Consider the following 57,671-nt stretch of genomic DNA (forward strand, 5'->3'; position numbering starts at 1 on the left):
CCCGTTACGATTCTCAGTACGAGGTGCGCAAGCTTGACGGTATGTCCGGCCTGGTGGGTTACAACAAGGTTGATGGCGGCACGCTGAAGATTGACCCGGACGTGCAGAAGGCTGCTGTCGCCGGTACCAAGCGGATGCTGACCGAGTACAACAACGGCAACTACGCAGAGGTCAAGCGCATCAACTACGCGCTGCAGGCCCTGCTGTCCAACCACAAGGAGACCCTTGACCTGGTCCGTGGCCAGATCCGCCGCGAGGTCGCGGGCTCCGGCATGCCGATGATCACGGCCGCCGAGTTCACCCAGTGGACCGGTTTTGAGATCAAGGCCAACTTTGGCAACCAGCTCGGCCAGTCCCGTTACTACCTGGCCAAGTCGGACTCTTTTGACAAGGTCACGTCCAACGTGGAGCAGGGTGAGTACGTCACCATCCTGATGCCGAAGAACTACAACCTCAGCGACAAGATCGGCGATGAGGGCACCACCCAGCGCATCATCACCATCGCGCAGCCGGGCCTGAAGGGTTTCAACCCGCGTCCGGGCGGCCCGAACGTCTCCGTGGAGACCGTGACGGTGACCAAGCCGGCGGAGGCGGTCACGACGGTGACGAGCACCATCCCGGGTAAGACCGTGACCAAGACGGTGCAGGCCGAGGGCCCGACCGAGACGGCACACGTGACCGAGCGCCCCGAGCGCACGGTGACCAAGTACGTGCAGCCGGTCCACGAGCGCACGGAGACCGTCCGCGCGACCCGCACCGACGTCAAGGACGTCACCCCGACGGTGACCAAGACCGTGGTCAAGCGCGACAGCACCGAGACGGTGACCTCGACCGTGACCGAGGCTCCGGAGACCATCGTGGTGGAGGAGCGCGAGCCGGATACCACCACCACGGTGTACAAGGGCGCCGAAGCCACCGTCACCGAGACGGATGCACCCGACACCGTCACCAGCACCAAGACTGCTGAGCCGAAGACGGTCACGCAGACCTCCACGCTCGCACCGAGCACCGTGGTGAAGACCGTGACCGCTGCGCCGGAGGCAACGGTGACCACCACGGTGGAGAACATCACGCACGAGACCATCGAGAGCACGCGCGTTGTTGAGCGCTACTTCCGCAAGTACGAGTACGCCTTCGACTTCTCCCAGAAGAAGGACGAGCGCCACATCGAGGTGGAGAAGCTCGGCGATTGGAAGATCGACTTCATCGACGACTCCAACGGCCTGGTCAAGGTCACCAAGTCCAAGGACGGCAAGGGTCTTGATATCAAGCCGATCAAGGAGGGTGAGGGCGACGTCCGCATCGTGATCGTGGATGGCGAGGGCAACCGCCACGAATACACCATCCACGTGATCAACAAGGCGCAGAAGGAGATCACGGAGAAGGACGTTGTGGTGAACAACCACTTCTTCAACATCACCGTCGCTGGCGCGTCCCAGGAGATCGAGATCCCGAAGGGCTGGACCTACGAGATCGAGGAGGGTGGCGCGTACATCACCACCGAGGAGAAGGACGGCAAGATCGTCGTCACTCCGAACGAGGGTGTCATCAGCGCTACCGCGAAGATCACGGTGCACGAGCCGGGCGAGCGTCCGCGCAACGAGAACAACTACATCTTCAACATTGCGCCGGACAGCAAGTTTGATAAGCACCGCGTGATTGGTAACTCCAACGCCTACAAGCTGGAGATCGAGGACGCGCAGGGCGAGCCGACCGTCATCCAGGGCGAGGACATCGTTGCGTCCCTGGAAAAGAATGAGCAGGGCGTGTGGGTCCTGACGCCGAAGTCGGACAAGACCGGCAAGGTCGTTGTCTCCATCAAGGATTCGCAAGGCAACACCCACCAGTTCACCCTCGACGTCCGCCAGGGCACCAACGTGCTCGTGGACGTGGTGACCAAGTCTGTGACCGTTGGCAGCGTGATCGGGATCGAAGCCGACGGTGGCTACGAGCTGGACTTCAAGCAGGGCGAGGAGATCGCCGACTGGAAGAAGGACAACGGCAAGTTCATCATCACGCCGACTGGCGAGGGCGTCATCGTGGCAAACCTCTTCCAGAAGGTTGACGGTGAGCGCGTCCTCGTGGGCACCTACACCATTATCGCTACTCCTGCGGGTGCGAAGGTGGAGACCCAGGAGGTCAGCCACGAGATCAAGAACCGCCAGACGGTCGACATCACCAAGGGCGAGGACGACCACAAGATTGTTGTCACCGAGGGCAAGGATAACGTCACGGTGGCTGAGGTGGAGAAGGACGGCAAGACCGTTACCCGCCTGATGCCGGACAAGGACTTCACCGGCACGATTGTCGTGGAGGAGCAGCGCGGCGACGATGTGGTCGTTCGCTACACCATCAACGTTGTCGAGAGCGAGGTTGACGAGACAACTCAGCCCGTTAACGAAGACTCCAAGGTGATCGTCAACCGCAACAACGACCTGCAGCGCCTTGTCGTTGTCGAGGGCGAGAACCTGCTCAAGAACGCCCCGAAGGACGACCAGAAGCAGTTCATTCCGGAGTTCGTCGACGGTGCCGAGGGCACAGTCGTCATCGAACTGCAGAACTCCCGTGATCTGCCGATCCAGCGCTGGATCCTGAACCTCACGCCGAAGAAGCCGTCCGAGTTCACCTACAAGATCACGGACCGCTCCGAGGTCAAGCTCACGGCTCCGGAGAACGCGTCCTACAAGATCGTTGAGGGCCAGGACCTGATCAAGGTCGAGCGCAACGGCAACGACATCGTTGTCAACCCGAACAAGGGTGTCAAGGGTACTGCTGTTGTCGAGGTCACCAACGGTGCGCAGAAGACCCGTTACGTGCTTGTCATCGACCCGATTGGTGGCGGCGCAAACGGCGACGGTACTACTGGCGAGAGCACCTTCAAGGTCTCCGAGCTGGGCAACTTCACCGTGACCGTGCGCAACGAGAACACCTACGAGGTAGTTAAGGGCAATGAGTACGTCACCGTCGTTGACAAGGACGGCAAGTGGATTCTCACCCCGAAGGAGGACACCTCCGGTAACTTCGTCACCGTCATTGAGAAGACCAAGACCGGTGTTGTGGTCAACCGCCACATCATTGAGATCACCGAGCAGGGGCGCAAGCTCAACTTCACCGAGGTGCGCAAGAAGGTCGAGCCGAAGATAGACAGCTGGGAGACCCCGGGTAAGGGCAACACCCTGCACATCGTGCGCGGCTACGACCTGATTGAGAACCCGGAGCCGGACGAGCACGGCAGGTTCAACCTCAAGCCGATCCCGGGTTCCACCGGCTCCATCGTTATCGAGGAGCGCGACAACAACGGCAACCCGATCCGCATCATCGAAGGGGAGATCCCAGAGACCTCCGGTGGTTCGTCCATCGAGCCGCCGAAGATCTCCTACGAGAAGAACAACGGCTCGATCACCATCATCGTTGATGGCAAGGGCGGCTTCGGCATCGAGGCCTGCCTTGACAAGAACCCGCCGAAGAACGCGAAGGATTGCAAGAACCTCAAGCCGATTGATGAGAAGTACATCAAGGACAACGGCAACGGGAGCTACACCATCGAAAACGGTGGCATCCCTGACGGCACCACCGCGCTGGTGATCACCCCGACCGGCAACGGCATTGTGGACAACAACAACCGTGTGATCGTGGACATCACCATCGACAATCAGGGCTCTGGTGCTGGCAATGTGAACGTTGGTTCGTCTGACCCGAAGTGCATTGCTTCGTTGGTTGGTCTGGCTTCGCCGTTGCTGCTGCTGATTCCGCTGGGCATTTTGTCCCAGGTGCATATCCCGGGTCTGGAGGGTGTGCGTGGTCAGCTCAATGCTGCGATCAAGGACGCTAATGACCGTATCCAGCAGGGTCTGGGTATCTACGATCATGATCGTGCTCAGCGTGCTGCAGGTGTGCAGGGTGCGTTCGCGATCGAGAATTCGCAGATGATTGGTATGGCTGCTGGTGCGCTTGGCGTGATCACTGCTGGCCTGCTGATTGGCGACGCGGTATTGCGTGCTTGCGGCCAGCAGGAGGCAACGTCCTCCTACCAGCTGGGCAAGGCTACCGATAACGAGACGTTGATGTACGGCTCGTCCGGTAAGCCTGCTGAGTCCGAGGCTGCGAAGCCGGAGGATGAGAAGGCTGCTGACGAGAAGTAGTCTCTAACGCCTTAAGAAAGCCGCTTGTGAGGGTCGAAAGCCCACACAAGCGGCTTTCCGCATGCGTGCGTACGATCTGAGGTTCAACAAATTTCTGTGCTGATTCTAAGTTTTTATGCGCCAAATCCCCTTTTCTAGGTGAAAAACGGAAAAATGTGGCACATATCACGATAAGATTTTTGGGTTTTTGTCAGGTTGTAAAAGGCAAGGTCAACGGGGTGGACCCGAAGCTTGTGAGCGCCTGTGCCCGTTGTAATGCGGTTTTTCCGCACACCTTGGGGATGGTGGACTACTTTCCACGAAACGGTTGTGATTGAATGAAACTCTGTCAGTGTGTAGATCCGTGTTCAGGAGATCTCCAGGCTGCTTCGATTATCTCCGACAAGTTTTAAGGATTGGGCCGTTGCAAAACGCAAATCTAAAGAAGCGCATTATGGCCGCGCTTATCTCCGGTGTCCTCGCTACCGGTACCACCGCTGTTATTGTCCCCGAGGCTTCTGCTGCAGACCAGATGATCGTAGAGGCCTACCAGCGCCTCGACGAGGCGTCGCTGCGCCAATTCGAGATTGAGCAGAGCAAGCTTGCAAAACGGTACCCGAAGTGGACTCAGCCAGTGCAGGTGCTGTCCACCAATCAGGGACCTGGCTGGTGCATCGACTGGGGTATTGATAGCTCGTGGAACAACCCTGACGGGTTCGAGGTGCGCAAGCTCACCGGTCAGTCTGGCCGTGTTGGTCAGGGCTATGCCATCGACGAGAACATCCGCATCGCTTCGATCACCTTGACTAAGCAGATGCTCACGGACTTCAAGCAGTGGGAGGAGACTTCTTCCTCCTCGCTGGAGAAAGACATCCAGACGAAGAACCGCTACCTTCAGGCACTGTTGGGTAACAACCCGAGTGAGCTGAACGGCGTCCGCGAGCTCATTCACGATCGCGATCTGATTAAGTTCCAAAACCTCACGGGCTTCAGCATCACGCGCGTGCAGAACCCGTCTGATGGCGTCAACTACCGCCTGGTCCCGAACCAGTCGAAGCTCGACGACATGAAGAAGAAGATCGGCCCGAACGAGTTTGTTACCGTTCTTGTTCCGAAGAACTACAACTGGAACATGAACAAGCGCAAGGAATGGACCTTCCAGCGCTTGATCACGATTTACCAGCCTGGCTTGGATCTGTCGTGGCAGCCGAAGCCAGATTACGATTTCAGCACCACCGTCACGGAGACCCCGAAAGAGACCCTCACTGAGGTCACCACGATGCCGGAGCACGTCACCACGGTGACTGAGCCGGGCAAGCCGACGACCAAGACGATCGTGACTGAGGAGCCGACAACGGTCACGCGTACCAGCACGCTGCCGGCTTTCACGACCGTTACCACGGTTACCGAGCCGGATGAGGTCGTCACCACCACTAAGACGCACCCGGCGAAGACCACCGAGGTTGTGCGGACCGAGAACGGTACCCCGGTTACTGAGACGAAGACCATTACGCCTGAACCGGAGATCGTCACGGAGACGAAGAAGGGTGGCGTCAAGACGGTCACCTCGACGGTTACCGATACGACCGTCACAGAGACTGTCCCTGGTGAGAAGAAGACTGTTACCCAGGTCGAGACCCCGGAGGTCACCACAACCCGCACCGTTCCTGCTGGCGAAACCACCGTCACCAAGACCGTTGCAGGCGAGCCGACGACCGTCACGGTGAACAAGGACTCCAAGTACTACACCGAGAAGGTCTACGAGTCCATCAAGGAAGTCTACGAGTACTACCAGTTCGCTGGCTTCACCAAGGAAGAAAAGTCCAAGGTCATTGAGCTGGACAAGCGCATCAGCGGTTCATGGAGCTTCCGAATCACTGAGGGTTCTGAGTACGTCATCGTCGAGCGTGGCGAGAAGGACGGCCAGCTGATCGTTACCCCGCGCCCGGGCATTGATGGCGAGCACAAGGTCACCATCGTGGTCACCGATGACCAGGGTCGTGAGCACGTCTACCGCCTGACCATCAACAACACGGTCAACATTGATGAGTCCATCAATGTGAAGGTGAACAACTTCTTCTACAACATCAACACCGGCGGCGAGGGTGACCGCTTCAAGGTGCTGAAGTACAACGAGGGTGAGACCTGGAAGAAGGTCAAGGGCGGCGAGCTTGTCGAGGTTAAGGATGACGGCAAGGGCAGCCTGACCGTCACCCCGAAGGATGGCGTGACTTCCGGCGAAGTGATTGTGACGATCACCGATAAGCAGGGCAACGAGCGTGAGAACATCATCACGATCGAGAATAAGGAGTCGAAGTACGACGTCACCCGTACGATCCTGAACACCTCGGTCGGTTTCGTTGAGTACCGCGGCGGCGACTTTAAGATCATCGAGGGCGAGGACGTTCTCGATATTAAGCAGGTCGAGGTCAATGGCGAGAAGGTTTGGAAGATCGTTCCGAAGGTCGAAGAGGGCAGCGCGCGCGTCGTCTTCACCGACAAGGACGGCGTTGAGTACACCTTCACCTTCGAGGTAGTTAAGGACCCGAACGGTGGCCCAAAGGTCGTCCAGCACAACATCAACTACACCGGCAACGTTGAGATTGAGCGTCGTGAGGATTACCGCTATGAGGTAGTGAAGGGCGATCACCTGCTGAATGAAGAGCAGCTCAACATCGAGGAGACGACCCGTGAAACCGACGGGAAGAAGGTCTGGCAGATCACTCCGAACAAGGATGATCTTAAGCTGAAGGAAGAAGGCGGCACTGCCGTCATCAATATCAAGGACAGCGAGGATCGCCTTGTTGGGATCTTCACCGTCAACATCGAGCGTGAGGTCACCGGCGATGTCGAGAAGGTGACGCGCGAACGCGAGGTCGCGGACCGCTCCACAGTTAATGTCTTCCTTGGCGACAACGAAAACAACTACTTTGCTGTTGAGCCACTCGATGGCACCAACCTGGGCGATTTCTTCAAAGAGCCGGAAAAGTACGCAGGAAAGGAGATCAAGGATAACCTCCAGCTGAAGTTCAAGCCAGGCGCTGAGGGTAAGTTCAAGGTCACCGAGTACATTTGGCGAGTTGGCGAAGATAAGATTGTCCGGGATGAAAAGGGCAACGTTGTCGAACACATTAAGGGCAAGAAAGAGCCCGTCCCGATCACCGAGTACGTCTACACCGTTAAGCCGTTCCAGCCGAGTGAGTCTACCTACACCATCACGGCGGACAACGAGGTCGACCTGCAGGGCAAGAAGCTCTACGTCACCGAGGGGCAGAAGCTGCTCGAATCCATTCCGACTGATGGCGAGTCCAAGTTCAAGCTTGTTCCGAAGGCTGACGCTAACGGCAAGGTTGTGATTGAGAACCGCACCGATGACGGCTTCGTCTTCGAGCGCTACATCCTCAATATCACCCCGGGCCGCGCAGCCTCCAAGGACAATGTCATCGAGAAGACGATGACCTGGAGCGGGGTTGCACGCATCAATAAGGAAGAGGGCCATACTTACAAGTTTGTCTCCGCTAAGGATGCGAAGGGCAACGACGTCGACGGCAACGATCTCGTCCGCGTCAAGGAAGAGAATGGTGAGTTCGTCGTCAGCGGCCGCGCTGGCAAGACCGGTACCGTTACCATTGCGGTAAGCGACAACCGTGGTGTGTACGCGACCTACAAGCTCACCATCAACGAGGCTGAGGGCGCACGCGTCTACGACTACCAGATCTCCACTAATGCAGAGTTCCGCGCAACCCTGGTGGAGAAGTCCAACCAGTTTGTCGTCATCGACGGTGGCGAGTACCTCGAGACTCCGAACAACGATGGCAACCAGTGGACCGTGAAGCCGAAGCAGAGCGGCGTGGGCAAGACCGCGACGGTTGAGGAGTGGGATCAGGACGGCAACGTTCTGAACACCTACAACCTGAAGATCGTCCAGGGCGCAACCAGCGGTTCCCGCCACCTGCGTGACTACCTGATCGTTGGCCAGGCGAAGGCCTACGAGCCGATCTCTGAGGGCAACACCTTCAAGGTTGTGCAGGGTGCCGACCACGTCAACACGGGCAAGGATGACAAGGGCAACTTCACGCTGACCCCGAAGTCCGGCACCGACAACAAGACGGTTGTAACCGAGGAGTACGACAAGGATGGCATCCTGGTCCGCACGATCACTTCGCTGATCATCCCGGAGAGCCTCACCTCCAACGGTGCGTTCCTGGGCGACAACCGCGATGTTGCCAAGATCATCCGTGATGAGAAGACCGGCCAGATCACCGTTGTCTTCGACAAGGAAGGCGGCGACGTCGCGATCGCTGAGGGCTCCGAGCTCGTCGACCAGAGCCGCGACGGTAACAACATCATCCTCACCCCGAAGCAGGGCGCAAACGGCACGGTCATCTTCATCCCGGTGCTTGAAGGTTCCCAGAACAAGTCGGCTTCCGAAGTAAAGGTGCGAGTCAACACCAGCAACAACCAGGGCGGTGGCAACGTCAACGTTGGCTCCTCCGACCCGAAGTGCATTGCTTCGCTGGTTGGTTTGGCTTCGCCGCTGCTGCTGCTGATCCCGCTGGGCATCCTGTCCCAGGTGCATATCCCGGGTCTGGAGGGTGTGCGTGGTCAGCTCAATGCTGCGATCAAGGACGCTAATGACCGTATCCAGCAGGGTCTGGGTATCTACGATCATGATCGTGCTCAGCGTGCTGCAGGTGTGCAGGGTGCGTTCGCGATCGAGAATTCGCAGATGATTGGTATGGCTGCTGGTGCGCTTGGCGTGATCACTGCTGGCCTGCTGATTGGCGACGCGGTGCTGCGTGCCTGTGGTCAGCAGGAGTCGACGTCGTCCTACCAGCTGGGCAAGGCTACTGATAACGAGACGTTGATGTACGGCTCTTCTGGTAAGCCTGCTGAGTCCGAGGCTGCGAAGCCGGACGATGAGAAGGCTGCTGAGGAGAAGTAGTCTCTAGCGCCTTAAGAAAGCCGCTTGTGTGGAAACCCCACGCAAGCGGCTTTCCACTTCTTACCCACATGAGATTCTCCATAACACAAAGACGTATTGAAGTCGGCGGCGAGGCGTTCGTCGGTGTGACAGAATAGATACTGTCATTACCCACCTCATTTCCAGGACAGTCCAACCTCGCGTTGTGCTTTCTCGGAAAGTTCGAAGGATTCCCGTTGCAACCCTCCCTCAAGAAGCGCGCCATAGCCGCACTTATTTCCAGCGTCCTCGCTACTAGCGCCACTGCCGTCATCACTCCTAATGCTTTCGCTGAAGACAAGATGTCCGCAGACAAGGTCGCCGAAGTAGCATTCCAGCCTGTCGCGCCCGGCACACTCCGCAAGTTCAAGGCTCTCCAGCCAAAGTTTGCCCAGCAAGCGAAAGGTTTTGATGGGGCGGTCGCACCGCTTCGCACTGACCTCGGACCAGCCTGGAGCATCGATGGCGCGGCAAACAACCTCGATGACGTTCGGGTTCGCAAGCTGACCGGCCAGTCTGGTCGCGTGGGCGAAGGCGAGAGCCTGGATACCCAGGTTCGTGTCGCCGCGATCAATCTGGTCAAAGCGCTTCAGAAGGATCTCCAGGAGTACGAATCCGCGCCTTCAACCACGCTGAAGCAGCAGCTTGAGCAGAAACTGCTCTTTACGCGGGCCCTGCTTGGCAACGACGTTGCAACCCTGAACACGGCACGTACCGACGTCCTCAACAACCACGCGAACGCTTTCTACGAGCTCACCGGCTTCAAAGTCGCGCAGAGGACCCAGCCGGGCTCTGCGAACGAGACCCTGAACTACGTCCTCGTCCCGGATACGCAGAAGATCGAGGAGCCCACTGCGGGCGAGGATGAGTACATCACCGTGCTTCTCGGCGGGGAGGGCGAGCGTCTGCTCTCCCTCTACCAGCCAGGGCTCGACCTGCCTGACAACGCCGAGGCGACTGAGAGCACCTCAACGGAGTACTTCCTGTTTGCAGGGTTTACCGCCGATGAGAAGTCCAAGACCATTGACCTGGACCTGCGTATCAAGGGCCACTGGACCTTTGACGTTACCGAGGGCGCGAAGTACGTCCAGGTCACCCGCGGCGAGCGTGACCACGAGCTCGTGCTTGCACCGCGCCCGGGCTTCGAGGGCGACGCTACCGCCACGGTCGTCATCACCGATGAGCAAGCGAACGAGCACATCTACCACCTGCAGCTCAACAACACCATCAACTCGGAGGCCCCGGCGAAGGAGCCGGAGCAGATTATCGACGCCCCGCCACGCGCTCCCGAGGAAACCGTGTACCGCCAGCTGCCCACCAGCACAGTTGCCTACATTGCCAGGAACGGCGGCACCGCAAAGGTCACGACGGGTCAGAACTTGCTGTCGGTGTCTGCGACCGAGATCAACGGCACACCGGTGTGGAAGGTGATCCCTTCGACCAAGGGCGACGAAGGCACGGCCCACGTAGTGGTCACTGACGCCGACGGCACCGAGCGTCCCCACGACTTCGATGTGGTGAATCGGAAGTACGCGACGAAGAGTATCGTCCACGAGTCCCTCCCGTATATGGGAAGCACGAAGCTGCCACGCCCTGCTGGAGGGAAGTACGACGTTATCCAGGGCGAAGAGCTTGTAAACATCACTGCGGCAGAGAATGGTTGGATCGTCACTCCGAATGAGGACGACGCTGAGCTGAAGAAGAACGGTGGCACCGCCGTCATCAACATCAAGGACCGCGAAGGTCGTCTCGTTCAAAACGTAACCGTCTACATTGCGGCCAAGCGACCAGACTCCACACCGGTACACGAAGTTGTTGATCTCTCGATGGTCAAGCTCCGATCGCACAACTACGAGGACAATCACTTCACAGTCGAACCGCTGGATGGCGCAAGTCTCGATGACTTCTTCGAGAACCCAGAGGCCTATGAGGGCAAGGATCTCCAAGACGACCTGCAGCTGAGGTTTAAGCCGGGCGCGGAGGGCAAGTTCAAGGTCACCGAGTTTGTTCGGAAGGTCAACCAGGAAGTCGTCATGGACGAGATCGGTAACGTCCTCGAACAAAAGGACAACGGCTACGAGAACACCCCAGTCGCCGAGCACATCTACTCGGTCACCCCGTTTGAGCCGATCGAGTCCGTGTACACGATCACGCCTTACAACGAGTTGGGGCTGACTGGCACCAGTCTCTACGTCACCGAAGGCGAGGATCTGCTCCAGAGCGTCCCGACCCTGGGCGAGTCCAAGATCGAGGTCACCCCGAACCGCAGCGCAGGCGGCAAGGTCGTCATTGAGAACCGTACCGAGGATGGCCACGTCTTTGAGCGCTCCATCGTCAACATCACGCCTGCTGAGCGGGATACGGTCGTCGAGAAGGAGATGACCTGGGCTGCCACCGCGCGTATCAACCAGGAGGAGGGCGACACCTACAAGTTCGTCTCCGCCACGGATTCGGAGGGCAACGACATTGACGGCATCGATTTGGTCCGCGTGCGCGAGGACAGCGGCGCTTTCGTCATCAACGGCCGCGCTGGAAAGATCGGTACCGTCACCATCGCGCTGAGTGACAGATTCGGCGTCTTCGCGACCTACAAGCTCACGATCACGGAGCCCGAAGACGCTCGTGTCTACAACTTCGACATTTCCACCAACGGCGAATTCCGCGCATCCGTGGTGGACAAGTCCAACAAGTTCGTCGTCATCGACGGCGAGGAGCACCTCGAAACCGTGCGTACCGATGGCAACCAGTGGTCGGCCAAACCGAAGGCAGACGCTGCGGGCAAGACCGTGGTGATTGAGGAGCAGGACGAGGACGGCAACGTCATCAGCACCTACAACCTGGGGATCGTCCAGGGCAAGACCACGTCGCTGACCTTCCCCGGCACCACCCCGACCGACAACGAGTTCAACGCACGCAACAAGGACATCGCCAGCACCAAGCGCGACGCGGACACCGGCGCGATCACCGTTACCTTCGACAAGGCAGGCGGCGACATCGGCATTGCCGAGGGTACCGACCTCGTCGACATCACCCGCGAGGGCAACACCATGGTGCTTACCCCGAAGCAGGGCGTGCGTGGCACGCTGTCGTTCGTCCCGGTGATCGACAACGTCCAGAACACCACCGGCTACAGCTTCGACATCAACACGAAGTCCAGCAATAACGGCAACACCCCGAAGGACGGTTCCGCGGACCCGAAGACTGTCGCCTCTTCCGTGGGTATCGCGACTCCGTTGGTGCTGCTGCTCGCGCTGATCGCCGTGTCCCAGCTGCCGATCCCGGGGCTGGAGGGCGTACGCGCGCAGATTAACGCCGCCATCGACAACGCGACGAAGGCGTTCAAGTAGCTCACCGCTCCCGCAGCACCCCGCGGACCACGTCGTCGAGCCAGTCGAGCACGTAGTCGTAGCCGCGCTGACCGTCGATGTTGAAGCCGCCGGGGCTGTCGGTGTAGCCCAGCTTGTAGTAGGACATGTGGCGCGGCCCGAAGTCGCCGGCCTGCGCCGCTGACGCCAACAGGTTCGCGTTGGCCGGGTTGCGCATCGCGGCGTCCAGTCCCGCAGCACCAGCCACCTGGTCCATCAGCGCGCTCACCGCGGCGTGCGTCGCGGCCTGGCGTTGCTCGGTGGGAGTGGGCACGCGCGGCACCACGCCCGCGCCAGCCAGCTGCAGGTAGAAGCGTTCGGTGGCCTGGGTCGCCCGCATCGCCTCCAGCGCGACGTCGTACCAGCCTGCCGCCTCGCTGTCCTCAGGCATCGCCCCACGCAGCCCCTCCAGCGCGGGTAGCAAATACGTCCAGGTCACGCCCTCTTTCGCCAGGTTCGGCAGCGCGGACATTAAGGTGACGGCCGCGAGCTGCTCCGCTGGGGTCGCCGCCTGCTCGGCGCGGGTGGCGCGGTCGGCGGCCTGGGCGAAGAGGCCGATTTCGCCGATGATGAGGGCGGCGGTGGTGGCGTCGAGAAGCGAAAGCCCCGAGACGCGCACCGCCTGCTGCAGGGGAACACCGGCGTCCAGCTGGCGCGAAAACTCCAGCACATGCATGCCGGTCGCCGCGTTCGGCGGGCCGACGACCTCCTCGCGCATCGCCACATCCGCCAAATCGCGCAGCGCCGACGCCGGATCCGTCGAGCACGCCATGTCCGCCGCATTACACAGCGACAGCACCTTGCCCTCCAGCCCGGCAAAACTCAGCGCCCGCTCGCCGGCCAACCCCACCCGACCAGGCACAACGCCCGATCCGCCGCCGTTGACCAGCTCGCCGCCGCGTGCCAGCTGCCCCTTTGGCGCGGGCGCGTACAGCTTCGCGTCGCCTAAGGGCCTTTGCTTCACGACGCCCGAACGCCCCGGATCCGCAAACAACACCACCGCAGCCACCTGATCCGGCCCCACGCCCGCCACCTTCCCGTGGCCGATTGCCGCCGCGACATCGCCAATCAAGTGCGCGCCCTGCGAGTAGCCGATCAGGATAAACCTGGTGTGCGGGCAGTTGCGGGCGACGGTGCGGATCTCGCGGGCGGCGTCGTCGGTGCCGAGGGTGACGGACTCGCCATAAGTAGCGGTTTCGGTGCCCTCGATGCCGCCGCTGGCGCTGCCGAGCGCGCTGAAGCGGCCGAGCGAGGCGGGGTAGCGGACCTGGTAGGTGCGCACGGTGCGGGCGCCGAAGTGTTCGGTGAGGTCGGCGGCGGGGGAGGAGTTGTCGTCGAAAAGCGACTCGCGCGCGGATGGGTCCCAGGAATGCGAAAACCCGGACCCCGCCGCTTGCACGACGTGGACCGGGGTACAGCTCGGCGCCACCAGGTCCCACGGCTGCGCTTGTGCAACCGGGGTGGCCGGGGCGAGAGCTGTAATAAGCGTGAGGGCGGCGAGACGTTTCACGCGAAACATTTTAGTCGCGCCGCGGCTTGCTTACTTGCGCGGCAGTGCCATGAGCGCGGCACCGATGGCCACGAGCCAGGAGTCTTTCGACAGCGCGGTGCCCTCCTGGGACGGGCGGATGCCGTCGTCCTCGGTCATGGCGTCGTTGCCGAAGTACATAGTGAGCAGGCCCGCGCCGAAGCTGGCAAGTGCTGCGCCCGCCAGGCGGTTGGACACGAAGGGGGCGAGCAGGGCCGCGCCGATGCCGGTCTCGGAGTAGGCGACGAACTTGGCAAAGGTCTTCGGGTCCACGTCCTTCAGCGCCGGGATGCCGGTCTGTGCCATGCCGTGGAGGAACTGGGCGGTGCCCTCGTCGGCGCCGAGCTTGCCCGCGCCGGAGTTCAGGATAAACAGGCCGGTGGGCACGCGCAGCAGGGCAGCGGCCAGGCGGGTGCTAGGGTTCTTCTTCTCGTTGCGGAACATGGTGTCTCCTTTGTAGGTGGGGTCCATTACAAAGTTGATGATACGTCTACAATTTGTTCCTGGCAACCGTTACACCGACAGCTCCGGGTGCAGATCCTTCTCCGGGATCTGACGCAGGTGCTTCAGCCCCAGGCAGGACACGATCCAGGAGGCAATCGCGATGCCGATGAGCACCAGCGTCGCCCGAATCATGCGGGGATCGCCGCCGTTGGTGCCAAAGAGCGCGTAGCGCATCAGGTCCACCGAGTACCGCATCGGGTCCCAGCTGTGTACCCACTGGATGAACTTCGGCTGCACCTCCGGCGGGTACAGGCCGTTCGACGCCACCAGCTGCAGCGACATCAGCGCCATGGTGAGCAGGCGGGCGATCGCCTTCCCGAAAATGCAGTTGAGCATATAGATGAACGAGATGAACGCCCACGACACGCCCACCAGCACCAGCAGGAGTGTGCCCGTGTACGTCGGGTCGATGTCCAGCAGGAAGACCTGCACGGCCCACAGGAAGAAGGCCTGCACCGCGCCGACGAGGAAGGAAGGCACCAGCGTATCCAGCATGACGCGGTAGACCGGCGTGCCCGAGTCGATCGCGCGGCGGTTGATCGGCTGCATCACCATGTACAGGATCAGGCCGCCGAACCACAGCGACAGCGAGAGGAAGAACGGCGACAGGCCCTTGCCGAAGTAGGCGAGGTCATCGCCCACCTCGTTGAGGACCACCGGTTGCGACGCCGTCTCGACCGCCTTGTCCAGGCGATCGCCGCGCCACGTCGGGGCCTCCTCCTGCGCGTCGTGGAGCTTGACGCTGAGCTCGCCGGTGCCGCTGTCCAGCTGCACCAGGCCGTCATTCAGTGCGCCGAGGCCCACGACCAGCTGGTTGGAGCCGTCCGCCAGACGCGAGGACGCGTCCGAGGCCGTATTCGCCGCCACGACCAGCTGCGAGGTGCCGTCTTTGAGCTGCGCCACGCCAGCGACCAGCGTGCCGGAGCCGTCCTGCAGTTTCGCCAGACCGGCCGCCAGCTGCTGCGAGGCGTCCGTCGCACGGTTCACGCCACCGCGGTACTGCGCATTCGGGTCGTTCAGCTCAGTCGCGATCTGGTGCGCGCCGTTCTGCAGCAGCTGCAGCTGGCCAACCAGGCTCGAATCCATCGCCGAAGACAGCGCACCGTTGTGCAGCTTCGCCTGCGTAGCACGCGCCTGCGCCGCGAGCTCCGCGGTGCCCGGGATCGGGGAGGCGTCCAGGTCGCGGATGACCTGACTCAGCGAGGCGTCGATGTCCGCGAACGCGGCCTGCGCCGCGCCCAGCTGGCCCGCCACGCCCGCGATCTTGTCCACACCGCCGGCGACCTGCGACGCGCCCGCACCGAGCTTGTCGGTGCCGGACTGCAGCGTCACCATGCCCTCGGAGAGCTGGTTGGCGCCGTCAGCGGCGGTGCCGATGCCGGTGTTGAGCTGGTTCGCGCCGTCGGCAAGCCGCCCGACGCCGTCGTCAAGCTTGTGCGCTGCGCCCGGCAGCTCTTGCAGCTTCGAGTTAAATTCCTGCATGCCGTCGTCGAGCTTGGTCGCGCCGTCGTCAAGCTTCTGCCCGCCCTCGCCGGCCTTCTTCGCGCCCTCGTTGAGCTTGCCGGCGCCCTCGGCGGCCTGGCCCATGCCGTCGTTGATGGTGTTGAAGCCCACGAAGAGCTGCTCCACCACCTTCGAGCCGACCGTCACCGACACCGCATCAGTAATCATGCGGGTCGCCTGGCTGCCCAGCATGGTGGGGATAAACCCGTTGGTCTCGTTCAGCGTGACGTTGATCTTCGCCTGGTGCGGGTTCTCCTCTTTGACACTCTTCGCGGCCTCGGTGAAGTCGCGCGGAATCTCCATACCTAAGTAGTAGGTACCGTCGGCGATACCTTCGCGCGCCTCCTCGGCGCTGACCACCCGAAAGTCCATCGGGTCTTCTTCGAGCAGCTTATCGACGACCTGTTGCCCCGCCTCGCCCTCATCCGAGTTCACCAACGCCACCGGCACCTTGTTCAGGTTGCCCAGCGGGTCGAAGTAGCTCCACACGAACAGGCCGCCGAACAACAGCGGGAGCACCATGATCGCAAGCATGGCCAAAGGCGGCAGCTTGCCGTGCAGAAACTTGCGGAAGTTCGAGCCAATATGCAGTCCGCTCATCGGTCCTCCTCGTTCGCGCTGATGACCAGGACGGCAACGTCCTCGGCCACGGCGTGCAGGTTTTCTAGCAGTTCGGCGCGCAGCGACATGTCGCGGATCTGGTCCACGTCGTCCACGATCAAAAGCTCCGCCTCCGGGCGCGACACCAGCGCGAGCAGGATACGCAGACGGAAGCGGTTGAGCACGTGCAGCTCGCCGACCTTCGTCTTCTCGTCCAAGTCCTCCAGCCCGAGTGGTTCCAGCCAGCGCTCGACGGTGTCGTGCTCCAGCGGGCGGCGCGGAGTGGGCTTGAAGAAGGGCTGCGACCACGCGATCTGCTCGCGCAACAGGTCGCGCACGGGAATCTGGCGGTCGAGGGAGTCAATCAGGTGCACGCCCGCGAGCGCGGTGCGCTTGAACCCCGGCCCGTCGACGTCGCCCGAGTGCTGTTTGTATCGCCCGGCCAGCGTCATGGCGAGGGTGGTGGCGCTGGACTCGCGCCCGACGTGCAGGAAGTTGAACCCCTCTTCGGCGTCGACGCTTAACGGCGTGTCGCCTTTGCGCAGCACAAGGTCTGTGGCGCTGAGAATTGTTGTCATTTTCAAAACTCCAAGTGGAGGGTTAGCTATCACTTAAAACTCCTGCTATGGTGCTCCGCAGACTCGGCGATGTCAAGACGAAAGAGTATCGCGCCCGAGGAGGCACCCATGCGATCAGACGCGCGCGCAAAGCGCGACCAAATCATCACAGCTGCCACCGAGCAGTTCCGGACCCGCCCAAACTCCGCAGTCACCCTGGAGGCCGTGGCCAAAGACGCAGGTGTTGGTATCGCTACACTCTACCGCCACTTCCCCTCCCGCGCCGCGCTGCGACAGGCGTGCGCGCTGCGATTTATCGACGAACTCGACGTCCTCCTCGGCAAAACACTCACCGACTTCTCCGCCGACCCAGAAGGCAATTGGGAGCGCTTCATCTGGCAACTTGTCGACGCCGGCGTGGGCATCCTCGTCGGCGCCCTCGCCCCCGAGCACCCCGCCAGCTCCGAGCGCCTCGACGAGTTCTTCCGCCACGTCCAAGTCCTCCTCGACACGGCCGCGCCGCACGGGTTGGTTAGTCCTGACGCCACGCCCATCGAGCTTGCCTCCGAACTCATCGTGGTGACCCGCCCCATGGACGAGACGCTGACCGCGCTGTTTCCCGACGTCCGCGAACGCCTCGTCCGCCACCTCCTCACCGCCTGGCGAGTTTCAGCCCAACCCTAGTTAGACGTTCGTTTTGGGTCGTTGGTTCCGTTTCGGGCTAATAATGGGTGTATTCTCACATTCCCTTGTTTTGGCAGGTAAACGTGGTTTATCGTCGGGTGCATGACAGATTTGGATGCACTTGCTTTGGTTGACCGCTGCGGATACGACTTCGTCGCCGCTGCGGCCGGACTTGAGCTTGCCCAATTACAGGCACACGGCATCCAGCAAGACCGCGCGAAGCAACTCCGCGACACCGCGAGTGTGCTGTGCGGGAAAACCTCGCACACCAAGTACCAGGCGCGCGCCCAAGAAGGCGCACGTGTCAACGGGCATAGGTTGGACACACTTGCCTACATCACCCGCTCCGCCCGCTCCCTCAAGGACGTAACCAAGCGCTGGCACTACATCGATCAGCTTTGTAACACAGCAGGCGACTTGGCGCGCATCCGCCGTGTGGCCGCAGAACTGAAAGCCGAACTGCAGGCCCCGGAGCCGCGCACCCCGAAAGCACGGGTCACCCACCACGGGGATGGGTACGCCACCTTGCGCCTGACCGGCCCCGCCGCCGACGTCCAAGGCGTCTTTGATGCTGCGAAGAACGACGTCACCGGCTGGCTAAACGGCGGGTGCCCAAAGGCCGAGTACCTGGTGCGCGTGACCGCCAACCTGGACCTGGGTGATTACCTGCGCATCATCGCAGGCGAAGGCAACGACGTTAAGGTCCACTTCGACAACGGTGTAATCGTCTCCGGTGAGGAGTTTGTGCGCATGCAGCTCGAAGAAATCGGGGCGATCATCCTCATCGGCGTCATGGACGGACCAGTCAACGCCTACCACGCACGCTTCGCCACCCCGAAACACCGAGAAGTCATGCTTGCCGACTCCACCACCTGCACCTGGAAAGGCTGCAACGCACCCGCCTCCGAGTGCGACGCCCACCACATGGTCGAACACCAACACGGAGGCGAAACCACACCATCCAACCTCGGGTGGTTATGCAAATACCACAACTCCCAAGCAGCACGCGGCACCCGGGGACATACCGAACGGCGCGACGGGCAGATCACCTACGTCTCACCCTACGGGAACGTCACCCCCACCGGCACCGACCACAAAGCCCGCGCCGACAACCGCAAACCACCCGACTAAACCTGCACGTTAAAAGCCCGCGCGCCAGCAAACACTGGCGCGCCTACAGGCATGCCCGGAACTAGTCGTCCCGACATAAATAACCCCGCCGACCTGCCAGGCGCTGCCTGGCGTTGTTCGGCGGGGTAGGGGTGCGCGTGGTGCAGTGCTAGCTAGTCCGCGTCCTTGGTGCCCTTGCGCTGCGAGTCGTCGAGCGTGTCCAGGGTGGACAGCGTCTCGCCATCGGGAACGGCCGCGTCCGCCGCGTCGGCGGTCAGCCCCGTCGCCTGAGCAGAATCAGCACCCTCGGCAGGCTCCGTCGGCGGCACCGCGGCGTGCTCGCCGTAGGTGTCGGCGTCAGGCGCAAAGACGCCTTCGTTCTCGGTCGAGGTGGAGTAGACCAGCTTCGCCTCGCCGGAGCGGGCGACGTCGGTCAGGTCGATCTCGGGCTCGGCGTCCTCGAGCTTGTCCTTCAGCCAGAACTCCCACAGCGCCCAGCCGGCACCCGCGAGCGCGCCCGCGCCGAGCAGCCCCGCGGCGACCGTACGGCCCTTGCCGCGGGCCTTCTTCTTGTGCGCCTTGGCTTCGGCGCGCCACGCGGTGCGCTGCGCCTCGCGCCCGGGCAGTGCGGCGTTGAAAGCGGCGCGGCGCTTGTCCAGGCGCGCGTGGGCGGCGCGGGTGAGTTCGCCGGCTTGGGTGCGCGCGGCGTCGTAAAGCTGCTCGAGCTCGTCGGCGTCGGTGATGTTGCGGTCCTCGAGCGCGGCGAGCAGCGCGTCGTAGGTTTCGCGCTTGCGCTTGTCGCCTTGCTCGCGGAAGTACTTGGCGGCGTCGGCCGCGCCGGTGAAGAGCAGTCGCAGGGTGAACGGGTTCATGGTGCTCCTTGAAGTTGGTTGTCTCGTAGCCGCCAGCCTACAGATTCCGCCCGGACTAAGCGTTACGCAAAAACATACCAAGCGGTTCATTTTGCGGATTAATATTCAGAAAAATGTGGCCAACACGCTGCGCAAACACGGCCGTCAATTGTGCCCGAAAAGTGCGCCCCCTAGATTCTTGGGCACCGTTGAAAAACGGTTTACGTCAGCGCCGAGCCCGGCGAGATCACCGACATCGAAAGGTATTTTTCACATGCGTGGGACCCTCCCTTCGACCCGACTGTCGGCCTCGGCACCGCTCGACAGCCTCGGCGAAGCACCGGTCACGCCGCAGCGCCGCGCGCGCACGGCACTGAGCTTCGAGCTCATCCCGCCCCGCCACGACGCGGACTCCGGGAAGATCGACGAGCTCATCGCGGGCCTCGCCGCCTACAACCCCGACTACGTCGCCGTGACCAGCTCGCGGCGCAGCGACTGGCTCACCGGCACCGCCGCGCTGATCGCGCGCGTCGCCGAGACGACCAACCTGCGCCCGATCGCGCACCTCGCCTGCACCGCGGGCACGCGCGAGGAGCTGGCCACGTGGATTCGCACGCTTATCGACGCCGGCGTCCGCGGCTTCCTCGCCCTCCGCGGCGACCTGCCCGAGACCGGCATGCCAGCGCACTACCTCCAGCACGCCACCGACCTGCTCAACCTGATCCAGGACGTGGAGGACGAGGAGGCCTTCCGGCTCGCGGCCGGCAAGCTGGCGCTGTCGGTGGCGTGCTACCCGTCGGGGCACGCGGAGTCGAAGAACTTCGACGAGGACTTGGACGTGTTGCTGGCGAAGCAGCGCCTCGGCGCGGACTTTGCTATCACGCAGCTGTTTTTCAACGCGCAGGACTATCTCGACTTCGTTGAGGTGGCCCGCCTGGCTGGGGTCCGCATCCCGCTGATCCCCGGCATCATGCCCATGACCAGCCTCAAGCGCGTGCAGCGGATGGGCGAGCTCTCCGGCATCGCGGTGCCGGAGTGCGTGACCCGCACGCTTGCGCAGGCAACTACGCCGGAGGAGGAGTACGAGCTGGGCATGCAGATGTCCGCGCAGCTCGCCAACACCATCCTGGACGCCGGCACCGGCGGCCTGCACGTGTACACGCACAACAATCTCGCGGTCACCCAGGATCTCCTGGACCGCATTGGGATTGTCCAGCCCGCTGGCCACTCCCTGATTTAAACCACCTCAATTCTCCAACAAACAGCAGAAAAGGACGCATTGTGTCGAAAGCGACTACACCGTTTCCCAAGGCCACGATCGAGGGCTACCCGCGCATCGGCGCGAACCGCGAGCTGAAGCGCGCGCTTGAGAGCTACTGGGCGGGCCGCATTGACGCGGAGACCTTCCGCTCGTCCACGCACGCGCTGCGCGTGGACAATTACAACCACCTGCGCGACCTCGGCCTGACCGAGGACTACGCCATCCCGGCCGACGTCGCCTACTACGACCAGGTGCTTGAGACCGGCCTGACGGTCGGCCTGATCCCGGGCGGCACTGACCTGGACGAGGAGTTCGCACTCGCCCGCGGCAACGATTCCCGCGTCCCGCTGGAGATGACCAAGTGGTTCGACACGAACTACCACTACCTGGTGCCGGAGATCGCCGCAGGTCAGGACATTACCCCTGCGCCCGAGCGCATCCTGGCGATCGTCGAGGAAGCCCGCGAGGCCGGCCACACCGTCCGCCCGTTCCTGGTCGGCCCGGTCACGCTGATCGCCCTGTCGAAGCCGGCCGAGTGGTCGCTGCTGCCTTCGCTTGTCGACGCCTACGCCACCGTCCTTAACGCCCTGAAGGAAGCCGGCGTCGAGTGGATCCAGCTCGCCGAGCCGGCGCTTGTCGCCGACCTGGACACCCCGGACGCGGAGCTGGCGAAGCACCTGCGCGAGGCCTACACCACCCTGCTGGGTGCGGAGAACCGCCCGAACGTGTACCTGACCACCCCATACGGCGCGACCCGCGAGGCGCTGCCGGTGCTGGCCGAGCTCGCCCCGGAGGCGCTGCACGTCGACCTCGCACCGTGGACGCTCGACGAGGACGCCGAGTACCCGCAGCGCGTTGCCGAGGCCATCCCGGCGAAGACCCAGCTGGTCGCGGGCCTGATCGACGGCCGCAACGTGTGGGCCGCGAACCTGCGCGAGCGCACCGAGGTCCTTTCAGCACTCGGCGATCGCCCGGTCGCCGTGTCCACCTCCACCTCCCTGCAGCACGTGCCGCACACGCTGAAGGCGGAGAAGAACCTGCCGGTCGACGTCGCCACCTGGCTCTCCTTTGCGGACGAGAAGGTCGCCGAGATCCAGGCGCTCGTCGCTGGTGAGGAGGGCGCGAAGGAGGCCTTCGCCCAGTCGGATCGCGCGGTGCGCACCCGCGCTGAGTCGACGACGATTCACAACCAGGCTGTCGTGGATCGCGTCGCCAAGCTGCCGGAGGGCGCGGTCAAGCGCGAGCCGGCGTTCGATAAGCGCAACGGCCTGCAGCGCGAGGCGCTCGGCCTGCCCGCACTGCCGACCACCACGATCGGCTCCTTCCCGCAGACCCAGGAGATCCGCAAGGCGCGCGCCGACCACAAGGCAGGCACGCTTGACGACGCCGCCTACCAGGAAGCCCTCCGCACCGAAATCAAGAACGTCATCGAGCTGCAGGAAGAGATCGGCATCGACGTCCTCGTCCACGGCGAGGCCGAGCGCAACGACATGGTGCAGTACTTCGCCGAGCTTCTCGACGGCTTCGTGGTCACCGAGAACGGCTGGGTCCAGTCCTACGGCTCCCGCTGCACCCGCCCGCCGATCGTGATCGGCGACGTCTCCCGCCCGGCCGCGATGACCGTCGAGTGGGCCAAGTACGCCCAGTCGCTGTCGGACAAGCCGGTCAAGGGCATGCTCACCGGCCCGGTGACCATCCTCGCCTGGTCGTTCAAGCGCGACGACGTGCCGCTGAACGTCTCCGCCGACCAGATCGGTGTCGCGCTTGCCGACGAGGTCCGCGACCTCGAGGAGGCCGGCATCAAGGTCATCCAGATCGACGAGCCCGCCCTGCGCGAGCTGCTCCCGCTGCGCGCCGACGACCGCAAGTCCTACCTGGACTGGGCGGTGCGCGCCTTCCGCCTCGTCGCGTTGCAGGCGGAGCCGACCATGCAGATCCACACCCACCTGTGCTACTCCGAGTTCGGCCAGATCATCGACGCTGTTGCAGCGCTCGACGCCGACGTCACCTCCATCGAGGCGGCCCGCTCCAAGATGGAGCTGCTCGAGGACCTCGACGAGTCCTTCCACTCCGAGATCGGCCCGGGCGTGTGGGACATCCACTCCCCGCGCGTGCCTTCGACCGAGGAGATCGCCGGCCTGCTGCGCGCCGCGCTGAAGAACGTGCCGACCGAGCGCCTCTGGGTCAACCCGGACTGCGGCCTGAAGACCCGCGGCTACGCCGAGGTCGAGCCCTCGCTGCGCAACCTGGTCGCCGCCCGCGACGAGGTCGTTTCCGGCCTGTAACCCACCGCATCCCGCCATCCTGGGTACTCACCTGGGGTGGCGGGATCTGCCTTTGTGCACACGTCACCCGCCGTGCTGCTGCCACCTTTACGCAGAAGACGCGTATCCTGGTTGCCATGACTCAAAAGACGCAGACGATGACCCTGCACACTAACCACGGCGACATCGTGATTGACCTGTTCGGCAACCACGCGCCGAAGACCGTGGAGATCATCACCGGCCTGGCCAAGGGCACCCAGGAGTACTCGGCGGCCAACGCCTCCGGCTCAAACGAGGGCCCGTTCTACGACGGTGCGATCTTCCACCGCATCATCCCCGGCTTCATGATCCAGGGCGGCGACCCGACCGGCACCGGCACCGGCGGCCCGGGCTTCACCTTCGCCGACGAGTTCCACCCGGAACTCACCTTCGACCGTCCGTACCTGCTGGCCATGGCAAACGCCGGCCCGGGCACCAACGGCTCCCAGTTCTTCATCACCGTGGATGCGACCCCGTGGCTGAACAACCGCCACACCATCTTCGGTGAGGTGACGGACGAGGCGTCCAAGAAGGTCGTCGATGAGCTGGCGAACGTGCAGACCGGCCGCATGGACCGCCCCGTCGAGGATGTGGTGATCGAGTCCGTCGAGATCTCCGAGTAACACCCGCACGTTCCACCGCCCCCGCTTGCCGGGGGCGCTTTTTGTTGGCAGGGGAGGCCCTTTATGCAGCAATTCGCCCAGCGGCTGTTCCGCGACGCGCCCGTGAGCGCCGCGATCGCGACCGCGTGCACGATCGTGTTCGCGGCGATGGCGGCGCAGGCCCGCTCGCTGCGCGACGTGGTGTGGGATTCGGTCGGTGCCTACCTGGTGCTGTGGGGTCCGGAAGTCCACGGCTTCGGTGCGGCGCGGGCGCTGAGCGCCGGGTTCGTCCACCTGGACCTCACCCACCTGGTGCTCAACATGCTGCTGCTCGCGGTGATCGGCACGGAGGTGGAGCGCGCCGTGGGCAGCGGGCCCTTCGCGCTGGCATACGCGGCGGGGGTGCTGGGTTCTTCGGCGGCGGTGCTCGGCTTCGCGTTCCTCACCCCGACCGCGGGGGCGTCGGGCGCGCTGTACGCGCTGATGGCGGTCTTCGTCGCCATTGCTTATCGACGCCACGTTGACCCCCGCCCCGCCATCGCGCTCATTGCCGTCAATGTGGTCTATACCTTCATCGCCGCGAACGTGAGCGTATGGGGGCACGCGGGTGGGCTGGTCATCGGCGCGCTCATGGCGTGGCCGCTGACCTCGCCGAACGCGCGCGTCCGGTGGCTGGCTGCCGCCGCGGCGCTGGCGGTCACGGCCGGGGGCGTTGCTCTCGCGCTCGCTTGAGGCTGCTGCGCGAAACCCACACCCGTTAGCGCTTCGGGTGTGGGTTTTTCTGTGTGCGGGTGTCCCTGCGCGCCAGGCCTGTGGACAACTCCGGCGTGTTATTCAGAGGTTATCCCCAAGCGTGCGGGGTGTGAGTTTTCCACAAAAGTTGTCCACATTGTGGATAGTTACGGGCGTGTAATTCCTCGAACGGCTTCGTCGTTTGTTCGCCTCACGGTGCGTGTGGCGGGCGGAAATAGCGTTCGAACAGCGCATTTGTTCGGGTTGTGAAAGTAGTGCACAGGTTTATCCACAGGCTGTGGATACCCGCTTATGCACAGGATTGTCCACAGCCTGTGGATAACTTCGCGCACGAGCAGTGCACAACCCCGCACCGCGTGTCGCTTCCGCACATTCGCGGGCAGGGGTGGTAATGGGAGCATGCAAAAAGCCCGGGCCCTCCTGGTGTGGAGGGCCCGGGCGGTGGGGCGTCGAGAAGCGCCTAATTAGAAGGTGCCATCGAGCTTGCGGCCGAAGTCAGACACGGTTGCATCGCGGGAGTCGACGTCCTGGTCGTTGTCGTCGGACTCGTCGCCAGCGAGGCGGCCGGTCTGGGTGGCGGTCATGTAGTTGTGCAGGCGACCCTCGGAGGTCTTGCCGTCGCCGAAGTTGAAGGAAGCAACTGCAACCTCTTCGCCAGCCTTGATCGGGTTAGCCAGGGTGACCTCGAAGGTGCGGACGCCCTTCTTGCGGTCGAAGCCCAGGTCGCGGACGTGTGCGCCCTTGTGGCTGTTGGCGGTGATCAGGCGGTCAACGCCCTCCGGGCCCTCGGCGGTCTTGATGTCAACGCGGAAGGTGACGGCCGGGAACTCGCCGTAGTAGCGGTCGGTGCCGACGTTCTTGATGCGCAGCGCGGTGGTGCCGGCGAAGCCGGAAGCCTTCCAGGAGGAAGAGGTGAAGTAGGGCTCGAGGTCGAGTGCCTGCTGCTCGCGCTCAGCGGCCTCCTCGGCGGTGGCGCCCTCGGTGTCGGTCTCCTCGATGGTCTCCTCGACCTCGGTGTTCTCGGACTCAGCGACCTCGTTGGCCTCGTTGTCCTCGATGACCTCGGTGCCCTCGTCGGTGATGTCCTTGTTGGTCACGTCGGCGGCCTCGTCGTCGTTGACCTTGGTCACGTCGTCAAGGTTCTCGCCCTCGCGCAGCTTGTTCACTTCGTCCTCGAAGTTCGGGTTCTCGTCATCAACAGGCTTGGTCACCTGCGCGCCCTTGTTCGGAGCCCAGGAAGCAGCCGGGGTGTCGTAGTTCTTCACGCGCACCTCGTTCTTCACCGGCATGTTGGCAACCCACGCGGTCGGGGTAGCCCAGGTGCCGTTCGGGCGGCAGCGCTGCTGGGTACCGGTCATGGTGACGGTGCGGAAGCCGTAGGTGGCCTCGCCGGTGTTGCCGGCGGGAACCTCGTACGGGCCGATCTTCTGGCCGACGGACCAGGACAGGGAGCCGGAGACATCCCAGCCGAGCGACTTGGCCAGGGTGTAGCCGATGGTGCCCTGCAGGCCGTCCTTGGAGCCGGTGCCGCCGATGTTCAGGGTCTCGGTCTTGGAGCCGTTGACGGAAGCGGAGATCTGCTGGGTGCGGGACAGGTCCTGGGTCAGGTTGACCGTGTTGTCGCTGAGGTTGGTGGTGGAGATGGTGCCCACCGGCAGGAAGTTGTCAGTGACCTTGTAGACCACGGTGCGGTAGTCCTCGGTGGAGTTGCAGACCGGGCGTGCGTTGAGCACGTTTGCCTTGATGTGGTCGGAGCCACGGTAGGTGTGGATGATCGGGAGCGCGTCGTTGGTGGCCGGGGTCTCCGGGCGGGACTCCTCGTTGGTCATTGCGTGGGCGGGGAGGGCGCCACCGGCGATGGCCAGGGCGGCCGCGGCGGCGATGGCAGTGCGGAAGCTGCGCATGTGGTTGTCCTTTCGGAAGTGAAGCACGAAGTGCAAGTACGGTATGACGTTCCTTAACGTCCTGCTAAGCATTTATAGCGGCTTAGCTGAGATCGCGCTGAGTGATAGGCGTCCTATGCACCCATATGGGGGTAGAGGGATGATGTATTGACAACCCGAGAAAACCTAAAAGAGCAGGTAAAAGTTATAACGAGCGAACACTGAATAATAATCAGAAAACCACTTGCGCAATAGAAAACTAAGGAATTGGTGATAGTTCACGTAAATTATGCGCAGCAAAACGGCGGGCACCCAACGGGTACCCGCCTTCAAAAGCAGTGCGAAACGCTAGCGCCAGCCCATCGTCATGAGCAGGCCGACGATCATGCCGGCGAAGCCGATGGCGTAGTTCCAGGGCCCGAGCTCGGCGAGCAGCGGGATCTGGTCGGCGGCCAGGTAGAAGACGATGATCCAGGCCAGGCCGAGCAGCATCAGGCCAAACATGATCACCTTGTACCAGGTCGGCGTGCCGCCAGTGTTGATCTTCACCGGGGTGCGCGTGGCGGTGCTTGAGGCGGTGGTGACGGGCTGTGCGTCCTTCGTGACTTTTGCTTTAGGCATTGTGCTTCGTCGCTTTCTACTGGGGGATATAGGCCCGTGTTACAGGCCGATTCCGCGGAGCGCGTCGCCCAGCGGGCGCCCATTGGCGTTCTGACCCGCTACTTTACCAGGCTGCGGCCCCGCCGCATTATTCCTTAAGGGGTTGAGCTCGCCTGCGTCGAACTCCCAGAGGTTATAGCCGATGGCCTGGTCCTTGCGGATCAGCTCGCCGACCGGTGTGCCTTGGTGACCGATCAGGCCGGCGTCGACCATCGCCCCGGTGGGCACGGTGGGCCCTGCGATGAGGCGGCCGTTCCAGCCTGCGTCGCGCAGCTTCTGGTCGGCCTCGTTGACATCCATGCGGGTGATCTGCGGCATCGGCATGAGCATCCCGTTGGAGACGCGCAGCTCAACCGTGGTGCCGGTCTCGACCTCGGTGTTCTCGCCGGCCACGGCGATCACTTCGCCGTCGGGGCGCTCGGAGTCGATGCGGGTGACCGTGGCGCGCAGGTCCAGCTGTGACAGGGTCGCGGTGGCTTGGTTGACGTTCAGGCCCACCAGGGAGGGCACCTCTACCTTCTCGCGCCCGGTGGACACGGTGATGGTGACCTTGCTGCCCTTGGACAGCTGCGAACCGGCCGCCGGGTGCTGGGAGATGATGACGCCCTCGGGCACGTTCTCGGAAGCCTCGCGACGGATGTCCTCGTTGAGCTCCAAGCCCGCTTCTTCGAGCGCGGCCTGCGCTTCCTGGGGATCCATGTCGGTGAGGTCCGGCACGTCGGTGACTTCCTTGCCGCTGGACACGTTCAGCGTGATCAGGGTGCCGTGCTGCAGCTCGGAGCCCGCGGCCGGGTTGGTGCTGATCACGTCGCCGCGCTTGAAGTCCGGGCTCGGCTCGTCGCTTACCGCGACCTGGAAGCCCAGGCCCTCGAGCTCGGCGATCGCCTCGTCGCGCGGCTTGCCGGCGACATCCGGCACCTTCACCATCGACTCTTCGACCTTGCTGTTGACCCCGTTCCCGCCAGGCGAGAAGTAGGAGTAGGCCAGCCAGGAGACGGCGGCGAGCAGGATCACGCCGAGCAGTGCCGCGACCCACTTCATCCAGGAAGAAGAGCGCTTCTCGTGCGAGCGGCGGTGATCCTCGTAGCGCGTGGTGCCCTGCGGGCGCGGGGCGACGGCGGGGGCTGGCGCGGGCACTGGCTGGCCCGTCACCACGGTGTTGTCAGCGGCGTGCGCGCCCTGTTGGTCGCGCTCGGCGGCGGCGAGGTAGGTGCGGGCGGCGTGGGTGACGCTGCCGCGCTCCAAAAGCGCGAGGTCCTCGCCCATTTCCGCTGCCGACTGGTAGCGGTCCGCCGGGTGCTTTGCCATCGCGGTGAGGATGACGGAGTCCAAGTTGACGGCCTCGTTGTCGGTCAGCGCCGCGGCGGCGTCGGCAGCCCTGCCCTGGGTGTGGCCGAGCTCGGTAAGCCGCTCGCTCGGCGGCTGCGGGTCCTCCTGGACGTGCATGTAGGCCACGCCGAAGGGCGACTCGCTCTCAAAGGGCGGGGTGGAGGTGACCATCTCGTACATCACGCAGCCGAGCGCGTAGATGTCGGAGCGGTTGTCCACCGACTTGCCGCGGGCCTGCTCCGGGGAGAGGTACTGCGCGGTGCCGATCACGGCCGAGGTCTGCGTGTGGACGGAGGAGGAATCGTCGACCGCGCGGGCGATGCCAAAGTCCATGACTTTGACCTCGCCGGTGTTGGTGACCATGATGTTGGCCGGCTTGATGTCGCGGTGGATGATGCCCGCGTCGTGGCTGGCCTGCAGCGCCTTAGCCACCGGCCCGAGCAGGGCGGCGGCGCGCTGCGGGGCAAGGGGGCCTTCCTCGCGGATGATGTCGCGCAGGTTGCGGCCGGTGAGCCGCTCCATCACGATAAAGGGCACGTCCACGCCCTCGACGGCTTCCGCGCCCGTGTCGTAGACGGCCACGATGTTGGGGTGGTTCAGCCGGGCGGAGTTCTGCGCCTCCATGCGGAAACGCTCGCGGAAGCTCTCGTCGCGCGCCATGTCCATCTTGAGCATTTTCAGCGCGACGGTGCGCCCCAGCACCGTGTCGGTGGCCTCGTAGACGTCGCTCATGCCGCCGGTGCCGATGACGTCACCGAGCTCATAGCGATTCGCGATCATCATTGCCCAGTACCTCCGAAGATATCTTCCAAGTTAGGCAATTCTATCCCACCAGCCCCATCACCGGTCCCGCCAGGCTGGCTGGGGGCCGCAGGCTGGCTCGGCTCACCGGTGGGCTCCTGGGCGGAGCTCGGCGGCACCTGGGTCGGCTGCGCGGAGCTGGGCGCCTCGCGGGTGGGCTGCTCGGGCTGCGGGGTGTTTTCCTCGCTAAAGGTCAAGGTCGCGGGCTCTTCCACCTCGCGGGTGACGGTCTCGCGGCGGCGGGGAACCGTCTCCGGTTCCTCATCTGCCTCGCTGGGCGTGGACTCCACGGTCTCGGTCTGCGTGATCACGCTCGGCTGCGTCGGGGTCGAGGATTTCGAGCCGCCGCGCACACCGTCGAGCACACCGCTGGTTGCCGCCCACGCGGCGATGCCGCCGACGAGCAGGAGGGCAAGCAGCCCGGCCACGATCGGGCCGGCCTTGGAGGGCTTCTTCTCCTCCTGCGGCGCGGCTTGCGCTTCCCGGTATCCGCCGGCGCGGGAGGAGGCGGGTGCGGGAGGGGCAGGTTGGCGTCGAGAAGCAACTGCTCGGGCGGCGGAAGGCGGGTAGGCACCGGCGGGGCGGGTGGTGCGTTCCTCGGCCACATCGGCGAGCATCTGGGTCGACTCGGTCGGCGAGGGCTCGGTGGCGATGACCGCGGTCTGGCCGCCGGGCTGGGCGGGCCGCAGACCCTGGCGGACCTGCTCGACGGCGAGCTGGAGCTCGTTGCCGTCGCGGAAGCGCTGGCGGGAGTCTTTGCGCAGGGCGATCTCGATGAGTTCGCGCGCCGGGGCGGACACGGAAATCGGCAGCGCGGGCGGCTCCGCGGACACGTGCGCGAGCGCGACGGAGACCGAGGAATCGCCGGTGAAGGGGCGGGCGCCGGCGAGCATCTCGTAGCCGACGACGCCGAGCGAGTAGACGTCGGAAGCCGCGGTGACCTTCATGCCCTGGGCCTGCTCGGGCGAGACGTACTGCGCGGTGCCGACCACCATGCCGGTGCGGGTCAGCGGCACGGCGGCAGCGGCCTTGGCGATGCCGAAGTCAGTGATCTTGATCTGCCCGTTCTGGGTGATCATGAGGTTGCCCGGCTTGATGTCGCGGTGGACCAGCCCCATGCGGTGGATCACGGCCAGGCCGTGCGCGGCCTGCTCGAGCACGTCGAGCGCCAGCTCCTCGCTGAGCGCGCCCTCGCGCTTGATCAGGTCGGCGAGCGACTCGCCGCGGATGTACTCCATGACGATGAAGCACATCGCCGCCCCGGAAGGCGACTCCAGCTCGCGGTAGTCATAGGTGGCCACCACGTTGGGCGAGTTGATGCCCTCGGCGGCGAGCGCCTCGTTGCGGAAGCGGGCGAGGAATTCGTCGTTGGAGCTGAACTCGGGGCGCAGCACCTTGAGCGCGACTTCCCGGTCGTTTTCCGGGTCGTCCGCGAGCCACACGGTGGACATGCCGCCGTGCCCGATCACCCATTGCAGCTGGTAATCGTCGCCGATGAGCTTCTGTAGTTCTTCGCGGTTCTCAGTGTTCATCGTTCGTGTCCTTCGTCTGCTTCATGCTTGTCGACGCCCCGTGTTCCCATCATTGTGCCGACTCCCCATCCGCCGGCGCAGCCGGCGCCGCGCGCAAGACCGCGCGACCCAGACTGCCGGAGACCTGCCCGCCGGTGGCCCAGTAACCAGAGTGCCCGCCATTTTTCACCACCACGCCCACGGCCACGTCCTTGGCCGGGTCGAAAGCGACGTACCACACGTGCGGGTCCGCGCCCTCGGCGTGCTCGGCGGTGCCCGTCTTGGAGGCAAAGCCGTTGCCGTCGTAGCCCCAGGTAGCGCGCTCGGAGGCGAACATGAGGTTGGTCAGCGTGTCGGCCTCCTCCGGGGTGAGCGCTTCCGCGAGCTGCTTCGGCTTGGTCTCTTTGACCGTGCGCAGGTCCGAGGTGACCACGCGGTTGACCACGTATGGGCGCATGCGCTTGCCCTCGTTGGCCACCACGCCCGCCATGACGGCGGCCTGCAGCGCAGTCATGGTGACGTCGCGCTGGCCGATCGCGGACTGGCCCAGCTCGGCCGCGCCCGGGATATCGCCAAGTGAGCCGGCGGCGTTGGGCACGCCGAGCTCCATGAGGTCGTAGCGCTCGCCGACGCCGAAGTCCGCGGCCGCCTTGCGCAGCGGGTCAGCACCCATGTTCAGCGCCATCTGCACGAACGCGGTGTTGCAAGACAGGGCGAACGCCGTAGTGAGCGTGACCTGCCCGCCGCCCGCGCAGGCCTGGCCGCCGAAGTTGGTCAGCGGTACGTTCGTGCCGGGCAGTATGATCTGCGCGTCCCCGGTCAGCGGGGAGTCCGGCGTGTAGCCGCTGCGCAAGCCCGCCACGGTGGTGATGATCTTGAAGATCGAGCCGGGCGGCAGCTGGTCCTGCGCCGCGTGGTTGAGCAGCGGCTGCCGCGGGTCGTTGTTCAGCTGCCCCCAGGCCTCGGCTGCGGTGGCGGGCGCGGAGATGCTGTTCGGGTCGAAAGACGGCGTCGATGCCATGGCCAGCACCTGGCCGGTCGAGGGCCGCAGCGCGACGATCGCGCCGTCGTAGTTGTTGTTGGAAAGCTGCTCGTAGGCAAAGGCCTGCAGGTTCGGGTCCAGCGAGAGCTCAACCGTGTTGCCCACCCGGTCCTGCTCTAGGCCCGTGCGGGTAAAGCGCGAGTTGGAGCCCTTGCCGTCGCCATTGAGCTCGGCGTTGAAGGTGGATTCTAGCTGGGAGGTGCCGAACTGGTCGGAGACGTAGCCAATCACCGGCCCGAAGGAGTAGGGCATGTTGGGGTAGACGCGCTGGTAGAAGCCGGTGGCCTCGTCGCGGTAGGACTCGGCGAGCACCTGCCCGCCGGCGTTGATCTGGCCGCGGTTGACCTGCTTGAGCTCCATGAAGGTGCGCGAGTTGCGCGAATCTTGCGCGTACTCCTCCTCGCGGAAGCCCTGCACCACGGTGAAGTGGGCAAGCAGGGCGACAATGAGCAGCAGCGAGAGGATGGCGCCGCGGCGAATAGTGGTATTCATCGTGCGGGTGCCACCTCCGCGCCATAGGCCTGGTTACCCGAGGCGACGGCAGAGGCGTCGTACTCGGTCGGCGAGTTCGCGCCGTGCGAGATGCGCAGCAGAAGCCCCAGCAGGATGTAGTTGGCCATAATCGACGAGCCACCCGCGGACATAAAGGGCGTAGTCAGCCCCGTCATCGGCATCATGGAGGAAATGCCGCCGGCGACCACGAAAATCTGAATGGCCAGCGTCAGCGACAGCCCCGAGGCCAACAGCTTGCCGTAGGTGTCGTGGACCTGCATCGCGGCGCGGAAACCCCGGGTGATCAGGATGGCAAAAAGGCACAGCACGGCAGCCACGCCAAAGAAGCCGAGCTCCTCACCCAAAGCAGCCAGGATGTAGTCCGAATGCGCCACGGGCACCAACTCCGGGTGGCCGTAGCCTAAACCGGTGCCGGTCATGCCGCCCCAGCTCAGGCTAATCAGCGCGTTGGCGGGCTGGTTGCCGATTCCCTCGAAGTCGGAGAACGGGTCGATGAAGTTCGCCACGCGGTCCTGAATCTTCGAGCTGATCTGGTAGACGGTGTAGCCGCCGATGGCCACCAGGCCCAACCCGATGACCAGCCAGGAAGTGCGCCCGGTGGCGAAGTAGACCATGCCCAGCACGGTGGCAAAGAGCAGCAGCGCCGGTCCGAAGTCGTTGGAGATAGCCATAATCAGGATGGCGATCGCCCACACCATGAGGATTGGGGCGAGGTCGCGCAGGCGGGGAAACGTCAAGCCCAAAAAGCGCTTGCCGGCCACGGTAAATAGGCTGCGCTTCATGGCGAGCAGCTGCGCGAAGAAGATGAGCAGCAGGATCTTGGAAAACTCGCCGGGCTGGATGGAAAAGGGACCGAGCCACAGCCAGATGCGGGCATCCGCGTATCCCTCCGGCTGCGGCCACACCAGCGGCAGCGCCAAAAGGATCAGCCCGGTCAGGCCGAGCAGGTAGGAGTAGCGCGACAGCGCCTTGTGGTCGCGCACGATCATCAGCGTGAGCACCATGAGCACCACGCCGACCAGCGACCATAACACCTGGCGCTCCGCCAGCGGGCCGTAGCCGGGGCGCTCGGCCAGATCGAGCCGGTAGATCAGCACCAGCCCAATCGCGTTGAGCAGCGAGACGACCGGCAGCATCACCTGGTCGGCGCGCGGGGCGAGCAGTGAGATCGCTACGTGCGCGATGGCGTAGACACCTACGAAGCCGCCGACCAGGTAGAGCATGTCCGTCGACAGCGTGCGCCCCTGGCTCAGTTCCAGACTGAAGAGCATCAGCAGCAGTAGGCCCGCAGAGCACAGCAGGAGGAAAAGCTCGAGGTTGCGGGAGAGAATCTTCTTCACGCTAGCTCACCTTCCTGCATTCCTCGGTGTCTTTTTCGTCCTTGTCCACGCACACCGGCAGGGCCTCGTCGGCCATGCGGTTGAGCAGGCCGAGCACCTCGTCGTAGGAGCCGCCGCCGAAGTTCTCCGCCACGGAGTGCTGGCTTGCCGGCAGGTCGTCCTGGCTGAAGACGTTGCAGCCGTCCGGGACGGTCGTAGAAGAGACGATGCGCAGGTTGTTCTTCTCGTCGATGCAGGCCTGCTGCACCGGCGAGTGCGACTTCTGCGAACCGTGCTCGATCAGGTAGTTGCCGTCCGCGTCGGTGGTAATGAAGTACTGGTCGTTGTCGCGCTGGTTCACCCACCACAGTCCGCCGGCAACCAACGCGATCGCGATGACGAGGGCGGCGACTACCCACAGCCAACGAGTGGCACCTCGCGGGTGATCCTCCTCGTCAGAGTCCTCACCGGCGTCACCGGAGTCGCTCTCAGAGTTGCTGGACCGGTTCTGGTTCGGCGGGATGGTTTCGGACTTGCGCATGATCGCTGCGGCGCGGCTGGCCGAGGAGTCCGGGTGGGACTGCTCGTAGCCGGGGGCAAGCGCCCCGGCCAGGGTCGGGGTAGAAGGCAGCTCGGGAACGTCTTCGCCCTCGTCGTCGACGACATCGGCCACCACCACGGTGATGTTGTCCGGGCCGCCCGAGCGCAGCGCGAGCTCGATGAGCCGCTGCGAGGCGATCTGAGGGGTGCCCTGCGCCAGCGCCACCTCGATGGTCTCGGTGCTGACCGGGTCCGACAGGCCGTCGGAGCACAGCAGCAGGCGGTCGCCCGGCTCGATTTCCACCATCTGCAGGTGGGGCTCAACCTGGCGTCCGGTGTACGCCTTCAAAATCAGCGACTTCTGCGGGTGGCTGGACACGTCCTCCGGCTCCAGCTTGCCCTCGTTGACCAGGGACTGGACGAAGGTGTCGTCTTCGGTGATTTGGGTCAACGCCCCGTCGCGAAGCAGGTAGCCCCGCGAATCACCGACATGGATCAGGCCGAGCGCCTCGCCGTTGAACATCAGGGCGGTCAGGGTCGTGCCCATGCCCGCCTGCTCCGGGTGGTTGGCCACAGACTCCGCGATCGACGCATTCGCGTCATCCGCTGCAGCGCCAAGGAGCGCGAGGATATCCGCGTCGCCCGGGTCGCGGTCGAGGTGCTCCATGTGCTCGACCATCAGCTGCGAGGCGACCTCGCCCGCAGCGTGGCCGCCCATGCCATCAGCCAGCACGAGCAGGTGCGGGCCCGCGTACGCCGAGTCCTCGTTATTGCCGCGGACCAGGCCGCGGTCGGAGACGGCGACAAAGTTTAGGCGCAAACTCATGGCATCAACCTCACAATCGTGCGTCCCATCTTTATATCCGTGCCCACAGACACCCTTTCCGGCTGGTCAATGCGCATGCCGTTGACAAACGTGCCGTTGCGCGAATCCATGTCCTCGATGAACCATTCGCTGCCGCGGCGGAACAGCCGCGCGTGCGTCGAGGAGGCGAAATCATCGCCGAGCTGGAAATCATTGTCGCCGGCCCGACCAATAGTTAAGTCCTCCAAGCTGGCAATTTCCATGTGGGAGCCTTTGAGCGGGCCCTCAACTACCGCAAGCTCGCGTGCCTTCTCGCGACGCACCGGTGCCGCGCTGGTCGTCTGCCTGCGCACCGTGCCCGCCGCCTTGACCACGTCCTTGCGCTGCACCCACAACACCAGCAGGATGAACACCCACACCAGGGCAAGCAGGCCGAAGCGCGCGCTGAGAATGACAGCGGAATCCATGAGGCTCCTTTACGTGACTAGGCGGCTTAAGGCCGGAAGAACTCGGTGCGCGGGTGCGCGTCGATCTGCGCCTCTGCGACGTCCGCGGGCTGCGGGGCGGCTGCCTCTGCAGCCTGCGCCAGCGGCTCGACGATGCGGACTTCGATGTGGGAGTGGCCGAGGGTGATCACGTCGCCGTCGGCAAGCATCCAGTTCTCCACGGGCTCCTCATTGACGGTGGTGCCATTGGTGGACTGCAGATCCACCAGCACAGCCACCTCGCCGTCCCAGGTGATCTCCGCGTGCTGGCGGGACACGCCCGTGTCCGGCAGGCGGAAGTCCGCGTCATTGGAACGGCCCAAAATATTCGAACCCTCATGCACCAAGTAGGTGCGCGAAGACCCGTCCTGCAGCAGCAGGCTTACCGTGGGCGTGCCACCCGCCGGCTGTGCTGCGTTCGGCTCATTCATGTGATCCTCCTGATCCTTTCGATCCTTCGGCACCCGGGCCTGGCGGCGCTTCTTCGGCTCCGCCACAATCGCGTCGAAGCCACTGACCACGTCAGGCTCCTGGTCGATATACGACGACACGCGCAACTGGCCTGTCCGCAACCCGGATTCCTCAGCGATACGCACCACGGGCGGCCCATCCAGGAACCACCCCAGGTTGCGCACGTACCGCATGAGCTGCTCGGCGAGGTCCGCGGGCAAGTCACGATGCTGCGACAGGTTCTCCAAATCCTTCGAAGACACACCCACCGCAAACACGTTTGGCGAGACGTACTCATCCATATCAGTGACCACCACGGAGTCTTGCGCCTCCTGCTTCACCAACTCTTCAATCTCGGCCGGCACAACCTTGCCGCCGAACAGCGCCGCCATAGAATTATCCAGGCCACGCTGCATCGACGAGTCCAGCTTTGCCAGCCGATCCATCACGCCCATGCTGCCCGCACCTCCTTCCCAGCTGCTCAATTGCTTCTCACTGATGTCCTTTAACCAAGCAAGTATAAGTGCGCCGGGGCCACGCGCCTAGTTCAAAACGCGAAAACGCGGGCTGACGTGGCGATTTGGTGGTTCGTTGGAGTGTGGTGTTATATTAATCAAGTCGCCCGCCCGGGTGGCGGAATTGGCAGACGCGCTGGCTTCAGGTGCCAGTGATCGCAAGATCGTGGGGGTTCAAGTCCCCCCCCGGGCACAAACCGGAAAGGCCCCGCGAGAGCGGGGCCTTTTTGCTTGTCGACATCTGCGTGGGGCTAAGGGGCAAAAAAGGGGATGCGGACGTTTTGTGGGTGTTAGACAGGACCACTACCTGCTCAATGGCATCATCGGCAGCCCAGCTCCGCGGCGTGCGTTGTATTTATGGGCAATAGCATTGGGCGCCACAGGTGCGATGGGGAAAATCAACCTTTCGTCTAATTGTGATTAGGCAAGGCTTGCCTTACTCTTTTTGAAAATCTTTCATTTTCCAAGGAGTAGAAAAATGACAACCATGTTGCCGACCGCTGGTGAGCAGCTCTCCACCTCCCTTAAAAACCAGACCGCAGAGGCCCACACCAGCGCAGAAAATTCCCAATTCATGGCTGACCTCAGTCGCGGCAGGCTAGACCGCAACGCAGTGGCTCAACTGACCGCGCAATACTTCCACATCTATTCAGCCCTTGAAGCTGCTGTTCGTCGGGCTGGCGAGCACCCCGCCGTGGCGCTCATCGCAGACAAGCGCCTTGAGCGTGTAGAGGCGATCACGCAGGACCTCACCTCCATGCTGGGCGAGAGCTGGCACGAGGTGGAACCACTCGCCGCCACCGCCCACTACGTCGCAGAGCTAGAGGGGCTCGGCCCTGACAACGGCCCGGAGGTGGTTGCTCACCACTACGTTCGCTACCTTGGCGACATCGCCGGTGGCCAGGTGCTCGCGCGCGTGTTTCGCGAAGCGTACGAGCTACCAGGAGAGGCGCTCCACTTCTATGACTTCTCCGCCATTGGCAAGATTCCCCCATACCGCGCACAGTACAAGGCAGCTCTTGACGCAATGCAGCTCGGTGAAGAGGAGCGTGCGCGCCTCGTCAATACCGCGAAGCGCGCGTTCGACCTAAACCAGGCCGTGTTCCAGGACCTCGCCAAAGCGCGTCAGCTAGCGTAACTGGTGGGTCTGGCGGGGTGATCTACATACGCGATTGCCCCCCAGATGCACCCCGCGGACACCAGTGCCGTCACGATTCCGCTAGTAAGCGTGTAGTTTGCCGGCACCAAGAACAAAGTCAGGGCCGCCAGCAACGTGATGAGAGCCCACACCACACCAAGCACTAGTCCGGCTCGCCTTCCCGCTTGTGCCTCCGCGTAGCCGCGAGACGGAAGCGCCGCGAGCCCATACAGCACAGTGACCATGACTACGGCAGCTGGGAATGCCACCCATACATTGCCGGTCGCGCCACCGAATGCGATAACTCCAGTTATGAGCGCGAGCAGGGCCTTTTCCCAGCTCGCAAAGCGCGGCTGATGCTGACCCTTTCCCTCCGGCAAGGATTCATCTTGCACGACCGGAATGAAGTCCGTCGCAGGCTCGTACGTTGCTTCCACCAATAGACCCCTTCATTAGGTAACGCTATCCTTACTTAGCTAAGGTTAGCCTATCCAGTATCTACCTTGAACTAAACCTGCCGAGGTCATATGAACTTCCGAAACATTTGCGCCGCCGTAGTTGCCTCTAGCTTCTTCACCTTTTCCGCAGTCACCTGCAGCCCTGCCTTTCTGCCTCCTCCGCTGGCCCATGCTCAATCCGTTGCTACACACAGAACGGTTACCGCAGGCACAATGAATTGGGGTGTACGCGAATCATTCCGGAAATACGTTGAAACAGGCGTAGCAAAAGGTTCAATCTCTACTAGCGGCGGTGCGACGAACAGCGGCTCTGGGTTCACCTTCCCACTAGAGTCCGCAGCGATCAGCTCATCGGCTTCCGGGCAGATCAATTTCTCCGGTGAGGTGCACTTCTACGGACACAACGGTGCTCTTGACATGCGACTACGCAACCCCATCATTGTTGTCAACGGCACGCAGGCGGAGCTGCGCGTAGATTACGCCTCCCGCAAGTACGAGGGGATGGATAAAACCGGCGCGACCCGCGAAGGTAAGCAGGAAGTGCTGGCTGCCATCGCGCTGAGCCAAGCTCCCGACTTCGCCGCATCGCAAACCACCATCGCCGGAACGGTGTCGCTGACCTCGAGCGGAGCCGAAATCTTCGGCGGTTTCTACGAGGCTGGGGAGACACTCGACCCAATCAACATTGAGCTTTCGCTTGACAACGCCAACGGCACCGCCCCCGCCCCTCAATACTCTCTGGGCGCGCCCTCAGGCGGGCAGACTGGGACATCCGCTGGAGGTGGGACGGGTGCCACCCGCTCACAAGCGACCTCCGGCCCCGCGAGCTTGCTCGGCGACATCAACGACACGCTCATTGAGGTCAATGGCCTTCTAGTCAACACCGATAACGTCCTCAAAAATGGAGAGTCCCTATACGACCGAGTTAACCCGGCAGCACAAGCACTGCCAGCCCAGCAAGCGCCACAGACGGCTCCGTCACCACAGGCTCAGCAGGTGCCACAAGCTTCACAGTCTGGACAGGTGCAACAACAAGCTCAACAGGCTGGGCAGGCCAGCAAAACCGGACAGTCTGGGCAAGCTAAACAAGCATCGCAAACGCAACAGGCGGGACAGGCCGAGTTGGCAGCCGGGGGCGCATGTAGTGCGTCAACGTCAAAGGGAGTTATGAGCGCTGAGGCGACGTGGGGGGTGCGGCAGTCATTCCGTACCTACATCCGTGGCAACATTGCAAAAGGTGCTTGGGAGCTGACTGGGGTTGGGGACAACGGCACGGCCTTCACCTTCAATGGAAACGCGGGGGCGGTGGATCCGTCGACGCGCTCTGGCACCATCCTGCTCCCCGGCAGCATCCGCTTCACTGGCCACAATGGTGTACTGAACACGCGTTTTTCTAACCTAGAGATCCAGTTCAGCGGCAATACCGGACAGCTTATTGTGAATGCTTCCTCAAATAACACGGATGGTAAACGGAATGACTACGGCCGCATTGCCATTGCCAATCTCAATTTCACCGACCTGAATGTTTCTGAATCAGCGGCATCGGGTACAGCTACAGCAACCCTGACTGATGTCGGCGCAGAAGCCTTCGGCCAGTTCTACCCAGCAGGCGACCCACTGGACCCAGTGAGCTTCACGGCTCAACTCGGCGGCTCTAGCAACTGTGCTGAGGGCCAAGGGGACAGCAGCTCCGCAGCTGCAACCGGCAAGGGCGGCACCTCCAACAGTGCCGAAAAGCTCCGCGGTGGCGGCGGCACCACGGCCAACACTGCAGCTGGGGCTAGCGTGCTTGATGAGGTCGAAGATGCCGAAACCGCTGTCTCAGCCGAGCAACCGCAGGGCGGACAATTTCAAATCAAAAGCGGAGCTAGCGCAGGTGCTGGTAGCGACAACGGCTGGGATGATGCTGCGCTGGCCAAACTTCTCTTGCTTGCCGCTTCCGTGATCGGGGCTGGCGGAGCACTCACCAGGTTCGTCATCACCGTTTAGGAGCATGTTCATGAACTTCACTAAGAAATTCGCCGCACGAGCATTGGCCGCTGGGCTAGCTATCACATTGCCGCTAAGCGGTTGTGCTGCGTGGGACAACCCAGTGCAGATGGAAACGCAGCAACTCGTGAATTCCCTCGAAGCTGCCGGCGACCCACACGAGGCCCAAGGCGTTGCCATGGTGTCCGAGATTTCTGAAGTAGAGCCAGTAGACGCGCCTCGCCAGAATGCTCTTCCGGTGGAGCTAACAGACGCAGACGGCTACGACGTCTCCGTCATCGACACTTCCCGGATTCTGGCCCTAGATATTTACGGCACGTACACGAAGACGCTGCGCGGGGTTGGTCTTGGGGACAATATTGTGGGGAGGACCGTGAGTTCGGCGGAGGCGTCGTTAAGCCATCTGCCCGTGGTGACCGAAAATGGTCACTCCCTCAATGTTGAAGCAATCCTGAACTTGCGACCAACCCTGGTCATCGTGGATCATTCCGTTGGTCCGAGTGAGGCAATCGACCAGATTCGTGCGGCCGGGGTAACCACAGTCGTGATGGAGCCGAATCGGTCGATGGCGTCCATGAGCGAAGACATCATCAACGTCGCGACGGTAGTTGGTGAGCCTGAGGCTGGCCGCCTTTTGGCGGAGCGCAGCCAGCGTGAGGTCGACGAGGCCCTGTCCGCTATCGCTGCGGTGAAGCCGGATGTTCCGCTGCGTATGTCTTTCCTGTATGCCCGCGGAACAGGCGGGGTGTTTTACCTGCTTGGTGGCGAAGACGGCACCCAAGACTTGATTGAGGCCCTCGGCGGCGTGGATGTGAACACGGAGCACGGTATCGGCACCTCTTCCCCCGCTAGCCCTGAGGCTCTTGCAGAGGTCAACCCGGAGGTGTTCGTGATGATGAACAGCGGATTGCAATCCACCGGCGATGTCGAAGGCCTTCTCCAACGTCCGGGGGTTGCGCAGACAACAGCAGGCAAAAACAAGCGGGTACTTTCGCTACCTGATGGTGACTCGCTCGCCTTCGGCCCTCAGACCGGTGAAATGCTGCTGCGCGCCGCCCATGCCCTGTACGGGGAGGGCGAGTGAGTTCCAAGCTCTCGGCCTTCCAGGCCCGACGCCGTGGTCGCGTCATCCTCTTCATTGCCACTTCGACGCTATTGGTGGCCACCACAGTAGCCTCCATCTTGGTCGGCCAGTTCGAGCTCGCGCCAAGTGAGCTGTGGCCGATCATCACCGCGGGCCCGATGTCTGCCACCTCCCTCGATGCATCCGTGGTATGGCAGGTTCGCTTACCCCGCCTAGTGCTTGGCCTGTTTGTCGGCGCTGCCTTAGGCGTCGGCGGTGCACTCATGCAAGCGGTGTTCGCCAACCCGCTCGCCGAGCCAAGCGTGATTGGTGTCAGCTCTGGTGCAGGAGTCGGCGCGGCGGCAGCAATCGTGTTCAGCGCAAGCACTTTTGGCACGATGACAGTACCGATTTTCGCGTTTGTCTCTGGGGCTTTGGCGACCGCGGTTGTATACCGACTCTCCCGCTCTGGAGGAAAGGTCCGCGTATTGAACCTGATCCTGGTCGGTATTGCTGCAAACGCCATCTGTGGAGCGACGATTGCACTGCTGACGTTCATGGCTCCGACGACTGCCCGCGAGCAAATCATCTTCTGGCAGATGGGCACTCTGGCTGGGGCAAGCTGGGCCCAAACCGGCACGGTTGTAGCAATAGTCGTCGCCACACTGATGCTGGCGGTCTTGCTTGGCCGCAAGCTGGATATCCTTGCACTTGGAGACCAAGCCGCGAGTCACGTGGGCATCAACGTTCCGCGACTGCGAATGACGGCGATTGTGCTGTCCACTCTGCTCACCGCCGCTGCAGTATCCTTTGCAGGTCTGATCGGGTTCGTCGGTCTTGTAGTTCCGCATATTGTGCGCACTGCCGTCGGCCCTTCGAATGCTGTGCTGTTACCTGCTTCTGCGCTCGGCGGCGCGCTGCTGATTGGCGCTGGAGATATCTTCGCCCGCACCGTCATCCCCTTCGCGGATCTGCCGATTGGCATCTTTACAGCACTTATCGGCGGGCCCACCTTCTTCTTCCTGCTTCGGCAGATGTTGCGAAAGAATCACGATCTATGAGTGTCCACGCGCACGGCGTGACCGTAATAAAACAGGGTCGCACCATTCTTAACGACGTATCCATGCATGCTCGGTCAGGCGAAGTCACAGGCCTAATCGGCCCGAACGGTGCCGGTAAGTCCACGCTTTTGGCAGCACTCTCCGGAGACATTTCCGTGGCCTCAGGGCGCGTGGAGGTGGGTGGCAACGACGTCGCAAGCACCCCGGCTCAAGAGTTGGCTCGTACCCGGGCAGTGATGCTGCAGGACGTTGGAGTGGCGTTTTCTTTCCTTGTCAGAGACATCGTCGAAATGGGGCGTCACCCCTGGGGAACCAGCGACAAGGATGCTGAGATTGTAGATGCCGCGCTGACAACCACCGGCATGACGCATCTCCAGGATCGAGAAGTGGTGACGCTTTCCGGTGGTGAGCGTGCGCGCGTAGCCTTCGCACGCGTGCTCGCACAGCAAACACCAGTGGTGTTTCTTGATGAGCCAACAGCGGCCATGGATGTGCGCTTCCAGGAAAAGACGATGGGCATAGTCCGCGGTCTTGCGGCCCAAGGCGTCGCCGTCGTCGTAGTGCTGCACGATCTGCAGCTTGCAGCACGCTACTGCGACCGGGTGGTGTGCCTGAAGTCAGGTGAGGTAGCCGCTACAGGTTCTGTCGAGGAGGTCTACTCAAACGACGTACTCAGCGGCGTCTACGATTGGCCGATTTCGGTCTCGCGCATGGACGGACGCGTGTTTGTCACGCCAGCCGAGGCCCCTAGCCCTGTGCCTCCCAGATAAGCGCAATACTCCCCCAACCACCCCCACAGATTGCAAAGGTTAGCCTAACCTGACTAAGGTAAGGCCAACCTAATTGGTTGTCTTCGTTTTGAATCTTCGAAAGGAATTAGGATGTCCCGTACCTCCTCCCTGGCGCTCGTCACCGCTGCCGCTGTCACATCCACCGCACTTTTCGCCCCCGCCGCTTCCGCCGCCGAGGCCCCGGAACTTCTGTCCGGCAACGCAACCTGGAATATCAAGGAATCCTTCCTGCGCTACGTACAGAATCCTTTTGTCGGAAGCACCATTACTGCTTCCGACGGGGCCGAGAAGGTCGAGGCAGACGGCAAGGTCGTTGATTTCAAATTGCCGGTCAACGTCGCAGACTCCGCCCTCAACGACAAGGGTGAAGGCACCATCGATCTGGACGGTGCAATCCGCATCGAAGGCCATAAGGGAGCCATGGACATCCAAATGTCCGACTTCAAGATCGTCATCAATGGCAACAAGGGCCATCTGCAGGCAGACTACGTACGCAAGGGCGCTAAGCCGGACGCCGATATGGGTGATGCCAAGAATGACGACAAGCCGATCATTGAGTTCGATGTCAAGGAGTCGCTCGTTCCCACTGCTGAGGGGAAGAAGGAGATTATCTTCACCCCAACCGCGATGACTGAGTCCGGCGTAGACATCTTCGGCTCGAGCTATAAGCTAGGTGTGCCGATGGAGGACAGCAAGGTCGGCGTCTCCCTTGACTTTAAGAAGGTTGAAACGCCAGCTAATCCAACCCCGTCTGACCAGAACAGCTCCACCTCCCCGGCAGCTATCGGCGGCATTGTGGTGGCTGTCCTCGCCGTCCTCGGCGGCCTGGCGTTTGCGACGACTTTGCCCCAGATCCAAGCCATGCTTGGCCAGTTCCTTCCGCGCTAATGCAACGCTTAATTGCAGCTAGCGCCGCAACCTCCGTTGTACTGACGCTTGGCGCTCCGGCATCGGCCACAGCCGAGGAACATTCCACGCCAGAGGTGAGTTCCGTAGCCACCATGTCATCAACGGAGAAAGAATCACCGGCAGCGACTGCAAGTCACACGGTCGCGTTTGCGATTTCTACAATCGGCCTAGCACTGGCACTTGCAGCACTGACGCAAGGGGCGGCAAACATCCTCCGACCCACAATGCCGCCAGCAAACCTGCTTCAGCGCTAAGCCCCCAATAAGCCACCCGTCTCGGACGACACAGATTTTGCGGTCCCTCATCTGTCTGCCGAGGCGGGATTTTTATATGTCTAAAGGGGGTGAGGGCGGCTCCGTGAAAAATTCTACGTATGACCATTTGCCGACCTGGGGAAATGGGAAAACAGCCCCTCTCCGATGCGTCAATTGTCACGCCCCGGTCATACCTCCGGCACCTCCCACGCAGTCACTGCTTGCACCTGTCTACTGGTTACCGCATCCGGCACGTGCTTGAGCATCCAGTTACGCGCGGCCGCCACCCGGTCGCCGCCGGTGTGCAGCGCGCGTCCGATGAGCCGTGACTGGCGCGCAATCTGTTGGCTGCGGCGGCGTCGGTGTGCGTCGTAGGCAGAAAAGTCCGTGCTTCCTGCGCGCAGCAGCCGCGCGAGGACCGCGGCGTCTTCGAGTCCCTGGCACGCGCCCTGCCCGAGGTTCGGCGTCATCGCGTGCGCCGCATCCCCGATCAGCACGACCTTCTCGTTGTGGTAGCTCGGGAGCGGTTTCGCGAGCTCGTGGATGGGCAGGTACTGGATCGACGCTTCCGGGATAGCGCGCAGCAGTGCGGGGATAGGGTCGTGCCACTGCTTGAAGGTCGCGTGTAGCTCGTGCAGGGCTTGGGTTCCCGGCTGTGCCGCTGGGCCGGAGGTGACGGCGAACCAGTAGGTGTGGCCGTCGTGAAGCGGGACTGCCCCGAAGCGGGCGCGAGCTCCCCAGGTCTCGAACCCGGCGTCGAGCGACACTCCCTCGGCGATCGCGCGCCACGCGTTGTAGTCGGCGTAGGCCATGCCGGGGTCGTCGAAGCAGCTGGCCCGCACCGCGCTGCGGATCCCGTCCGCGCCGACCACGACGTCGAAGCGCTCCTCTGTGCCGTCGGCGAATGAGACCGTGCCGGACTGCTTATCGACGCCCACCGCCCCCGCAGACGTGCGGACGCGCGAACCTGGGATGCCTGCAAGGAGGAGCGCGTGGAGTGTGGCGCGGTCGAGCGCGAGCGAGGCGCCCGTGATCTCCGGGGAAATGCGGGTGAGCCAATCGCCACGTGGGCTGCGGATTCCGCCCTGCAGAGGAGTTTGTTGCTGCTGCAGCGCGCGGAAGTCCGCACCTATTCCTAATGCGTCGAGGGCGGCGAGCCCGTTCGGCGCGAGCGTGATGCCGGCGCCGCCGCTGCGGATTTGCGGGTGCTCTTCGTAAATCTGCACGTCCATGCCGCTGCGGTGCAGCGCTGCTCCCAGCGCAAGGCCGGAGATGCCAGCGCCGATGATGCCTATCCTCATAGGACCCGAGCCTAGTGGTGGAGCGGAGTCCGCGGCCGCGGACTTTTCGGGCGGGAATCAGTTTGCATGGATGATGGGCGTGGATGCTCAGCACAGGCTCTCGATACAAAGAAGTGCACCTATCGAGGATGCAGATAATTACGTCTGCAGCGAGGATGATTAGGGGACGTGAGCCTGTCGTCCCAGGCGTGTTCGTCAAATGTGCCGCGGTGGGCTCGGGCGAGAAATTTTGATTGTGCGTTCACGCCGTCTGCCAGGCTGTTTGTTGTGGTCGCTGGCGAGGTTGCCTAAATACTTGGAATGATGGGCTTTCGTGTCTGAAGCCGGGAACCGTCGTGTCAGCGAACACTTTCCTGCTGTGTCTCCGGGCAGGGCAGGGAATCTCGATTCAAACGCACTCGTTTTGTCGCTCACCCCCGAATAAGTGTGTTCCTGTCTGTGTCATGCGAAGAGTGGACCTTTGGAATACCCTGATCCTCGTCTTGAAAAGCTTGGAGTTTTTACTGGAACCCCTTGCTGGGATTTCGATGGGATCGAGAGGACAAGTACATGAATATATCAGGAAATGAGCGCCGTGGCTTCCAGCGGAAGATGGTTGCCGCACTCAGTACCGTCGCGCTTGCGGTAGCGGGGGGAGTTGCGCCTCATGCGCATGCCTACGTTGTGAAGGATGATTCCTTCCTCAACGGCAACCCCGACAATAAGAATAAAGAGCTACAGCCGAAGGTGTCGGTGAACATTACCCCGACCGATAAAGAGGTGCAGCCTGGAGAAACGGTGGAGCTTGAGTTCACCGGCTCCTTCGAGGCTCCTTTCCCGCCTAGTGCTAACCAGCTGGCTCCGGGCGAGTCTGACGTCAAAGGGGCGACAATCGCCCTGCAATTTTCTGACCAGCTCGAAGCGGAACCGCAAATTGACCCGTCAGCGTTCGTTTGGAAGAGCGGCAAGAAGCGGAACGCTGAGGTGAAGCCCGCAGGCGGAGGCTACATCGTAGACTTTGGTTACATCAGCGCGAATGACTCCTTCACGTACAAGGTGCCGGTCAAGGTTTCTGAGGACATTGAGCCAGGCACAGAGTTCTCCCCCGCGACGATTGAGGCTACGGCGCGTATCGCACCCGAGAACCAATTCCCAGACCGGAATGACGCCAACTTTTCCCCCGACCCGAATGACCGCTGCACACTCATTTCGAAGTCCTCTTACGTGTCTCAGAACGGCGAATATGGTGGGTGGCTGAGCGACCTTTGGCTCGGGACCCGCTCCCCGAATGCGGAACTCGGCGAGGCTGAGCTGAAATTCATCGTGGATGGCCAAGACGTTACTTCCCAGATTATGGAGCGCGCTCAGCTCCATACTCCGGACTCACCCGAGCACCAAGACATGCCGCAAATTGTTGAGGCGCGTGACGCGGGACTGCCGGGCCGCGACTGGCGTCAGGTGTACGACTGGGGTTTGAAACCAAGCGACGCTGTCGTTCCCAAGGATTGGCCCGGTGAGATCTTCCTGCCCAGCGGCACTATTGTCGAGGTCACCCAGCCGGTAAAGGACACTTCTCCGCAGTGCGCGTCGGGTGCAGACCCGGTTGTTACTCACGACGTCTATATCGGCCAGGTAGTCACTGACCAGGTGGCTCTGGTCGAAAAAAGCAACACGCTTCGCGTGGTGGAGCCGGATGAAAAGCCGACCCCTCAGCCGGAACCGACAACGTCGACGTCGACGGAAACCACTACGGAGACCACCACCGAAACGACCACTACCACCGAGACTTCGACGACCACGGTGACTCCGACGGAGACCGCCTCCACGGTTACGACGACGCTGACAAAGACCGCCCCGGCGGTTACGACTACGCCGACTGAAACGGCTCCGGCGGTCACCACTACGTCGACGGAGACGGAGTCGGAAACGACCACGACCACCGCGACCTCCACTGAGACTGAAACCGCGACAGAAACCACGACCGCCACTGTCACCGAGACCGAGGGCTGCGATTGCGAGCCGACCACGGTGACGGAGACGACCACGGTGAAGGAGCCAGTTCCTATTACCGAGCAGGTCACCACCACGGAGAAGGCACCGAAGCGCGGTACCATCGGCGACCGCGTGTGGCTGGATGAGAACGGTGACGGCAAGGAGGATCCGGGCGAGGAGACCGGTGTCCCGGGCGTCACGGTGGTCATTACTGATAAGGACGGCAACGAGGTCACTCGTACTGTTTCGGACGAGGACGGCAACTGGAAGGTTGACGTTGATCCGGGTGAGTACACCGTCACTTACAAGCCGGGCAATCACGTTGCTAGCGACGAGCGCCTCATCGAGCGCACCGTGAAGATTGAGCCGGGCGAAGAGAACTTCGACATTGACCTCGGCGTGCTGCCGGGCGGTGCCGTCGGCGACCGCGTCTGGAACGACGAGAACGGTGACGGCGTGCAGGACGAGGACGAGAAGGGCGTACCAAACGTCATTGTTGAGGTCTCCCGCGAGGGCGAGCCGACCCGTACTACCTACACGGATGAGCAGGGTAACTGGCGTATCGACGGCCTGACCTCGGGCGTGGACTACGAGGTTCGCTTTATCAAGCCGGAGGGCTGGGAAGTCACCGGCAAGGTGCCGGGTGCGACTGGCGGGGAGGGCCTGGTTGCAAAGGCAACCCTGAAGCCCAAGGAGTACAACGACACCTATGACCTGGGCCTGAAGGTCGTGAAACCGGATTGCGACTGCGAGCCGGAGACCCCCGGCACGATCGGCGACCGTGTGTGGCTCGACGAGAACGGTGACGGCAAGGAAGATCCGGGCGAGAAGACTGGCGTCCCTGGCGTCACGGTGGTCATTACTGACAAGGATGGCAACGAGGTCACCCGCACCGTGACGGACGAGGACGGCAACTGGAAGGTCGACGTCACTCCGGGCGAGTACACCGTGGAGTACCTGCCGGGTGGGCACACCCCGTCGGATCCGAGCCAGGTCAAGCGCACCGTCACGATCGAGAAGGGCGAGAAGCGTCTCGACGTTGACCTGGGCGTGCTGCCGAAGGGCACCGTTGGCGATCGCGTCTGGAACGACAAGAACGGCGACGGCGTCCAGGACGAGGACGAGAAGGGTCTTTCCGACGTCACCGTGCAGGTCATTCGCGACGGCGAACCGACCCGCACCACCACGACTGATCAGGACGGCAACTGGTTCATCGAGGGGCTCGACCCGAACAAGGAGTACGAGGTCCGCTTTATCAAGCCGCAGGGCTGGGAAGTCACCGGCAAGGTGCCGGGCGCAACCGACGAGGAAGGCCTGATTTCCAAGGTCATCCTGAAGCCGGGCGAGCGCAACGATTCCTATGACCTTGGCCTGCGCAAGACGCGGACCATCGGCACGGATGACCCGACAGTGCCGCCGACCACTACGCCGGACTCGCCGGTCGCGCCGGGCGATGAGCCGGGCGATGTGCTGGGCCGCTGCGTGGCCAACGCAGTCGCCTCGCCGATCCTCTACCTGGTGCCGGTGGCGCTGCTCGCTGCGGTCGGCGGCCAGGTGGGCGCGCCGTACATGGACGCGATCAACCAGCAGGTTGCGCAGATCAACGCCGAGATCCAGGCGCAGTTCAGCCGCAACACCCAGGACTGGGGCACTGGCAACCGTGGCAACGACAATGACCAGTTCGGCGAGCTGCGCGCGCAGATCGACGCCGCGAACCGCCAGCTGCAGCAGCTCGCAGCCGACCCGAACGTCCGCCAGGTTGGCACCATCGCCGCCGCGATCCTGGGCGTGGCTGCTCTGGGTGGCGTGCTCTACGACTGGTGCTCGAACGAGAAGGGTGAGGCCTCTACCTCGCTGAAGGGCTCGTCTGCTGGCAAGCAGGACTAAACCGTTCCTCCCCAAACCGGCCCGGTGCGCAATGTACCGGGCCGGTTTTGCGTGAAACCAGTGCTTGCCCGGACCCCGCGCCTCGCCTAAGCTCACTTAAAGTCATTATGACTATAAGTAAGGAGGGCGCATGTTCGGCTTGCAGCGGCTCAACGTCGCCGAGCGCCAGAGGCTCGGACCGATGGTGGCGGTGTCCACAGTCGCGTTTGCGCTGCACGATCCGGCAGCAACGCCCACCACACTCAACGCAGACAGTGGGCTGTGGATCCCGCTGGTGCGCCGCGTGCGCGACCCGTTTTACGGTGCGTGGGCGCTGCCCGGCGGGCCCACGCAGTGGAACCAGACGTTGGGCGAAACGGCGCGCGAGACGCTCGTTGCCGCCAGTGGTGCCACGCCGAACTACCTGGAGCAGCTCTACGCTTTCGGTTCTGTGGAGCGCTCCGCGGACGCGCAGCGCATGGTCACCATCGCGTACTGGGCACAGTTTCGGCCCCAGGACTTCGTTGGCACCGAGCTTCCCGACGACCCCAACATCGCCTGGTGGAACACGCGCGAGCTGCCGGAGCTGGCCTTCGACCACGCGGAGATTATCCGCGCCGGGATCACGCGCCTGCAAAAGCGCGCGGAGCAAACCCTGATCGCCCACCGCTTCCTCGACGAGTCCTTTACCCTCACGCAGTTGCGCCGGGTGCACGAGGCGATCGGGGGGAAGGGGCTGGATCCGGCGAATTTTCGTCGGCAAGCATTGACGAGCGGAGAGCTCGAGGCCACCGGCACCACAGAAGCCGGTACCAAGCACCGGCCGGCGAAGTACTACAGATTCATGAGCGAGAAAGAGTAAGAACCATGCCTTCAGTTGCCGATTTGATTACGCGCAAGGCGGCCCAGGAAGCCACCTGCGACACGGAGCTGCCCGCCGAGCCGTGGCAGACCGCCCAGAACGCCTCCTACGGGCCGGGTGCCTCGCGCGGCGACACGTTCGCGCCGCTGCCCACCCCGCAGGCGCCGCTGCCGGCGCGGTATACGCAGGCGAGCCCGGAGGAACTCGACGCGATGATCACCGCGGCGAAGGACAAGCTGGGTGAGCGGGTGAAGATCCTTGGCCACTTCTACCAGCGCGACGAGATCGTGAAGTTCGCGGACTTCATTGGGGACTCCTTCAACCTCGCTCAGCAGGCGAAGGCGCACCCGGAGGCGGAGGCATTCGTCTTTTGCGGGGTGCACTTCATGGCGGAGACCGCCGACATCCTCTCCGGCGCGGACCAGGCCGTGGTGCTGCCGAACCTGAACGCGGGGTGCTCGATGGCGGATATGGCCAACCTCGCGCAGGTCGAGGCGTGCTTCGACCAGCTGCACGAAGCGCTGCCCGGCGAGGCGATCGTGCCTGTGACGTACATGAACTCGGCCGCCGACATCAAGGCCTTCTGCGGCCGCAACGACGGCGTGGTGTGCACCTCCTCGAACGCGGCGACGGTGCTCAAGGAGGCGTTCGAGCGCGCCGAGCGCGTCGTCTTCCTGCCGGACCAGCACTTGGGCCGCAACACGGCGCGCGCGATGGGCATTGCGGACAAGCAGATGTGCATGTGGAACCCGAACGAGCCGCTCGGCGGCAACACCGCAGACGAGCTCGCGCAGGCGAAGGTGATCCTGTGGAACGGTTTCTGCTCCGTGCACCGCCGCTTCACCGTCGAGCAGATCGAGAAGGCGCGCGCGGAGTACCCGGGCGTGCACGTCGTGGTGCATCCCGAGTGCCCCGCGCCGGTTGTCGACGCCGCCGATTCCTCCGGTTCCACCGAAGTCATCCGCCGCGCGGTGGAAGACTCGAAGCCCGGCGACGTCATCGCCATCGGCACCGAGATCAACATGGTCAACCGGCTCGCGCAGCAGTACCCGGACCGCACGATCTTCTGCCTGGACCCGGTGGTGTGCCCGTGCTCGACGATGTACCGCATCCACCCGGCTTACCTGGCGTGGACGCTCGAGTCGCTGCTCGAGGGCCGGGTGGAAAACCGCATCGTGGTGCCGGAAGCCACCGCGGCCGACGCGCGCGTTGCGCTCGAGCGGATGCTGGCGGCGAAGCCATGCTGACCCCGGAGCTGATCACCACCGCCGTCCGCGCCGCCCTCGCCGAGGACATGCCGTGGGGTGATGCGACCGTCGAGGCCGCGATCCCCGCCGACGCCCGCCTGCGCACCGCGCTCGTCGCCCGCGAGCCGGGCGTCTTCGCAGGCGGAGAGGTGGTGCGCGCGGCCTTCGCAATCACGGACCCGCGGATCACCGTCACCGAGCTTGCGCCCGACGGCACGCATTTCGACGCCGGCCAGCGCCTCGCGCTCATCGAAGGCCCGGCCCGCGGCATCTTGAGCGCGGAGCGCGTCGCGCTGAACTTCGCGCAGCGGATGTCGGGCATCGCCACGCTGACCGCCCGCTACGTCGCCGCGGTCGAAGGCACCGGCGCCCGCATCGTGGATACGCGCAAAACCACCCCTGGCCTGCGCGCCTTTGAGAAGCACGCGGTGCGCGCCGGCGGCGGCCACAACCACCGCTTCAGCCTCTCGGATGCGGTGATGGTCAAGGACAATCACCTCGCCGCGCTCGGCGCCACGAGCCCGGGCGGCATCACGGAGGCGCTGCGCACGATCCGCGCCCGCGTCAGCCACACCACGCACATCGAGGTGGAGGTCGATTCGCTCGTGCAGGTCGAGCCGGTACTCGCGGCGGGCGTCGACAGCATCATGCTGGATAATTTCTCGCCCGCCGAGCTGCGCGAGGCAGTGTCGCTTATCGACGCCCACGTGCCCACCGAAGCCAGCGGCAACGTCAACCTCGACACCGTCGCCGAAATCGCCGCCTGCGGAGTAGACGTCATCTCGGTGGGCAAGCTCACCCACAGCGCCCGCGCGCTCGACCTGGGCCTCGACAGCGTCGATGAGGTCGCCGACTAGTGGAAACCTACCTCGACGCCGCCGCCACCGCCCCGCTTGTCCCCGAAGCCCGCGCTGCGATGCTGCAGGTCTACGACACCGCCTGCGCCAACCCGTCGAGCGTGCACTCCGCCGGCGAGCGCGCCGCCGCAACGCTCGCCTCGGCCCGTGCCACTATCGCCGCGGCCTTCGGCGTGCACCCGGCCGGCGTGGTGTTCACCTCCGGCGGCACTGAGGCCAACAACCTCGGCATCATCGGCCGCGCGCTGGCTGCCCCGCGCGGTCGCCACATCATCACCTCAGCCATCGAGCACTCCTCGGTGCTGCAAAGCTGCGCCGCTCTCAAAAGGCTGCACGGCTTTGAGGTGGAGTACGTGCCCGTCGACAAGCATGGGCGGTTCACTCAAGCCGACCTCGATCGGCTCCTGCGCCCCGACACCACGCTCGTCGCGCTTGGCCTGGCCAACAGTGAGGTCGGCACCGTCGCAAACGTGCCACACGTCCCCGCGCAGGTCGCGCTGCACCTCGACGCCGTGCAAGCAGCCGCGAACCTTCCCGTCGACCTCTCCGCGAGCGGCTGGCCGGGCCCGCGCGCAACCTCCGTGGCGCTGGCCTCGCACAAGTTCGGCGGCCCGGCCGGTGTCGGTGCGCTGCTGCTGCCGCGCGACGTACCGCTCGAGCCCGTCATCTTTGGTGGCGGCCAAGAGGGCGGGCGCCGCGCCGGCACCCAAAACGTGGCGGGCATCGCCGGATTCGCCGCGGCGGTACACGCGCAGCAGGCCCGCGCCGGGCAGCGGGCGCTGGAGATGATGGCGTCGCGGGATGCGTTGATCGTGGGCGTCGAAAAGCATGTGCCCGGCGCGCGCCTGACGGGGCACCGCACTGAGCGGCTGCCCAACCACGCGTCCTTCGTCGTCGAGGGCATCAGCGGCGAGGCGCTGCTGGTCGCGCTCGACGTCGCGGGCTTCGCCGCAAGCTCCGGCTCGGCCTGCCGGGCAGGCAGCACGGAGCCCTCACCGGTGCTCACCGCGCTCGGCTACTCGCCCGAACTCGCCCAGTCCGCGCTGCGCTTCAGCTTGCCCGCGCCGCTTCAACCAGACACGATCGACTCGATCGTGCGGGTAATGTCGGAACAATGACTATTTACCCGCGACCTCTGCACACGGGCGACACCATCCGCGTGGTCGCCCCCTCCCGCTCCCTGGCCTATGTGGAGCAGGGCGAGGCCGGGCTGTACGTCAAGAGCCTCGCTAATCGACGCCTCGCCGACCTGGGCATCAGCGTCACCTTCGGAGAGAACGTGCGCGAGTCCGACATGTTCTGGTCCTCTTCTGCCGAGTCGCGCGCCGCCGACCTGCACGCGGCGTTTACGGACCCGGAGGTCGCGGGCATCATGAGCGTCATCGGCGGGTTTACCAGCAACGAGGTCCTGCCGCACCTGGATTTCGACCTGATCGCCGAGCACCCGAAGTTCATGTGCGGCAACTCGGACATCTCCGCGATCGCCAACGCGATCTACGCGCGCACCGGCATGGCCACCTACATCGGCCCGCACTGGTCCACCCTTGGCATGCGGGATCACTCGGAGCTGACCCGCGACTGCTTTGTCACCGCCGCGTTTGAGCAGGGCCCGATCGAGTGGCGGCCGGGCACCTGGTTTACCGACGACGACTGGTTCATCAACCAGGACGCCCGCGTCCGCGAACTCGACGACGGCTGGTGGAGCATCCAGGAAGGCTCCGCGCACGGCGTGGCGCTCGGCGCGAACCTGGGCACGCTTGGCCTGCTTGCCGGCACCGAGTTCATGCCCTCGCTCGAGCGCGCCATCCTGTTCGCCGAGGTCACCGGCAAGTACAGCGTGATGGACTTCCGCCGCGAGCTCGTTTCCCTGCTGCAGATGCCCGACGGCGAAGGCATCGAGGGCGTCGTCATCGGCCGCTTCCAAACCGCTAGCCGGGTCACCCGCGCGATGCTGGAGGAGACGATCGCGTCGATCCCCGAGCTCGAGGGCAAACCCGTGGTGGCCAACGCCAGCTTCGGGCACACTAACCCGCTGCTGACCTTCCCGGTCGGCGGCGAGGTCGAGCTTTCGGTGCGCGACGACGCTTCCATCCGCTTCCCCCGAGTTGAAAGTTAAACGGACGGTCATTACAGTTTCGGCGCGTGATGCACTCTGCAACCCAACGCTGGACCTTCTTTGCCGTAATCTCCTCCGGCCTGCTCATGATCGGGCTGGACAACTCGATCCTGTATACCGCCATGCCGGCGCTGAGCACCCAGCTGCACACGACGCCCGCGCAGTCGCTGTGGATCATTAACGCCTACCCGCTGGTGCTGTCGGGGTTGTTGCTGGGCACCGGCACGCTTGGCGACAAACTCGGCCACCGCCTCATGTGGCTCGTCGGCCTGGTCATCTTCGGCGTGGCCTCGCTGGCCGCAGCCTTCGCGCCGGGCCCGTGGGAACTGGTCGCCGCGCGCGGTCTGCTCGGCTTCGGCGCGGCGGTGATGATGCCCGCCACGCTCGCGCTGATCCGCCTGACCTTCCCCAACGAGCAGGAGCGCAACACGGCGATCGGGATCTGGGCGTCCGTGGCCGTCGTTGGCGCTGCGCTCGGGCCGGTCGTCGGCGGCGCGCTGCTTGAGCACTTCTGGTGGGGCTCCGTCTTCCTCATCAACGTGCCCGTCGTGGTGATCGCGCTGATCGCCACGCTGCTTCTCGCCCCGGAGAACGTGCCGAACCCGGCGAAGCGCTGGGACGTCATCTCCTCCGTCTACTCGCTGTTCGCGCTGTCTGGGCTGACCATGACGATCAAGGGCGTGGCGAATCCGGACGGCGCGCTCTGGGTGCCGCTCGTCGCGGCCGCCGTGGCCGTTGCCGCGGGCTGGCTCTTCGTGCGCCGCCAGCACCGGCTTGACGACCCGCTGCTCACCTTCGACATCTTCCGCTCCCGCCTCTTTACCGGCGGCGTGATCGCCGCGGCCGGCGGCATGTTCGTGCTCGCGGGCGTGGAGCTGATGACGGCCCAGAAGCTGCAGCTGGTCAGCGGCTTCACGCCCCTGCACGCGGGCGCAGTCATTACCGCGATGGCCGTCGCGGCGATCCCTGCCTCCGTCCTCGGCGGCGCGAACCTGCACCGCATCGGCTTCCTCCCGCTCATCGCCGGAGGCTTCCTCGGCGCGACCGTCGGCACCGCGCTGCTGATTGCCGGCGACTCCGCCGAGGGGCTCGCCCTGGAGCTCCTCGCGCTGGTCATTCTCGGCTTCTCCGCCGGCTGCGTGATGAGCGTCAGCTCGATCGCGATTATCGGCGCCGCGCCCGCGCACCGCTCGGGCATGGCCGCGGGCGTCGAAGAGGTCTCCTACGAGTTCGGCACCCTGCTCACCGTCGCGATTACCGGCTCGCTGCTGCCGCTCTGGTTCGAGCGGTCTTTCCCGCGGGGCATGGAGGCGCTTTACGACGCCACGCCAGACCCCGCCGCCGCCACCGCCTACACCGACGCCTACCACGCCGTCCTACTCGTCCTCGCCGCCGCGGCGCTCGTCTTTTCCGCCACGACCGCGTTCTGCTTCCGCGACAACCCCAAGTCTGGAGAACTCCATGCCCCGCAAAAGTAAGCGCGACGACATCCTGCGCACCGCCTACGCCATCGTCGCCTCCGACCCGGGCGGCATCGAGGCCGTCACCTACGACCGGCTCGCCACTGAGACCGACCTGTCCAAGTCCGGCCTGCTCTACCACTTCCCGTCCCGCCACGCCCTGCTGGTCGGGCTGCACGAGTACACCGCGGCCGTGTGGGAGGACAAAGTCCGCGCCCACGCCGGCGGCAAGGACGCAGATGCGCTCACCCCGCGCGAGCGCTACCGGGCGATGCTGGTGACCATGAGCGAACACGAGCCGCTCGCCGAGCTCATGGTCACCCTCCACTCCCGCACGCACCCCGACTTCTCGCGCCCCTGGCTCGAGGTGGAGGACCGGTGGCTGCCGCGTTCCGACGACACGGCAACCGACCCGAACCTGCTCGCGGCCTCGGTGCTGTGGGTGCACGACCACATTTATGCGCGGCCGTTGGCGGAGGGGAACAGGGCGGTGGTCGTCGAGAAGCTGCTCGAGCTCATCGAATAAGCACGGGCTATATTGGGAATATGGCGAAGGATTGGAGCCCGCACACCTGGCACAGGCGCGCGTCTAGGCCGGTGACCGTCTGGATGCTCGTGTTCATTGTGCTCGGGCTGACGCACGTTGTGTTCACCGAGCCAGGATGGCTGCTCATCCACGTGTTCACGCTCGGGATTTTGACGAACTCGATTGTGGTGTGGTCGCAAAACCTCACCGAGCGCTTCCTGCAGCAGCGGCTTCCCGACGCCGCCCGGCCCGCCCAGCTGCGCCGCACCTGGGCGCTCAACGCGGGCGTGGTGGCCGTGCTGGTCGGTCAGGTGCTCGTGACCTACTGGCTGACGTGGATCGGCGCGGCACTCGTCGCGGGGGTGCTGGCCTGGCACGCGTGGCTTTTGTACGCGCAGGTGCGGCGCGCCGGGCGCGACAAGCGGCACCGGGCGGTCGCGCTTGGCTACGTGGCGAGCGCGGCCTGCCTGCCGGTTGGCGTCGTGTTTGGCGCCGCCCTGTCCTACGGGCTGCCCGGCGACTGGCAGGAACGCGTGCGGATGGCGCACCTGTTTGTCAACGTTGGCGGCTTCGTCGGCTTCGCCGCGCTCGCGTCGCTGACCGTGCTCTTCCCAGCGATGTGGCGCATCAACGGGATGCGAGACCGCGCGGGCACGTCGATCCCGCTCGCCGCCGCCGGCGTGATCGTGGCGAGCTGTGGCGCACTCGCGGGCGTGGACCTGCTCACCAGCGTCGGCGTGCTGGTGTACGTCGCCGCGTGGCTGTGGACCTTCCACGGCTTTCTGGTCAACGTCCTCGAGGTGCTTCGCGACCCCCGTGACCGCGTCACCTACCCCGGCCTCAGCGCCTTCGCGGCACTGATCTGGCTGCTTGTCGCGATGCTCTGGTTCGCCGTGCGCCTCGCCATGCCGATCGACCTGCCGGACATCCCGACGCTCGCGCTCCTGCTCGGGTTCGCCGCCCAGCTACTGATCGGCACCATGAGCTACCTGCTGCCCACGACGATGGGCGGCGGCCCCCGCGCCGTGCGCGCCGGGCTGGCCGAACTCGCCCGCGGCTCGCTGTTTCGCGTGGTGCTTTTCAACGCCGCGCTCGTGGTCTGGATTGCCACCGAAAACTCCTGGCTGCGCGTGGCGATGAGTGCGTGCTGCTTCGGCGTCCTCGTTGCCTTCCTGCCGCTGATGGTGCGGGCCGTGCGCGCGCAAAAAGCCGAACTGCTCGCCGCAAAAGCCTAAACACTATTA

At 63.8% G+C, this 57,671-nt stretch carries 40 protein-coding genes and 1 tRNA gene (1 of these 41 cut by a window edge); 26 read left to right on the top strand and 15 right to left on the bottom strand.

The features are described from left to right. The 3 genes from HMPREF2550_RS00630 to HMPREF2550_RS00640 all read left to right on the top strand — a co-directional run. A protein-coding gene (locus tag HMPREF2550_RS00630; protein ID WP_070789056.1) for a hypothetical protein crosses the window boundary here: on the top strand, positions 1-4,142 show its 3' portion. 238 nt of this gene lie to the left of the window's left edge; the window shows 4,142 of its 4,380 coding nt (coding positions 239-4,380); the start codon falls outside the window, past its left edge; its stop codon occupies positions 4,140-4,142. Between the two features lie 433 nt (positions 4,143-4,575). Then, complete coding sequence (locus HMPREF2550_RS00635; protein ID WP_070789057.1) at positions 4,576-9,066, top strand: hypothetical protein; 4,491 nt, start codon at positions 4,576-4,578, stop codon at positions 9,064-9,066. 320 nt (positions 9,067-9,386) lie between these two features. Further along, a complete protein-coding gene (locus tag HMPREF2550_RS00640) occupies positions 9,387-12,431 on the top strand; it encodes a hypothetical protein (protein ID WP_210400198.1) in 3,045 nt (1,014 codons plus the stop codon). Between the two features lies 1 nt (position 12,432). Here the strand turns inward: HMPREF2550_RS00640 and HMPREF2550_RS00645 are convergent, their stop codons facing one another. The 4 genes from HMPREF2550_RS00645 to HMPREF2550_RS00660 all read right to left on the bottom strand — a co-directional run bounded on the left by HMPREF2550_RS00645 (position 12,433) and on the right by HMPREF2550_RS00660 (position 17,162). Continuing rightward, positions 12,433-13,959, bottom strand: a complete 1,527-nt coding sequence (locus HMPREF2550_RS00645) for a cutinase family protein (protein ID WP_168167664.1) — start codon at positions 13,957-13,959, stop codon at positions 12,433-12,435. A gap of 30 nt (positions 13,960-13,989) precedes the next feature. Further along, the gene (locus HMPREF2550_RS00650) at positions 13,990-14,421 is read right to left on the bottom strand and encodes a DoxX family membrane protein (protein WP_070762509.1); all 432 of its coding nucleotides are present in this window, start codon (positions 14,419-14,421) and stop codon (positions 13,990-13,992) included. Positions 14,422-14,490: 69 nt separating this feature from the next. Continuing rightward, positions 14,491-16,584: a YhgE/Pip domain-containing protein gene (locus tag HMPREF2550_RS00655; RefSeq protein WP_070789062.1), complete on the bottom strand. Its 2,094-nt coding sequence runs from the start codon at positions 16,582-16,584 to the stop codon at positions 14,491-14,493. Beyond that, the gene (locus tag HMPREF2550_RS00660; RefSeq protein WP_070789064.1) at positions 16,581-17,162 is read right to left on the bottom strand and encodes a DEAD/DEAH box helicase family protein; all 582 of its coding nucleotides are present in this window, start codon (positions 17,160-17,162) and stop codon (positions 16,581-16,583) included. The genes HMPREF2550_RS00655 and HMPREF2550_RS00660 overlap by 4 nt, the downstream gene beginning before the upstream one ends. A gap of 108 nt (positions 17,163-17,270) precedes the next feature. On the opposite strand from HMPREF2550_RS00660, the gene HMPREF2550_RS00665 reads away from it, so the two are divergent. Both HMPREF2550_RS00665 and HMPREF2550_RS00670 read left to right on the top strand, forming a co-directional pair. Then, positions 17,271-17,825: a TetR/AcrR family transcriptional regulator gene (locus HMPREF2550_RS00665; protein WP_070762506.1), complete on the top strand. Its 555-nt coding sequence runs from the start codon at positions 17,271-17,273 to the stop codon at positions 17,823-17,825. 102 nt (positions 17,826-17,927) lie between these two features. Beyond that, positions 17,928-18,956, top strand: a complete 1,029-nt coding sequence (locus tag HMPREF2550_RS00670; protein WP_141760475.1) for an HNH endonuclease signature motif containing protein — start codon at positions 17,928-17,930, stop codon at positions 18,954-18,956. Positions 18,957-19,108: 152 nt separating this feature from the next. On the opposite strand, the gene HMPREF2550_RS00675 is transcribed toward HMPREF2550_RS00670, so the two are convergent. After that, positions 19,109-19,807: a hypothetical protein gene (locus tag HMPREF2550_RS00675; RefSeq protein ID WP_038587466.1), complete on the bottom strand. Its 699-nt coding sequence runs from the start codon at positions 19,805-19,807 to the stop codon at positions 19,109-19,111. Positions 19,808-20,060: 253 nt separating this feature from the next. Between HMPREF2550_RS00675 and HMPREF2550_RS00680 the strand changes: the two genes are divergently transcribed. From HMPREF2550_RS00680 to HMPREF2550_RS00695, 4 genes are all read left to right on the top strand, one after another. After that, on the top strand, positions 20,061-21,026 hold the full coding sequence (locus HMPREF2550_RS00680) for a methylenetetrahydrofolate reductase (RefSeq protein WP_070789067.1): 966 nt from the start codon (positions 20,061-20,063) through the stop codon (positions 21,024-21,026). Positions 21,027-21,067: 41 nt separating this feature from the next. Next, positions 21,068-23,332 (top strand): 5-methyltetrahydropteroyltriglutamate--homocysteine S-methyltransferase, encoded by a 2,265-nt coding sequence (gene metE, locus HMPREF2550_RS00685; RefSeq protein WP_070789069.1) that lies wholly within the window; start codon positions 21,068-21,070, stop codon positions 23,330-23,332. A gap of 116 nt (positions 23,333-23,448) precedes the next feature. Beyond that, positions 23,449-23,973, top strand: a complete 525-nt coding sequence (locus tag HMPREF2550_RS00690) for a peptidylprolyl isomerase (RefSeq protein ID WP_070789071.1) — start codon at positions 23,449-23,451, stop codon at positions 23,971-23,973. A 63-nt stretch (positions 23,974-24,036) separates the two neighbouring features. Beyond that, positions 24,037-24,684, top strand: coding sequence for a rhomboid family intramembrane serine protease (locus tag HMPREF2550_RS00695; protein ID WP_070789073.1), 648 nt, complete (start codon positions 24,037-24,039; stop codon positions 24,682-24,684). Positions 24,685-25,169: 485 nt separating this feature from the next. Here the strand turns inward: HMPREF2550_RS00695 and HMPREF2550_RS00700 are convergent, their stop codons facing one another. The 9 genes from HMPREF2550_RS00700 to HMPREF2550_RS00740 all read right to left on the bottom strand — a co-directional run bounded on the left by HMPREF2550_RS00700 (position 25,170) and on the right by HMPREF2550_RS00740 (position 36,498). Then, a complete protein-coding gene (locus HMPREF2550_RS00700) occupies positions 25,170-26,609 on the bottom strand; it encodes a hypothetical protein (RefSeq protein ID WP_070762886.1) in 1,440 nt (479 codons plus the stop codon). A 327-nt stretch (positions 26,610-26,936) separates the two neighbouring features. Beyond that, complete coding sequence (crgA, locus tag HMPREF2550_RS00705) at positions 26,937-27,209, bottom strand: cell division protein CrgA (protein WP_038587493.1); 273 nt, start codon at positions 27,207-27,209, stop codon at positions 26,937-26,939. Positions 27,210-27,248: 39 nt separating this feature from the next. Continuing rightward, complete coding sequence (gene pknB / locus HMPREF2550_RS00710; protein WP_083319717.1) at positions 27,249-29,357, bottom strand: Stk1 family PASTA domain-containing Ser/Thr kinase; 2,109 nt, start codon at positions 29,355-29,357, stop codon at positions 27,249-27,251. Continuing rightward, positions 29,357-30,910, bottom strand: a complete 1,554-nt coding sequence (locus HMPREF2550_RS00715) for a serine/threonine-protein kinase (protein WP_070789075.1) — start codon at positions 30,908-30,910, stop codon at positions 29,357-29,359. The genes pknB and HMPREF2550_RS00715 overlap by 1 nt, the downstream gene beginning before the upstream one ends. Positions 30,911-30,959: 49 nt before the next feature. Then, entirely contained in the window at positions 30,960-32,423 is a 1,464-nt protein-coding gene (locus HMPREF2550_RS00720; protein WP_070789076.1) for a penicillin-binding transpeptidase domain-containing protein, read from the bottom strand. Next, positions 32,420-33,784, bottom strand: a complete 1,365-nt coding sequence (locus HMPREF2550_RS00725; RefSeq protein WP_070789078.1) for an FtsW/RodA/SpoVE family cell cycle protein — start codon at positions 33,782-33,784, stop codon at positions 32,420-32,422. Before HMPREF2550_RS00725 ends, HMPREF2550_RS00720 begins: the two co-directional genes overlap by 4 nt. A 1-nt stretch (position 33,785) precedes the next feature. Further along, positions 33,786-35,129, bottom strand: coding sequence for a PP2C family protein-serine/threonine phosphatase (locus HMPREF2550_RS00730; RefSeq protein WP_070789079.1), 1,344 nt, complete (start codon positions 35,127-35,129; stop codon positions 33,786-33,788). Further along, positions 35,126-35,575 carry an FHA domain-containing protein FhaB/FipA gene (locus tag HMPREF2550_RS00735; protein WP_038587505.1) on the bottom strand — a complete coding sequence of 150 codons (450 nt, stop codon included), beginning with the start codon at positions 35,573-35,575 and terminating at the stop codon, positions 35,126-35,128. Before HMPREF2550_RS00735 ends, HMPREF2550_RS00730 begins: the two co-directional genes overlap by 4 nt. A gap of 26 nt (positions 35,576-35,601) precedes the next feature. Further along, positions 35,602-36,498: a DUF3662 and FHA domain-containing protein gene (locus HMPREF2550_RS00740; RefSeq protein ID WP_070762867.1), complete on the bottom strand. Its 897-nt coding sequence runs from the start codon at positions 36,496-36,498 to the stop codon at positions 35,602-35,604. 169 nt (positions 36,499-36,667) lie between these two features. On the opposite strand from HMPREF2550_RS00740, the gene HMPREF2550_RS00745 reads away from it, so the two are divergent. The 8 genes from HMPREF2550_RS00745 (at position 36,668) to HMPREF2550_RS12590 (ending at position 44,483) form a co-directional block, all read left to right on the top strand. Then, positions 36,668-36,751 (top strand) — tRNA-Leu (locus HMPREF2550_RS00745). Positions 36,752-37,036: 285 nt separating this feature from the next. Beyond that, a complete protein-coding gene (locus HMPREF2550_RS00750; protein WP_083319701.1) occupies positions 37,037-37,696 on the top strand; it encodes a biliverdin-producing heme oxygenase in 660 nt (219 codons plus the stop codon). A gap of 671 nt (positions 37,697-38,367) precedes the next feature. Beyond that, positions 38,368-40,143, top strand: a complete 1,776-nt coding sequence (locus tag HMPREF2550_RS00760; protein ID WP_168167122.1) for an HtaA domain-containing protein — start codon at positions 38,368-38,370, stop codon at positions 40,141-40,143. Between the two features lie 4 nt (positions 40,144-40,147). Next, complete coding sequence (locus HMPREF2550_RS00765) at positions 40,148-41,227, top strand: heme/hemin ABC transporter substrate-binding protein (protein WP_246817426.1); 1,080 nt, start codon at positions 40,148-40,150, stop codon at positions 41,225-41,227. Then, positions 41,224-42,267 (top strand): FecCD family ABC transporter permease, encoded by a 1,044-nt coding sequence (locus HMPREF2550_RS00770; RefSeq protein WP_070789081.1) that lies wholly within the window; start codon positions 41,224-41,226, stop codon positions 42,265-42,267. Before HMPREF2550_RS00765 ends, HMPREF2550_RS00770 begins: the two co-directional genes overlap by 4 nt. Continuing rightward, positions 42,264-43,037, top strand: coding sequence for a heme ABC transporter ATP-binding protein (locus HMPREF2550_RS00775; protein WP_070789084.1), 774 nt, complete (start codon positions 42,264-42,266; stop codon positions 43,035-43,037). Before HMPREF2550_RS00770 ends, HMPREF2550_RS00775 begins: the two co-directional genes overlap by 4 nt. Positions 43,038-43,148: 111 nt before the next feature. Continuing rightward, positions 43,149-43,946, top strand: a complete 798-nt coding sequence (locus tag HMPREF2550_RS00780; RefSeq protein ID WP_070789086.1) for an HtaA domain-containing protein — start codon at positions 43,149-43,151, stop codon at positions 43,944-43,946. A gap of 351 nt (positions 43,947-44,297) precedes the next feature. Then, positions 44,298-44,483, top strand: a complete 186-nt coding sequence (locus tag HMPREF2550_RS12590; protein ID WP_141760476.1) for a CxxxxCH/CxxCH domain-containing protein — start codon at positions 44,298-44,300, stop codon at positions 44,481-44,483. Here HMPREF2550_RS12590 and HMPREF2550_RS00785 read toward each other — a convergent pair. Continuing rightward, positions 44,410-45,522: an FAD-dependent monooxygenase gene (locus tag HMPREF2550_RS00785; RefSeq protein ID WP_070789089.1), complete on the bottom strand. Its 1,113-nt coding sequence runs from the start codon at positions 45,520-45,522 to the stop codon at positions 44,410-44,412. The two genes, HMPREF2550_RS12590 and HMPREF2550_RS00785, sit on opposite strands and share 74 nt — an antisense overlap. Before the next feature lie 549 nt (positions 45,523-46,071). Here HMPREF2550_RS00785 and HMPREF2550_RS00790 point away from each other — a divergent pair. The 9 genes from HMPREF2550_RS00790 (at position 46,072) to HMPREF2550_RS00830 (ending at position 57,662) form a co-directional block, all read left to right on the top strand. Continuing rightward, positions 46,072-49,380, top strand: coding sequence for an SdrD B-like domain-containing protein (locus tag HMPREF2550_RS00790; RefSeq protein ID WP_083319702.1), 3,309 nt, complete (start codon positions 46,072-46,074; stop codon positions 49,378-49,380). A 130-nt stretch (positions 49,381-49,510) separates the two neighbouring features. After that, entirely contained in the window at positions 49,511-50,221 is a 711-nt protein-coding gene (locus HMPREF2550_RS00795; protein WP_070789093.1) for an NUDIX hydrolase, read from the top strand. Positions 50,222-50,226: 5 nt separating this feature from the next. Then, entirely contained in the window at positions 50,227-51,468 is a 1,242-nt protein-coding gene (gene nadA, locus HMPREF2550_RS00800) for a quinolinate synthase NadA (protein ID WP_070789095.1), read from the top strand. Beyond that, entirely contained in the window at positions 51,462-52,325 is an 864-nt protein-coding gene (nadC, locus tag HMPREF2550_RS00805; protein ID WP_070789097.1) for a carboxylating nicotinate-nucleotide diphosphorylase, read from the top strand. Before nadA ends, nadC begins: the two co-directional genes overlap by 7 nt. Further along, positions 52,325-53,443: a cysteine desulfurase family protein gene (locus HMPREF2550_RS00810; protein ID WP_083319703.1), complete on the top strand. Its 1,119-nt coding sequence runs from the start codon at positions 52,325-52,327 to the stop codon at positions 53,441-53,443. The genes nadC and HMPREF2550_RS00810 overlap by 1 nt, the downstream gene beginning before the upstream one ends. After that, a complete protein-coding gene (locus HMPREF2550_RS00815) occupies positions 53,440-54,441 on the top strand; it encodes a S66 family peptidase (RefSeq protein WP_070789098.1) in 1,002 nt (333 codons plus the stop codon). Before HMPREF2550_RS00810 ends, HMPREF2550_RS00815 begins: the two co-directional genes overlap by 4 nt. A gap of 29 nt (positions 54,442-54,470) precedes the next feature. Continuing rightward, positions 54,471-55,919 carry an MFS transporter gene (locus tag HMPREF2550_RS00820; RefSeq protein WP_070789101.1) on the top strand — a complete coding sequence of 483 codons (1,449 nt, stop codon included), beginning with the start codon at positions 54,471-54,473 and terminating at the stop codon, positions 55,917-55,919. After that, positions 55,903-56,427, top strand: coding sequence for a TetR/AcrR family transcriptional regulator (locus HMPREF2550_RS00825; RefSeq protein WP_070789103.1), 525 nt, complete (start codon positions 55,903-55,905; stop codon positions 56,425-56,427). The genes HMPREF2550_RS00820 and HMPREF2550_RS00825 overlap by 17 nt, the downstream gene beginning before the upstream one ends. Before the next feature lie 20 nt (positions 56,428-56,447). Continuing rightward, positions 56,448-57,662: a copper oxidase gene (locus HMPREF2550_RS00830; protein WP_141760477.1), complete on the top strand. Its 1,215-nt coding sequence runs from the start codon at positions 56,448-56,450 to the stop codon at positions 57,660-57,662. The last annotated feature ends 9 nt before the right edge of the window (positions 57,663-57,671 follow it).

Origin of the sequence: Corynebacterium sp. HMSC074A01, assembly GCF_001831515.1 — a bacterium.
GTDB lineage: Bacteria > Actinomycetota > Actinomycetes > Mycobacteriales > Mycobacteriaceae > Corynebacterium.

Coding starts and splice junctions, on each gene's coding strand:
- HMPREF2550_RS00715 (WP_070789075.1), bottom strand. CDS start 30,910: ATGAACACTGAGAACCGCGAAGAACTACAGAAGCTCATCGGCGACGAT.
- HMPREF2550_RS00635 (WP_070789057.1), top strand. CDS start 4,576: ATGGCCGCGCTTATCTCCGGTGTCCTCGCTACCGGTACCACCGCTGTT.
- HMPREF2550_RS00650 (WP_070762509.1), bottom strand. CDS start 14,421: ATGTTCCGCAACGAGAAGAAGAACCCTAGCACCCGCCTGGCCGCTGCC.
- nadA (WP_070789095.1), top strand. CDS start 50,227: ATGCCTTCAGTTGCCGATTTGATTACGCGCAAGGCGGCCCAGGAAGCC.
- HMPREF2550_RS00675 (WP_038587466.1), bottom strand. CDS start 19,807: ATGAACCCGTTCACCCTGCGACTGCTCTTCACCGGCGCGGCCGACGCC.
- HMPREF2550_RS00825 (WP_070789103.1), top strand. CDS start 55,903: ATGCCCCGCAAAAGTAAGCGCGACGACATCCTGCGCACCGCCTACGCC.
- HMPREF2550_RS00780 (WP_070789086.1), top strand. CDS start 43,149: ATGTCCCGTACCTCCTCCCTGGCGCTCGTCACCGCTGCCGCTGTCACA.
- HMPREF2550_RS00700 (WP_070762886.1), bottom strand. CDS start 26,609: ATGCGCAGCTTCCGCACTGCCATCGCCGCCGCGGCCGCCCTGGCCATC.
- HMPREF2550_RS00690 (WP_070789071.1), top strand. CDS start 23,449: ATGACTCAAAAGACGCAGACGATGACCCTGCACACTAACCACGGCGAC.
- HMPREF2550_RS00830 (WP_141760477.1), top strand. CDS start 56,448: ATGGCGAAGGATTGGAGCCCGCACACCTGGCACAGGCGCGCGTCTAGG.
- HMPREF2550_RS00670 (WP_141760475.1), top strand. CDS start 17,928: ATGACAGATTTGGATGCACTTGCTTTGGTTGACCGCTGCGGATACGAC.
- HMPREF2550_RS00815 (WP_070789098.1), top strand. CDS start 53,440: ATGACTATTTACCCGCGACCTCTGCACACGGGCGACACCATCCGCGTG.
- HMPREF2550_RS00680 (WP_070789067.1), top strand. CDS start 20,061: ATGCGTGGGACCCTCCCTTCGACCCGACTGTCGGCCTCGGCACCGCTC.
- HMPREF2550_RS00785 (WP_070789089.1), bottom strand. CDS start 45,522: ATGAGGATAGGCATCATCGGCGCTGGCATCTCCGGCCTTGCGCTGGGA.
- HMPREF2550_RS00795 (WP_070789093.1), top strand. CDS start 49,511: ATGTTCGGCTTGCAGCGGCTCAACGTCGCCGAGCGCCAGAGGCTCGGA.
- HMPREF2550_RS00695 (WP_070789073.1), top strand. CDS start 24,037: ATGCAGCAATTCGCCCAGCGGCTGTTCCGCGACGCGCCCGTGAGCGCC.
- crgA (WP_038587493.1), bottom strand. CDS start 27,209: ATGCCTAAAGCAAAAGTCACGAAGGACGCACAGCCCGTCACCACCGCC.
- HMPREF2550_RS00820 (WP_070789101.1), top strand. CDS start 54,471: ATGCACTCTGCAACCCAACGCTGGACCTTCTTTGCCGTAATCTCCTCC.
- HMPREF2550_RS00660 (WP_070789064.1), bottom strand. CDS start 17,162: ATGACAACAATTCTCAGCGCCACAGACCTTGTGCTGCGCAAAGGCGAC.
- HMPREF2550_RS00730 (WP_070789079.1), bottom strand. CDS start 35,129: ATGAGTTTGCGCCTAAACTTTGTCGCCGTCTCCGACCGCGGCCTGGTC.
- HMPREF2550_RS00640 (WP_210400198.1), top strand. CDS start 9,387: ATGTCCGCAGACAAGGTCGCCGAAGTAGCATTCCAGCCTGTCGCGCCC.
- HMPREF2550_RS00655 (WP_070789062.1), bottom strand. CDS start 16,584: ATGAGCGGACTGCATATTGGCTCGAACTTCCGCAAGTTTCTGCACGGC.
- HMPREF2550_RS00735 (WP_038587505.1), bottom strand. CDS start 35,575: ATGGATTCCGCTGTCATTCTCAGCGCGCGCTTCGGCCTGCTTGCCCTG.
- HMPREF2550_RS00760 (WP_168167122.1), top strand. CDS start 38,368: ATGAATTGGGGTGTACGCGAATCATTCCGGAAATACGTTGAAACAGGC.
- pknB (WP_083319717.1), bottom strand. CDS start 29,357: ATGATCGCGAATCGCTATGAGCTCGGTGACGTCATCGGCACCGGCGGC.
- HMPREF2550_RS00665 (WP_070762506.1), top strand. CDS start 17,271: ATGCGATCAGACGCGCGCGCAAAGCGCGACCAAATCATCACAGCTGCC.
- HMPREF2550_RS00750 (WP_083319701.1), top strand. CDS start 37,037: ATGACAACCATGTTGCCGACCGCTGGTGAGCAGCTCTCCACCTCCCTT.
- HMPREF2550_RS00740 (WP_070762867.1), bottom strand. CDS start 36,498: ATGGGCGTGATGGATCGGCTGGCAAAGCTGGACTCGTCGATGCAGCGT.
- nadC (WP_070789097.1), top strand. CDS start 51,462: ATGCTGACCCCGGAGCTGATCACCACCGCCGTCCGCGCCGCCCTCGCC.
- HMPREF2550_RS00720 (WP_070789076.1), bottom strand. CDS start 32,423: ATGAATACCACTATTCGCCGCGGCGCCATCCTCTCGCTGCTGCTCATT.
- HMPREF2550_RS12590 (WP_141760476.1), top strand. CDS start 44,298: ATGTCTAAAGGGGGTGAGGGCGGCTCCGTGAAAAATTCTACGTATGAC.
- HMPREF2550_RS00790 (WP_083319702.1), top strand. CDS start 46,072: ATGAATATATCAGGAAATGAGCGCCGTGGCTTCCAGCGGAAGATGGTT.
- HMPREF2550_RS00775 (WP_070789084.1), top strand. CDS start 42,264: ATGAGTGTCCACGCGCACGGCGTGACCGTAATAAAACAGGGTCGCACC.
- HMPREF2550_RS00765 (WP_246817426.1), top strand. CDS start 40,148: ATGTTCATGAACTTCACTAAGAAATTCGCCGCACGAGCATTGGCCGCT.